Below are 57385 nucleotides of genomic sequence, written 5' to 3'. Positions count from 1 at the left end.
TTCGGTCTACCAGATACACGCTGGTAGCACGCTCCTGGGCCTCGCGGTCCAGGTCGGTTTCGGGCTTCAGGAAGTGGGATACATCGGCTATATGCACCCCAACCTCATAGGTGCCGCTGGCCAGGGGGCGAAAGCTGATGGCATCGTCAAAGTCCTTGGCATCTGCAGGGTCGATGGTGAAGGTGAGGATGCTGCGCATGTCTCGCCTGCGGGCTATCTCCTCGGCCGGTATGGCATCGGGTATGGCGGCGGCGGCCTCCAGGGTTTCGGGCCGGAACTCCAGGGGCAGGCCATACTCCAGCACGATGGCGTGCATCTCGGCATTGTGTTCTCCTGCTCTTCCCAGTACTTTTTCTACCCGGCCTACGGGGGTTTTCTCCTCCCAGCGTAGCAGGGTCATCTGCACCTTGTCGCCCTCCTGGCCACCGGCATCGGCACCGGGGGGTATCCGGAAGTCGTACTTCATGCGCGTGTCTTGCGGGCGGGCTACCAGCTGCTTGCCCTTGCGGTACAGGGTGGCCACAAAGTTGGTGCGCGAGGACTGCACCACGCGGGTCATCATGCCCTTTATGCCCTTGGTGCCAAACTTGGTGATGCGTACCCGCACCGTATCGTCGGGCAGGGCGGGCAGGGGGCCTTCGTTTTGCAGGCGCACCTTGTGCTGTAGGGTGGGTACATCCACCACCCAGTTTCGGTTTTCGTCTTGGGTAAGGCGGCCCTCAAACACACCGCCCTCCAGGCTGAGCTGAAAGCTGAGCTTCTGGTGCTCGGTCAGGTAGTTTCGGCGGCTTAGTTCCTTCAGGCTACCAATCAGGTGGTGGATGTCGGTATCTCTAAAGTCTTCGGGTAGCTTGGGTAGCAGCTGGGTAGGTTCCCAGCTCATGCTGGGCTTCTGCTCCATGGTTCGCAGGATAGCTACCTGCAGATCCGTCATTTTTCCGCCGGTATTCTCCTTGTTCTTCGGCGCTTGGCCCACGTGTCGGGGGCTTCTTTTCTTCTTATTCTTCACTTATAGCAAATATGCACAGGAAAAAGTGCCTGAGTGTATTTTTATTCCACAAAAAAGCAAATTCTGGCTTTCGACCGCTTCGTTTGTCCTTTTATCCCGCTACGCCCCACCCTACACAGCCAGGCACCGCGCCAGGGCGGGCCGAGCGGGGGGACTGTGCCACACCGCTCGGTAGGGAGCCAGGCCCGTTTGTTCGTCGTGTGTTTGTAAAGGGCCGAGCAAGGATGGGTATGGGGGGCGCTCCCCCCCCCGGAAAAATATGAATGCCGTATGCCACAACACCGGTAGCACATAGCCCGGTGTATGCAGTTCCGGCACAGCCTGTCTCCCCAACGATCGGGTGTTTTTCTGCCGGTGCCTGAGTGAATATAGCCCACTTATGCACGCGGAACCCGAAAAGCAGCCCATTGAGGTGTTAGAAAACAAAAAATGGGTAGTCCGACGGATCGGACCACCCATTTTAGATCTAGGCAAAAATACGTACCTAGTGTGTAGCCAGGTAGCTAGCTACACCAGCTGCGGTTGCCTTCATGGCATCTTTGCCCTCGTCCCAGTTGGCGGGACACACCTCGCCATACTGCTCCACGTGCTTCAGTGCCTTCAGGGTACGCAGGGTTTCGCCTATGTTTCGGCCCAGGGGCAGGTTGTTTACCAGCTGGTGCTGCACCACGCCTGCCTTGTCGATAATAAACGTGCCCCGGTAGGCAACGGGAGCACCCTTGAAGCCCAGCTGCTCATTGTCGTTTTCGTCTATCTCGCTGTAGTAGTCGCCCGCCAGCACATCATAGTTTTTGGCGATGGTCTTGGTCAGGTCGGCCACCAGGGGGAACTGAACGCCCTGTATGCCGCCCTTGTCCTTGGGCGTGTTTAGCCAGGCCCAGTGCGAAAACTGGCTGTCGATAGACACACCCACTACCTCAGCATCCAGCTTGCGAAACTCCTGCAGGTGGTTCTGAAACTCGAGGATCTCGGTAGGACACACAAAGGTGAAGTCCAGCGGATAGAAGAATAGCACCACATACTTATTGCCCTGAAACTGGCTGAGGGTGAAATCTTCTACCATGTCTCCCCCGTTTACCACAGCCGTGGCAGAGAAATCGGGTGCTTTTTTACCTACTAGTACTGACATAAAAATTGGGTTGGGATTTGAATTAAAAGATTTAGTGAGATGAATTTTGAAAAGTACCGTTGATGTGCAGCTGGAAGTCCTGAACGGAGAAACCCGGAATCGGGTGCCGGTGCAAATAGTCGGCAATCAGCCTATCCAGCTCAGGCGCATCATAGTCGGCAAACTTGCCTGCCTGTGTGTCAAACAAATGGTGATGTGGGTCCGGATTTGCATCAAAAAACATGGTGCCCGCTTCGCTGCGCACGCGCCGCACAATGCCTACCTCTACCAAAGACTCGAGCGTCCGGTAGATGGTGCCAATGCTGATGGACGGAAACTCCACGGCAATTCTTGCGTGCAGGTCCTCAGCACTTGGGTGCTCAGTGCACGCTAGCAGGTGCCGCAGGATAACCAGCCGCTGGGGCGTTTGCCTCATCCCGGCCAGCTCCAGCAGCTGATTGGCGGTGTGCGGTGTAGTACTCATGCCCATAGTTGTCATTGTAGAAACCACTCGCAGATAAGAATCGTTCGCAACTGAAGCAAAAAGAATTTTCTCGTTGCGCACAAATCACAGTTACACACTCAGCGCTCAGGCAGCCCCTGGCCAAGCGAAAGAAAGTAGAAAACGAAACCGATCTCGCATAAAATCCGTAAATTGGTGCGTGGGTTGCTTATCTCGTCGCGGCACACACCCAGCCCCCTAGCCAAGACGGCATCTGAAAAATTGAAAACTAAATCATCAAAATCATCATGAAAACCCTGTTTTTTTCACTTCTACTCCTGGTAGGCGCAGGTAGTGCCTGGGCTTGCAGCGGCAGCGCAAATACCTCGGCACAGGCTGGCTACTCACTGGCCGACCACCAGGCTGAAAACTATACCGACAGCACCAAGCACAAAAAATGTGCAAAAGCCTGTAAGCAGAAATGTGCAGGAGAGAGCTGCAAGCACGAAAAATGCGCCAAAAAGTGCAAGCATAAGGACGGTGCCAGTGGAGCCTCCATGCAGGGTGCCATTTACCACCCCGTTCAGGCTTCCATTGTAGCAACTGCAAGCAGTACGTGCAGCTACAACGAAGGTGCCACCTGCACCCGTGGATGTGCCACGCGCAACACCACTGCCGCCCTGGGCGGTAGCCTGCTGATTGTGCTGCTGGCAAGCGAGCTGGTGCGTAGAATGCGGCTGTAAACTTCGATTTCAAACCCGATTTTCCGGAAATACCAGAAAGCAGAAAGCCCGCCGATACAGCGGGCTTTCTGGCTTATTGCACCTTCTGTACCCTATATTCGTTACAGATTTCTGCACACAACGGGATACAGACTGAAACAGTAAAATTCCTGAACCATGATTGGCCATCGCTTCACCCGCTATATACCCACCGGATCCACCGAGGAGCCTTTTCAGCGGCTGCTCAAGCTGTTTCTGGAACTGCTGACGCACACCAGCGGAGACGTGGACGAGGCCCTGAGCTGGATGAACGAGCTAGACCGAACCTATAAGCTGACGGACGACCGCTATGGCATGGGCGACTTTATCCGCGATCTGGAGGAGAAAGGCTACCTGCAGCGCAAGCCCGAAGACGGAGAAAGCATGCAGATGACTGCCAAAAGCGAGCGCAGCATCCGGCAGCGTAGCCTGGAGGAGATATTTGGCAAACTGAAGCGGGGTGGATTTGGCAACCACCGAACCCCCCACAGTGGCCTGGGGGATGAGTATACGACAGACACACGGCCCTACCAGTATGGCGATAGCCTGGAACATATACAGATGACCGAGAGCCTGCGCAATGCCCAGATAAACCACGGCATAGCAGACCTACAGCTTACCGGAGACGACCTGGAGGTGCGCGAGCAGGAGTACAAAACCAGTACCGCTACCGTGCTGATGATCGACATCAGCCACAGCATGATCCTGTACGGAGAGGACCGCATAACCCCGGCCAAAAAGGTGGCCATGGCCCTGAGTGAACTGATCGCGCGCAAGTATCCCAAAGACAAGCTCGACATCATCGTATTTGGCAACGATGCCTGGCCCATAGAGGTGAAAGACCTGCCCTACCTGCAGGTGGGCCCCTACCACACCAATACCGTAGCGGGGCTACAGCTGGCCATGGACCTGCTGCGCAGGCGCAAGACCGCCAATAAACAGATCTTCATGATCACCGACGGGAAGCCCACCTGCCTGAAAGAGGGAGACCAATACTACAAAAACAGCTGGGGGCTGGACCGAAAAATACTGAACCGTACGCTAAACCTGGCAAGCCAGGCCCGCCGACTGAAAATTCCCATTACCACCTTTATGATTGCCCAAGACCCCTACCTGCAGCGCTTTGTGAAGGAGTTTACGGAGGCCAACCAGGGCCGGGCTTTCTACAGCTCGCTAGACGGGCTGGGGCAGTATATCTTTGAGGACTTTGTGCGAAACCGCCGCAAGACCGTGCGCTAGTGCCATGCAATTTTTATTGCTTTGCGCCAGCATGCCGGGCGGCACTGCCAAGCAACCTATGAGAAAAAGAATGACGCATAGCCTGGGAGCCTGCCTGCTGGGCCTCGGCCTGTGGGCCTGCCAGGCACCCCGCACCCCCACGGCGCCCACCCGCATCGGTGTGGATGCGGCCATATACCCCCTGGTGGAAACCGTGCACGACACCTACAAAAGGCAGTACCCCGAAAAACCGGTGCAGCTGGTCTCCCTACCGGAGCACAAACTGGTGCAGCTGCTGCTGGATGACTCGCTGCAGCAGGTGGTGCTGGCGCGAGACCTGACCCAGGCCGAACGCACCCACCTGAAAACCCGACACCAGCACCAGGTGCGCAGCTTCGCCTTTGTGCACGATGCCCTGGCGATCCTGCTGCACCCCAGCAACCCCGACACGAGCCTGACGCAGGAAAAGCTGCGTGCCATCCTGAGTGGCAGGCAGCCAAACTGGCCACATGGGCCAGCAGTTATACCCGTGGTGGACGAAACCGGCAGCAGTACCCAGGCCTTCTGCCAGGCCGAGGTGCTGAAGGGCGAGGCACTTGGCCCCAGGCTGTATGCAGCGGGCAGCACACAGGCTGTGGTAGACTATGTGGCCCAGCACCCGGCAGCCCTGGGCATCATTAGCCACAGCCACCTGAGCGACCCCCACGACCCCAGACTCCGGGCACAGCTGCAGCGGGTCCGGCTGGCACGCATAGACGGCTACTCGCTGGCAGGCACCGAGGGCCGATACCAAATCTTCAGCGGCGGATATCCGCTGGCACGTACGTACCGGCTGCACAGCACTGGCCCGGTAGGCAGTGCTGGCACGGCTTTTGCTATCTACCTTACCGAAGAGGACGGACAGCTAATCATCGACCAGAGCGGCATGCTGCCTGCCTACCCGCCCGAGCGGGCCGTGGAACTGCAGCAAAAAGCCCGCCCGGTGGTGGAGTAACAGAAAAATAACCCGATGCAGTGGCAATAAGCCCTATCTTCGCAGGCGTTTTTACCCAAAAATCTCTTACATGAAATATCTGCTCTTACTGGCTGCCCTGGCTACCGGTGCCCTGGCACAGGACTATAACGGCATAGTGGATGCCATCGAAAAGAAAAAGTATGACCAGGCCGAAGCTGCCGCCGCAGCCGCAGCTGCCGGGGGCAAGGACCTGGTAGCCCAATACTACCTGGGCCATGTGTACTACCTGCAGGCACTGGAGCTAATGGCCTACCAACCCGAAAAGGCAAAAACCCTGCTGGAAAAAAGCAAAACCCTGCACGAAGAGGCCACAAACCGAAAAAGCAAGGAACCGCTAAACTATGTGGGCCTGGCCTACTACCACTTGGCCAAACAGAACATACCCGAGGCCATGAGCCAGCTGCTAACGGTAAAGAGCATGGAACCCAATGACCTGATTGCACTAACCGAGGCTGCTAAGGCCAACATCTCGCTCTACAGCCTACCGTTTGTAGACAGCAAGCAAAAGACCATTGCCAGCACCAATGCCAGCTACTTTGTAAGCCGGGCCGAAGCCAAGGCACCCGACAACGTAGAGGTGCTCATGGCCTCGGGCTTTGTGTACTACACGCAGGGCGTATGGGCCCTCTCCAAGGCAAAATACACCAAGGCCCTGGCGCAAGACCCCGCCAACGTAGAGGCCCGGTTCCGCCTGGCCAAAAGCCACTTTGAAGAAAAAGAGTATACCGAGGCAGAACAGCAGTACAAAAAAGTGCTGGAGCTAGACAGCGAGTACGCCCTGGCCTACCGCGAGCTAGCCGAATTTTACTACCTGTGGGGCCGCGCCACTACCAAGCAGAGCGTACGCGAGGAAAAATTCATTACCGCAAGGGGCTATGCCGAAGAGTTTCGCAAACGGGTAAGCGACGACCTGAATGCACAGGTGCGCTATGCCGAGATCCTGTACTTCACCGCCTCTTATGCCAGCGCCGAAACGCTGTTTCGCGAGCTGCTGCAAAAACCGGAACTGAAAGAATCAATCGGCCTGAAACGCTACCTGGCCTATACCGAAATAGAAACCGGAAAGTGTGCGGCGGGCAAGCAAACACTGGAAAGCCTGCTGGCCGGGCAGGAAGAGGCCGCACGCGCAGCCATAGACTACAAGTACCTGGCCCAGGCCGAATACTGCCTGGGGAACATGGAGGCCGCCATAGCCGCCATAAAGAAAGCTATTGAGAAAAATGCACGCTTTGCTTCCTTCTTCAAGGAGCTGTATGACGTACAGTGGGAGGCCAAAAACTACGAGGCCGCCTATACCCTGATGCAGCTGCACCTGAGTATAACCTCTAAGCCCGATGTACAGGACCTATTCTACGCTGCCTGGCTGGCAAACCGGCTGAAGGACGACGAGAAATGCGTAACCTACGCCGACCAGGCCCTGGCCACGTATGGAGACAAGGTGCCCGACCTGTACCTGTACAAGGCACGCGCCCACGCCCGCATGACCGAAAAAGCCGCCGCAGCCAAGCCCGAAGGCGTGAGTGGTGCAACCACAGACAGCAAAAGCCTCAACCGGGAGATGGCCGCCGAGTACGCCAAATTCCTGCAACTGGTGCAGCCACTGGAGCAAGACAAGAAGGAAAAATACACCAAGGATATAGCCGAATCCTACTGGGCGCTCGCCTTCTACTACTACGATGAGAAAAATGAGGAGAAGAACCCCGGGCGTGCCTATGCCTACACGCTCAAGTATCTGGAAACGCAAGACAAGCGCTACCAAGAGCCTGCCGGGCAGCTGAAGGCCTATTTTGAGGGCCAAAAAACAAAGCCCGAAGAGCTGAAATAAAAAGAACCGGTAGGCAGAAATGAGAAGTGGGGGCAACGGATTCCGTTGCCCCCACTCTTTTTGCCCGCGATGCGGTACACGCCCACACCGGCGGGTATCGCCCGGCAAGCAGGACAGACACCCCCTGGGGGGGGGCAGACCAGGCCCGACAAGCCATACACCCTACGCCACCAGGGGGCGTACAGGCAGCGGCCCGGGCGGGGCTACTACTTGCCCTGGGGCTTCAGCGCAATCAGGCTAATCTCCACCTTTACATTCCGGGGTAGGCCACTCACCTCCACGGTCTCTCGGGCGGGGTAGTTCCCCTCGGCAAAGTATTCGCCGTACACCTTGTTTACGGTGCCAAAGTCGCTCATGCTCTTCAGGAAGATGCTGCACTTCACCACTTGGTCAAAGGACACACCGGCGCTCTTCAGCACTTCGCCCAGGTTGTTCATCACCTGCCGGCTCTCCGCCTCCACCGTGGTGGGGATTGTGCCGGTTTGGGGGTCTAGGCCGATCTGGCCACTGCAAAAGATCAGGTCGCCGGCCTGTACAGCCTGTGCATAGGGGCCTATGGGCTCGGGGGCCGTGCGAGACAGGATTATTTTTCGCTCACTCATTTTTTACTCAGTCTGGGGGGTTTACTCAGTCGGGGTTTCATTAGTTTTGGAACAGGGACGTGGCCGAGAGCAGAGGCCGAAGCGCACCCAACCCGAAGCCACACCCGCGCCAAAGCTGAAAAATATGAAAAAATATCTTATCGCCACCCAGGCCCAGCAGCAGTACTTGGCCACGGCACACCCTGGCATACTGGCAGGCACGCACTGCCTGGCGACAGATGCACAGCTGATACCCGAAGCCGGAGATTGGGTGCTAGACCTTAGCTATGAGCAGCACCCCCACCGGCTGGCTGGCTACCTGCCTGTAGCCGGGGCCACCATCCTGCTGGGCAATGTGCTGCACAGCCTGGGCGAGCAGGTGCACCGGCTCGGCATCCCAGCCCGCTGCCAGCTGTATGGGGTCAATCATCTGCCGGGCTTTCTGGCACTACCCGCCTGGGAGCTATGCAAGCTGCAGCCCGAGGCCCCCGCACCGGCCCATGTGCCCCCCTACCAGCAGGTGGCAGATGAGGTGGGGCTGGTAACCCCCCGTGTGCTGGCCATGATTATAAACGAGGCCTACTACCTGCTACAGGAGGAAACGGCCTCTGCCGAAGACATAGATGCGGCCATGAAACTAGGGGTAAACTATCCCAAAGGGCCACTGGCCTGGGCGCAAGAGATAGGCCCGGGATACATAGCCGAGCTGCTGATCCGGCTACAGCGTGCCACCGGCCAGGAAAAGTACAGCCCCTGCAGGCTGCTCAGGCAGCAGCGGCTGAAGACAAGCTGAGTGCAAACCCGATCGCTGGCAGAAGGAGGAAAGATGGCCCGCCAGGAACGTGGTGCGCCCTTAGAACCTAATGACCCAAAAGCAGGTTAAACCCTTGTATTCGTATACTGATGGAGCTGCCAAACTACTACGACATACTGGGCATACCGCCCGATGCGGATATGGCCCGCATAGAGCTGGCCTTCCGGCAAAAGGCCGATGCGTACAACCCAGCCATACACCCCGAGCATGATGCGCACTTTCAGCTGATCCTGGATGCCTACAGCGCCCTGAAAAACCCGGAAAGCAGGGCCATCCATGACCAGAGGCTAAAGCAGGCGGGGCTGTACCGGGCACGCAGGCCCAGGCAAACGGAACCGCTGACAAAGGCTGCTAGTACACCCACCCTTACTGAGCTGATGAACTTTGACTGGGAAGCACTGGACGAAGCAGACGAAGCAGAAAAAAAGCGGCAGGCGGCAGACTTCCGGCAGGAAGTGAGCTTCAAGCTGCTCGTTATCCTTGCCTTCATCGGCCTGATCAGCCTCATCTGGTTCCTGATCAAGTAGGCTACGCGCCCCACCAGCGCACAAGAAGCCCCCGCCCAACAAAAAGCCCGGATGCGAACTGCCGCCAGGGGAACACCTGGCTAAAATTAGCTTTATGTTAAATTTTTCGCGTACTTTGCACGCCGAAAGCGCTGAATAGCGCCTGTCCGCCCAAAACCAGACGCGTATGAAGAAGCGTAGACAGCTGGCTATCCTACTGGCTATTGTGGCCATATTCTCCCTGGGTTTTGTGGGAGACGGTAAGATGAGCCACACCCTGCTTGGCCCGGCAGAGGCCTCCAGCAAAGAGAAGACCGCACAGAAAACCCGGAATCATGCCACCTTCACGGCGGCCGGGCTGTACAAACGCCTGGTGGCAGCCCAGGTGGACTTCCCCGAGATGTTTACGCAGGTGGCCATTGCCGAGAGTGGCTGGCAGCTGAAAAGCCCGGTGGCTATGCAAAACAACAACTTCTTCGGCTTTATCTACCCAAGCGAGCGCTTCAGCTATAGCACAAGAGAAAACCTGGGCCATGCCTGGTATCCCAGCATCGAGGATGCCATTGCAGACCTGAAGCTATGGATCAGCCTGAGCCCACCCCTGCCGGGAGAAAACCCCTACGCTTTTCTGCGCCGCCGGGGCTACAACCAAAACCCGGCGTACTACACCTATCTGGCCAGTATAGACCTGTGCGCCGGCATGCCGAGCATCTGCCATAGGTAGTACAGGATCCTGCACGGCCAACAGGGCCGGTGCTTTCGAGCAGAAAATAGGCGCATGAGCCCGAAGCAAGTATGCCCAGCCTGGGCAGCAAAAACAGGCCTAGGCGGTATGGGCAATATGCTGGAGAAACTCCCGCTTACGGTCCGGGTCTTGAAAAGCCCCCGTGTACTCGGCGGTAATGGTGGTGCTGGCCTGGTCCTCTATGCCGCGCATGGCCACGCAGTAGTGCTTTGCGTCTATCACCACGGCCACATCCTCCGTGTTCAGCACCTGGCGCAGGTGGTTTGCTATCTCGCGGGTCAGGCGCTCCTGCACCTGGGGCCTGCGGCCAAAGTGCCGCACAATGCGGTTTATCTTGCTGAGGCCAATTACCTGCCCGCTGCTGATGTACGCCACATGCGCATACCCTACTATGGGCACAAAGTGGTGCTCGCACATGCTGTGCACGGTTATGTTCTTCTCTACCAGCATCTGGCGGTAGTCATACTTGTTCTCGAAGAGGGTGGCCTTCGGCAGGTTGGCAGGGTTTAGTCCGCTGAAGATTTCTTCCACATACATTTTTGCCACACGCATGGGGGTGCCCTTCAGGCTGTCGTCTTCCAGGTCTAGCCCCAGGGTTAGCATGATCTGGCGGAAGTTCTTGGCTATCAGCTCTATCTTCTCTTCGTTCGTTAGCTCAAAAGCATCCTGTCGGATGGGTGTATTCAGGTTTCCGGCGTGGCTTTCGCCCCGGGCCATCATCTCTTCCAGTGTTTTTATGTCCATAGCAGGCGTTGAAAAGGGAATGGGTTACTATTCGCCCCGGTACTCTACATAGTTTCGGGCTGTCTCGTATAGCCGGATGGCGTGCAGGCGATGCGGGCGCAGCTGGGGCTCCAGCTGCTGCCAGATGCGGATGGCAAAGTGCTCGGTGCTGGGGATCACATCGCGCATAAAGTCTACATCCAGGTTCAGGTTCTTGTGGTCTACCTTGTCCAATATACAGGTTTGAACAATGCGGTTCAGGCGGGCCAGGTCCAGCACATAGCCCGTATCCGGGTCTGGGGTGCCGGCTACGGTTACCTCCAGCTCATAGTTATGGCCATGCCAGTTGGCATTATTGCAGGGGCCAAAGGTGGCTGCATTGGTGTCGGCATCCCAGGCGGGGTTGTGCATGCGGTGTGCGGCGTTGAAGTGTACACGCCTGGTTACATATACCATGATAGTAGGCTCGGGTAGGCAACAAGGGGCGGATGACAAAAAATTCCCTACCCCCCTTACTTTACCGGTTTAGCGCGCGGTAGGTTGGCCAAAGAAACGATGGTACAGGTCGTTTAGTTGCACCTCGGGCCAGGCAACGCCTGCCAGGTTGATCAGCAGGGCGGGGATATTTGTTCCGGGGTGCAGATAGTCGGATGGAGGCAGGGCTATCAGGCGCTTTTGCACCACGGCAGGCAGGTGTATGAGGCTGGGGTATAGCCGCAGCAGGGCATTGAAGTAGCCGGGGTCTGCCGTTACCATAAACAGGATATCGGGCTGGGCTGCCACTAGCTGGCTATCGGTCAGGGTTACATAGCGTTCTCCCGCCCGTGCCAGGGGCAGCTCGGCACCTGCTGCCTCCACCATATCGGTCAGGTAGTGCTCGGCACCCAGTGCCACCAGCGGCTGCTGGTTTATCAGCAGCACGGCCCGGGGCTTTCGCTTGCCAGCCCACTGGCCACGCATGGCCTGGGTAAAGCCGCGCATGCGCTGGGCCAGGTCTGTAGCCTCTGCGGGCTTCCCCACCAGCCGGCCCAGGGTTTCTATGTGTGCAAAAACCTTGCTCAGGCTACCCATCTTCAGGTAAAACCAGGGAATACCCTGCTGGGCGGCCTGCTCGCGCCAGTAGGGCACCCCCTCATACTGGTCATCTGTGGCGATCACCAGGCTGGGTACCAGGCTCTTCAGTCCCTGCCAGTCAAAGGCCGAGTCGGGATAACTGGTAAGGGCTGGCAGGTGATGCTGCTGTGCAAAATCCAGCGAACGATCCGATACAGCCACAATCCGGTCGGCCCCACCCAGGGCCTGCACAAGATCTACCAGGCTGGGCGAAAGCAGCACCAGGCGCCCGGGTGGCTCAAAGAAGCGAAATGCCTGCCGCGTATCGTCCTGATAGGTGGTGCTTATCAGCGGGGCCTCGGCCACCAGCTGCCGGTTGGGGTGCTCGCAGCCCAACAGCAGTAGCGAAACCGCAAACGGGCGGACATACCCGGGAAAGCCAAAAAATGACGAACGGCAACATGGGAAGAGGCGAAAACCAAACATCTTGCAGGATTATCTTTAACTTGGCCCACTATGGAGCCTTCCATCGAAGCTATACAACACCACGCAACCACGCTGGCCGGAAAGCGGCTACCGAAGGATACGCTGCCCGAACTGATTGCCTCCAAAGATATTCTGATTCTGCATTTTTTGCGACACTTGGGCTGCATGTTCTGCAAAGGCCAGGTGGATGAGCTGCAGCGGCTGAAACAGGAGAACCCTCGATTTCCGGACATCATTTTTGTGCACCACGACACACCCGAGCGGGGCGAGGCCTTCTTTGCCCACCACTACCCGGGGGCTATGCACATCTCCGACCCTGAGCTGGAGCTGTATCGCCTGTTCGGCATCCGGAGGCTGGGTGGCCTACAGCTACTTAACCCCCTTATGATCCTGAAAGGAATATGGCTGGGCCTAAAGGGCTACCGTAACATCACGAAGGGCCACCGGCACATTATGCAGCTGAGTGGTACCTTTCTGTTCTTCCGGGGCAAGCTGGCCTGGAGTCATCGTGCCAAGTATGCCGGAGATCAGCCCAATTTTCGCAAGCTTGCTAAATAGCAAAATGTATTTGATATTTCCGGATGCAACTATCCATACTGGTACCGATTGATTTTTCGCCGGCAAACCAGGTAATCTATAGCCTGATAGCCCAGCTGGGCCAGGCGGTGCCTGTGCGGGTAACGCTGGTGCATGCTGCTACAAATAGCAGTGTCCGCCCCGGCCCACAGCCCGAGGCCGTGCAGGCCCCCCTCCCTATATCCGAGGCGCTGGAGGCAGAGGGGCACCGCATACAGCTGGAAAACTGCCAGACAGAGAGCGTGCTGATCCCCAAAACCCGCAACCCGGCCAAAGCCATTGCCAAAATGGCCAACCACGGGCGCTACGATCTGATCTTTACCGCTCATCGGTTTCGCCGGGGGGCCGCAGAGTATGTGATGGGCAGCACCCTGAGCAAACTGGTACGCCTGTGCGATGTACCCATACTGGTGCTCACAGAGGGGCATTTGCCCAAGCTCAACACCCTGCTTTTCACTACCGACTTTGCCCCCGAAAGCACCAAAGCCCTGTTTTCTCTGCTCCCCTATGCCCGAAAGCTGAAGGCCCGCATTGTGGTGGTGCGTATTAACACAGGTTCCGACTGGCTGCCCGAGCGTGACTTCCGAGAGCATGCCCAGGAGATGAAAGACATGGCCGCAGACAATGGCCCGGCATTTGCCCAGCACCTGGAGGAGCAGCTAGTGGGCATATACAGCTACAATGCCCGCAGCATTGCGCAGGGCATCGTGCACTGTGCCGAAGACCACCAGTGCGATGCCATTGTGATGGCCACCCATGCACGCTCGGGCTTTAGCCTGATGATGAACGGCAGTGTAACCAAAGAAGTAATTGAGCACACCCCCATGCCCGTGCTGATCTTCAAAGTAGAGGAGCTGGCACAAATTACGGCTGACTAGGCGGTAGTGTTTTTTATGGCTCGCGTTCGGAAATTTTGTTGGGCTCGGCCTCGTTAGAGGGGTGGATGCGGGCGGGCGGTACCGGCGTACCCGTGCAGGGGTGCCACCGCGGGCCCAGATCCAACACCAAAAGCACGTATCTTTGCTGTATCAAAAAAACCATGATATGAACGTACACCTAATCAGAATAGCGCTCTTCCTCTTAGCTTTCATTGGCATTGGCGGCCTGCAGGCGCAGGCGCAGATCCAGTTTGACCAAATGACCCACGACTTTGGCACCCTGGAGGAGGGGGCCAAGGCTACGCATGTATTCCAGTTTTCCAACACTGGGCAGGCAGAGGTACGGCTACACTCGGTAAAGGCCAGCTGCGGCTGCACCACCCCCAGCTGGACCCGCGAACCCGTAAAGCCCGGCGAGCGGGGCCGCATAGAGGTAACCTACGATAGTAAAAATCGGCCCGGCCCCTTCAACAAGAGCATAACCGTAACCTACGACACTACGGCCGGAGCCCGCCCCATCATCCTGGCCATAAAGGGAGACGTAACCAAGGCCAAGGCCGATGCCGAGCTGCCAGCACAGGCCCCCGCCACTACCTATGAGGAAGTGCAGGGCAACCTGCAGCTGGAGAAGAAGCAGCTGATGGCAGGCGTGGTGAATAGCGACCAGACCTACGCGTTCGACTTCAAAGTACGCAACCAGGGCAGCCAGCCCCTACAGCTGAAGCAGCTAAAAGACACAGAGCCCATCTATGTACTCAGCTGGGCCAAGGCCGTACTGAAGCCCGGCGAAGAAACCACCGGCACCATACGCATGGATATGAAAAAAGCAGCGGAAAGCGGCCTGGAGCACAACATGAGCTTCAACAGCGTGCTCACCTTTGAGACAAATGACACCGACCGCCCCCTGAAGACCATCGAACTGAATGGCACCTACAAGCGCATATTCACAGAGGCCGAGCTGGCCGAGCTACCCCGCATTACCTTCAATGAGCTTACCTTTGACGGTGGAGACATCCTGGAGGGCGACAAGCTGGAGCACAGCTTCGAGTTTGGCAACCTGGGCAAGCAGCCCCTGCAGCTGGTGAGTGTAAAAGCCAGCTGTGGCTGCACCACCCCCAGCTGGACCAAGGATGCTGTACCCCCCGGCGGCACCGGAAAGATTGACGTGGTGTTCAACTCGGCAGGCAAAAAAGGCCCCCAGCACAAAACGGTGGCCGTACGCACCAACGACCCGCAGAATGACACCGTCATCCTGCACATCAAGTGCAACATCAAGTCCGACCCATTTAGCGCGCCCAGCGGCACGCCCGTAAGCCCTACCAGCCCCTAGCCTGCGGCGCAAGGCCTAGCGCCCGACTTGGCTATTCTCCATACTCTCCTACCCAATGCGATGACAGACGTGGCCATCATAGGGGCAGGCATGGCTGGGCTAAGTGCCGCAGCACTGCTGGCACAGGCGGGGCAGCGGGTGCAGGTACTGGAGGCCAACTGGCTGGCCGGTGGCTGCGCAGGCAGCTACCCGCGCCGGGGCTATGTGTTCGAGGCCGGGGCCACCACCCTGATGGGCCTGGAACCCCACCAGCCCCTGGGCATACTATACAGGCAGCTGGGGCTACAGCCCCCCGTGGTGCCGCTACAGCTACCCATGACGGTGTGGCACGGAGCTACCCCCATACACCGCTACACAGACCGCGAGCAGGCACTGCACGCACTGATACAGGTATATGGGCAGGCGGAGAAACAGCGCAAGCTGTGGAGCCACCTGTGGGCGCTGGATGAGCTGGTGTGGCAGGCATCTGGGCGCAACCTGCGCTTTCCGCCCCAGGCACTGGGCGACTATGTGCAGCTGCTGCAGCAGAATGACCCGCGCAACCTGCCCAGGCTGCGTTGGGCCTTCGTTTCCACCGCACAGCAGCTGCACCGCCTGGGGCTGAGTGCCCAGTTTAGGCGCTATGTGGATGCCCAGCTACTGATAACAGCCCAGAGCCCTGCCACAGGTGTACCCCTGCTGTTTGCCGCCCCGGCGCTGTGCTACACCCAGTCGCCCAACTACTATGTTCCGGGCGGCATGTGGAAGCTGGCACAGCAGCTAGTGGGCTACCTGGCGCACCGGCAGGGGCAGGTGCAGCTGCGGCAGCAGGTGGTAGCCATAGCACCCAGGCAAGGCCACTGGCAGCTGCATACTCGTGGCGTGGGGGGGCGGCACCAGGTGCTGCAGGCACGCCGCATACTCAGCAGCCTACCCATCTGGAACCTCCCCAGCCTGCTACCCGAGGCGCACCGAGGCTGGGCGGCAGCGCTAGCCGCCAGCGAGCCGCACTATTGGGCAGCCTATACTCTGGGCCTGGTGGTGGAAGACAAACTGCCCGCAGACCTGGCCCTGCACCACCAGCTGATCTTGGCCGAACCCCTGCCCCATACCGGCAGCCATACCCTGTTTGCCAGCCTAAGCATGCGGGGAGACCTGGAGCGGGCACCCGAGGGGCAGCGCGTTATTGCCCTAAGCACCCACACCCGGGCTGCCGACTGGCAGGGGCTAGACCCCGCCACCTACCAGGCGCGAAAAACTGAACTGTGCAACGCCATCCTGCAGGCCCTGCGCAGCACCCTGCCCGGCCTGGCCGAGGCATGTGTGGTGCAGCAGACGGCGAGTAGCCCCCTTAGCTGGGAAAAATGGACCTACCGCCACCAAGGCACCGTGGGCGGCCTGCCCCAGCGCATGGACCGCAGCCTGCTGGCCTGGCAGGGCTGCACTACCCCACTGCCAGGCCTATACCTGTGCGGAGACACCGTGTACCCCGGCCAAGGCATACCCGGGGTGGTGCTGGGTGGAATTATCGCGGCCCGCCGCATCCTGGAGGAAACTATTTAAGACAAAAGTGGTATTTTCGAGTGTATGAAAAAAAACTTGCTCATCTACCTGCTGTGCCTGTGCACCGGGCTGAGTATGCCGGCCTGCAACCGGAGCGACGACAACGACCCTGCGGAAGGGGGCCCCAGCCTCAGCCTGATCGCGCCGAGCAACCCGACAGAACGTAAGACCCTGGCTGCAGAACAAACCCTAAGGCTGGTGGTAGAGGCGAGCGATGGGCAAGGACTGCAGAGCTGGGGATACCAGGCTCTGCCGGAGGGCTTTGTCGGCTGGAACGGCAGTGCCACCCTACCCCTGAGTGGCACCCAGGCGCGAGATACGGCCGACCTGGTAATACCCAGCAATGCCGTGGCGGGCAACTACAGCCTGGAGGTACGGGTAACCGACACAGATGGCAAGGTAGCCACCGCCACCCTGCTGCTACGCATAGAGAACGATGCAGACCTGAATGCCCCTAGCCTTAGCCTTACCACACCTGGCAGCCTGACGGACACCCTGGCTAGCCCTCCAGGCGGAACGATCCCAGTGGCGGGTACCGTGGACGATGGCAAGGGCACCCTCGCCTTCCTGCAGGTGCTGCTGATCGGCGCGACCGGAACCCCCTCCATCGAACTGCTGAATGAGACCCTTTCTGGCAGCACCTACACCTTCAGCCGAAACCTGAACGTACCCGGAACGGCCCCCGGGGGCATCTACCGCCTCACCTTCCTAGCCTTTGACCGTGAACTAAACGAGCGCAGGGTGGAAATTCCTGTGCGCATTCAGTAGCAGCTTCTGGCCGATAGCTGGCGGAAAAACCCGAAAAAGCCTAGCTTTTCGGGGCCTGTAACGCTATTTTTGTAGCCGCATTTTTATCTTATCATCGCACTATGCATATGCTTACCACGCGCACCCTACGAACCAGGATCAAAGACCTACTGGCCACCACCGAGTTTGACCGAGAGGTAGTGGCCTGTGGCTGGGTAAAGACGCGCCGGGCAGGCAAGAAATTCAGCTTTTGCGAGCTGAATGATGGCAGCTGCCTGGGCAACCTGCAGGTGGTGATAGACAATGGGCTCTTCCCCGAAGTAGTGCTGAAAGACGTAGCCACAGGTGCATCTGTGCGCATGGAGGGGGTGCTAGTGCAGAGCCAGGGCAAGGAACAGGCCGTGGAGCTACAGGTGCGCCAGATACAGGTGCTGGGCGTGGCAGACCAAGAGACCTACCCGCTGCAAAAGAAGGCGCACAGCCTGGAGTTCCTTCGCGAGATTGGCCACCTGCGTAGTCGTACCAATACGTTTGGGGCAGTGTTTCGCCTACGCCATGCCGTCAGCTTCGCCATCCATCAGTTTTTCCACGAGCGAGGCTTTGTGTACCTGCATACCCCCATTATTACCGCCAGCGACACCGAGGGCGCAGGCGAGATGTTCACCGTTACTACCCTGCCGCCAGGGGCTGCACCGCTGGCCGAGACCGGCGGAGTAGATTTTGCACAGGATTTTTTTGGCACACACGCACGGCTAACGGTAAGCGGCCAGCTGAATGCTGAGCTGGGAGCCCTGGGCCTGGGCGAGGTATATACCTTTGGCCCTACCTTTCGGGCCGAAAATAGCAATACCACCCGGCACCTGGCCGAGTTCTGGATGATAGAGCCAGAGATGGCGTTCTATGACCTGGCGGCCAACCAGCAGCTGGCCGAGGACTTCCTGAAATACTGCATCCAGTTTGTACTCACCCATCGGGCAGACGACCTGGGCTTTCTGGAAGGGCAGTATGAGCCTGGACTAACAGCCAAGCTGCAGGCCGTGCTGGAGCAAGACTTTATCCGCATCAGCTATACCGAGGCCATCCAGATACTGGAAGAGTCGGGGCGCAGCTTCGAGTACGCCGTACGCTGGGGTAGCGACCTGCAAAGCGAACATGAACGCTACCTGGTGGAGGAGCACTTTGGGCGTCCGGTCATCGTGTCGGCCTATCCCAAAGGCATCAAGGCCTTCTATATGCGCCTGAATGAGGATAACAACACAGTAGCTGCCATGGACATTCTGTTCCCGGGTATTGGCGAGATAATAGGCGGTAGCCAGCGCGAAGAGCGCCTGGAAGTGCTACAGCAGCGCATCCAGGAGATGGGCCTGCCCGAAGAAAACTACTGGTGGTACCTGGATACCCGCCGCTTTGGCACAGTGCCGCACGCCGGCTTTGGGCTAGGGCTGGAGCGACTCATGATGTTTATAACGGGGATGAGCAACATCCGAGACGTGATCCCCTTTCCGCGCACGCCGGATAACGCAAACTTTTAGGCACGGCACCATCCTGGTCGCTGCCCGCATCAGGCCTTGTAGGCCCACAGGCGCCACCAGGGTGTACCCGGGTGGTGGTGGTGCTCGTAGTGGTAGCCAAAGAAGTAGCAGCTGACAAAGGCCCAGAGGTGATTCTTGCGCTGGCTGCGGGCATGATGTGCATTGGCAGGGGTGCCGCGATGGGGCAGCCAAGTGCCAAAAACAAAGAGCTGAAAGGTAGATAGCACCGCAGGCAGCATCCAGAACAGCAGCACGTTCTCTAGTGGAAAGAAATACTTCAATACATTGAAGGTAAGGGCCATGAGCAGGAGCTGGGGCCAGCGGATGTACTGCCGCAAAAAGCTTAGGTACCAACGGAGGAAGCTGCCGGTATGAAAATCGGGGTCGGCAGCGGTGGCCACAAACCTGTGGTGCTGATGATGCTTCCGGATGAGCAAGGGATAATAGTTGTAAGCAAAAAGCCCGGCCGCAAGCCAGCCCACAAGCCTATTTACCTGAGCGCGGGGGTGCACCGTTCCGTGCATCGCATCGTGGGCGGTGATAAACAAGCCCGTATATAGGTGGGTCTGCACAGCCACCCACAGCCAGCTGAGGGGCGAAGCCCAATTGTGCGCTACAGAAAGACCAAACGCGACTGAAAGCCCCCACGTACACAGTATAACAACTGCAATAACAAGACCCATCATTCGGCAAGCTAAGGAGAAACCGGCATACTTGTTGTGCGCCATTACCCTGTATATGTATATCCAAGGTACAACACACGACCTGGCCAAGGCCTAATGGCAAGTGTGTAGAACGATGGAATAGACGATTACGTTAAAAGTAACTGACAACCACAAACATGAATTCGACGAACAACATACCTTCTGTACCGCTGCCTGCAGTTTTTGGGCGGGGTCTGACCAAACGGAGGAGTTGGCACTACCAACTGCTATTTGTGGCCGTGCTGTCGGGGTTGATCCTCCTGTGCATCCTTTGGCTAAGGATACCCACCCCCGAGGGCAAACACCTGCAGATAGGCCAGCTGATACAAGAAGCGGAATATGAGCGCGCACTACAGAAGTCGTTTGCGTATTTCCTGGAACTGGGCGATAGCAGCATGCAGGCCGAACTGGTGGAGCCGCTATATGCCCAAGAACGGGTGAGAGACTACTACGAATCGGGCAACCCGCTGATGTGGATAGGCCCGGGGGGGCTGAACGCGCGTGGCCAAATATTATACGAGCGCATACGCCAGGCCGATGCTGTGGGCCTGATGCCCCGAGACTACCACTATAGCACCCTGCAAAAACTGGTAGACAGCCTGGGCAGGCGTTCCGATGGGTACACCAGCATACGTGCGGAGTTTTTGCTCACCGATGCATTCTGCCTGTATCAGTCGCACCTGCACTACGGCAAGCTGGACAGTACGGCCACACGGCCGTACTGGGGCATTGGGGGCCATGCCGGGCAGCAGCTCGATCCCATGGTGGCACTGAATGAACTATACCGGGGTGCCGACCTGGAGGCCTACCTAACCAGCCTGGAGCCGGGCCATGTTCACTACCGCTACCTGAAGCGCGCTACCCTGCGCTACCTGTCCCTGCGAGATAAAATGGGCGACTGGCCCAAAGTGCCAGCCATGAAGGAGATACAGCCCGGAGATACGCATGTGTATGTGCCCATGGTGCGCGCACGCCTGCAGGCCGAGGGACTGCTAGCCAGCACAAAGCAAGACATGCCCGAATGGTATGAAACCGATCTGGCCCGGGCCGTAGCACAGTTCCAGCAGCAGCATGGCCTGGCACCCGATAGCCAGCTGACGCAGGCTACCCAGCAAGCCATGAATGTGCCGCTGGAAGAGCGTATTGCCCAGATGCGGCTAAACCTGGAGCGCTGGCGCTGGGTACCCGCAGACTGGGGGCCCAACTATCTCTGGGTTAACATCCCGGAATACAAGCTGATAGCCTACCAGGCGGGAGAACCGGTGCTGGAGATGCGCACCATTGTGGGAAAGAAAAAGCGCCGAACGCCTTTTATCTCTTCGCGCCTGAATGAGGTAGTGTTCAACCCCTACTGGACTGTACCCACGGCCCTGATATACCAAGACATTCTGCCCCGAGCCGGGTACAATCCGGCATTTCTAGCCGCTATGGATATGGAGCTGGTGGATGCCAGCGGACAAGCTATTTACCTGAACTATGATAACCTGTGGGCACTAAGCCTTGGCACCAGCGGCCTCTCCATCCGGCAGCGGCCAGGGGCGGCCAACAGCTTGGGCCGAATGCTCTTTCGGTTTCCGAACAACTGGCAGGTATACCTGCACGATACGCCCGACAAATGGGCCTTCGACCTGCCCATGCGGGCGCTGAGTAGTGGTTGTGTGCGGCTGCAGCAGCCCGAGGCGGTGCTAGACCTACTGATGAGTACGGTGCCCGACTGGCAAACAGCAGAGAAGGAAAGCCTGCTGGGGGCGAATGGCCCGCGCAACCATGTACGGACGATACCGGGGGTGTTTGGGATCCACCTGTACTACTTTACGGCACGGGCCGATCCGGAGGGGCAGGTATACTTTCTGCCCGATGTTTACGAGATAGACCCAGGCCGCCGCCAGCTGCTGGAGCAGCCATACAGGCAGGCCCGGCAGGCAGGTGTGTAGGCAAGACCCTAAAGGCCCAGTTACCTGGTGGGTTTAAAGCAATTATCCAGTGCTGTGCACTGGATAATTGCTTTGGGAACCATAAATAGAATACGGCTGAATCAAGCCCTGGGCCTCATGCAGAGGAGCCATCGCCCCATGTCTTTAGGAAGGCTATCTATTGGATCACTATCTTTTGGTTCCAAGACTGGCTGCCTTTTGCAGCCTTCAGCAGGTACATACCGGCACCCAGGCCCGAGAGGTCCAGCTGCCGATGCCCGGCACCCTCCCAGCGCTGCACGCGCATACCTGCCAGGTTGTACAGCTCTACATAGTCCAGGTCTGTGCGGTTCAGACTCAGACTGCCACGGGCCGGGTTGGGCCACGCCCGCAGCTCCTCGCCCTGGGCGACGCCAGGCTGCCCATCGGCGCGGCTCACCCACTGCTGGAAGGCGCTGTTGTCTCCTGCCATGCGGATAATCCACCAGTCTGTTTCGCCCTTAGTCTCAGGGAAAAAGGTACTTGTGCCAATGGAGCCGCACGCAATGATGTAGTCATCGGTCTGGTTATCGTAGCTGACCGAATAGGCGCGATCTTCCTTACCCGAAGCCCCGAACAGCCTGCGGCTGCCAATAGTAGCGCCCGTGCGGGCATCGTACCGATCCAGAAATCCGTCGTAACCGGTAGCCACGCCTGCCTCATCTACGTCCTGCCAGCCCACTACTGCCACAATGGTATCCGCAACAAGTACCATGTCTTGCGGACTCTCTACAAAGCCTGTACCCAAAATGCGTTGCCACATGGTGCTACCACTGGTCGTGTTTATCTTGGCCAGCCACAGGTCGGGCTCCGGAAAGTTTCCGGCCTTGGGCTTGCGGCGCTCCATCAGCACGATCACGTTCCCATCGGATGTTTCCTCAATCCTAAGGCCATCATCCCCCTGCGCGCCACCTAGAAGCCGGGTCCACACCGTGTCTCCCGCCTCATTGAAACGAACCAGATAAGCATCGCCTACGTTGCTATCGCCAAAGAAAGCGGCATCGCCCACTGCCACATAGCCACCCCGGTTCAGGTGCACTACACCCTTGAAACGGTTAAGAATAGCCGATATACCGCCCTGAGATGCTACCTGCGGCAGGTTCTTCAGGGTGTCGTTCCGAAAAACCCGATTGTGCCACTGATATTGGGCGGCATTCGTGAGCTTCATGATCAGGGCATCAACTGATCCGCTTAGGGTATCACTTGGGTCTTGCGGGCCGTACAAAAAGGTCCCGTTAGTCTGGCCCACCACTACAACACCTGTGTTGCCAATGGTATCTGCACCAAAAAGATCCTCTCGAGAGGCTGCAACAAATTGCTCGGCAAACCCCACACCGTTTATTAGGGTGTCCAGCAGCACATTACCCTGCGGGCTTAGCCGGATATACAACCCGTCTACTGCACTGCGAAAGCCTGGCAGGTTAGTACTGGTGGTAAGGCCCACTACAGCTATGCCCCCATCGGGCATCAGCAGCAGCTTTTGGCCCAAATCGAAGCCACTACCTCCAAAATTATAAGCCCAGCTCTTGTTTCCGGCTCTATCCAGCTTGTACAACCATAGATCTGAAGATCCATTGTTCACCGAAAAATCGCCCGAGTTGCTGTTGCTAAAACCCAGCACATACGTCCAGCCACCCGAGGTAAGTACATCTGTGGGCTCTTCAAAACCAGCACCACCAAGATTTTTTTTCCAGATAATATCACCATAGCCTTGTGCAAGCACGGTACCAGAAAGAAGTGTAAACAAGAAGAAAATACGTAGAAGCGTAACCATATACTTTTTATTTTTAATCCGGTGTAATCTATCAAATTCTTGCTAGAGCAAGATAGTCCTCATCTAAATTACACTTTACTGTGGGAGTATACCACGATAACTATTAACCCGAGATCTGGGGCTGCGCTTTGGGTACAGTACGCACCCAAGCCATTACTCTATTGGATCACTATCTTTTGGTTCCAGGACTGGCTGCCCTTTTCGGCCTTCAGCAGATACATACCGGCACCTAAGCCCGAGAGGTCCAGCTGCTGAGGCAGGGCGGCACCGTCCCAACGCTGCACGCGCATGCCTGCCAGGTTGTATAGCTCTACATAGTCCAGGTCTGTGCGGTTCAGGCTCAGGCTACCACGGGCCGGGTTGGGCCACGCCCGCAGCTCCTCGCCATGGGCGATGCCCGGCTGCCCGTCGGCGCGGCTCACCCACTGCTGGAAGGCACTATTGTCTCCTGCCATGCGGATAATCCACCAGTCTGTTCCACCACTATTCTCGGGGAAAAAGCTGCTGGTGCCAATGGAGGTGCAGGCAATCACATAATCATCGGTCTGTACATCATAACCCACTGCATAGGCACGGTCATCCTTACCAGAGGTACCAAACAGCCTGCGGCTACCAATGGATGCTCCTGTTCGGGCATCGTACCGGTCCACAAATCCGTCGTAGCCGGTAGCTAAGTCTACCTGATCTACGTCTTCCCAGCCCACAACCGCCACGATGGTATCAGCAGCAAGTATAATGTCCTGTGGGCTGTCTATAAAATTGGACCCCACTATGCGCTCCCACATGGTGCTACCAGTGGTCGTGTTTATCTTGGCCAGCCACAGGTCGGGCTCCGGAAGGCTTCCGGCTTTAGGCTTGCGGCGCTCCATCAGCACGATCACGTTCCCATCGGATGTTTCCTCAATCCTAAGGCCATCATCCCCCTGCGCGCCACCTAGAAGCCGGGTCCACACCGTGTCTCCCGCCTCATCGAAACGAGCCAGATAAGCATCGCCTACGTTGCTATCGCCAAAGAAAGCGGCATCGCCCACTGCCACATAGCCACCCCGGTTCAGGTGCACTACATCATTGAATCGATTTATGATCGCCGATATGCCCCCTGCACCTGCCACCTGTGACAAATTCTTGAGGGTATCGTTCCGGAAAACCCGATTGTGCCAACGATAGTTGCCCGAAGCATCCAGGCGATGGATCCAGGCATCCAGAGAACCGCTCAGCGTATCCCAGGTGTCTTGCACTGAGTTAAGATAGAAATTACTCGTTCTGCCTACGGCCACCAATTCCGTTCCTACTGTGTCTACACCCTGAAAGTACTCGAAAGCCGACGTATTCAAGGTCTCAGCAAGCCCCGTGCCGTTTATAAGCTTGGTGTACACCTCCTGGCCATTGGGGGTTAGCCTCAGTACGAAAGCATCGGTGAAAGAACGGTAGCCGAAAAGGTTCGAGCTAAAGGTCTCGCCTACCACCACCACATCGCCATTGGGCATTACGGTAATGTCGCGCACGGTTTCGAATGCGTTGCCCCCGAACTGATATTTCCACAGGACGCTTCCGTCTCGGGCCAGCTTCACAACCCAGGCATCCACCTCACCCCGATTGCCTGGAAAGTCCCCGTCGTTGCTATTGCTATAGCCAGCCACATAGGTAAACCCCCCAGATACGGTGAGCGCTGTGGGCCTGTCTCCAAAAGCTTCAAAGCTGGGTGTACCCGATCCGCCCAAACGGCGCTTCCAGATGATATCGCCATAGTCGGGCTGAGAAAAACCCCATACCGGGAGTAGGAGGAGCAAAAGGGCTTGTTGTAAAGTTACTTTCATGGGTGATTTTATTGGTCTGGAAGCAAATATATTTTTCAAATAAGAATTTCCAATGAATAGCGGGGTATTTACCAAAAATAATCTCAAATGCGCCCACAAAATTTAATTCATACAATGTACGTGGCTCGTGTGTTGTACACCATATCTTGTTTACTTTGCAGTTTGTAACCGACATAGACCCATGAGTTTCGAAAAAGAGATAGCCAAAATAGAGAAAGACTACCAGGCGGGCGAAGGAACGGACAAGGCGGCCGTAGTGGAGGCTTTTTCTCAACTACATAAAAAAACAAAGGACGCAGCCGCGCAGGTAGACTTTGCGCTAGGTGTGGCGCCTGCCTGTGGGGGCATTTACATTCCGCATGTGTTCTGGAGTGTGCTGGCGCTTTTCTGGGAGGACGAGCAGTACCGTAGCAGCCTGCATAAGCTGATCCGGACCTTTGCCGAGAGTGACTTTGAAGAAGAGGAAAAGGCCCTGATGAAGCCGCTGCTGGTGGTGTACTTTGTGCGCGAGCGCGAGTTTGAGGTGAGCCGTGCACGTACCCTGGCCCTGGCCGATGCCCACCCCAGTGTAAAGGAGTGGTTTGACCAGCTGGTTCAGTTCCCCAAAAACAACAAGGTGGCGGCCAAGACCTTCGTGGAGAAGTTTGCCCTGCTGCGCAAAACGCACCCGAACTTCGATCTCTTCAAGCTGCCAATCGGTAAGCTGGAAGAGATACTGGCCGGGGCCTAAGCTTCCCAAACCATCATGGTGGCCATTTGGCTCTGCCTGGGGGGCGCACTGGGCACCCTATGCCGGTATTATCTGGGCCAAGCCATCGCGTGGTTATGGCCGTCCAGCTTTCCGCTAGGTACGCTTGGCATCAACGTACTGGGATCCCTCCTACTTGGCCTACTATGGGCATTCAGGGCAAAAGGGCTGCTTGCCACGCCCCTGCAGGCCATGCTGATGGTAGGCTTCTGTGGCGCATTCACCACCTTCAGCGCGTTCAGCATGGAGACAGTGGGCCTGCTGCAGGCTGGCCGCTATGTGCAGGCTGGCCTATACATACTGGCCAGCGTGGCACTGTCTCTGGGGGCGATGGTAGTGGGCCACCGCCTGGGGTGGTGATAAGGCTACAATCCGGCAGACCGCATGCAGCGGTACAACGGTGGCATCAAAAGCCCGAAATGCTTACTTTTGTGTATGCAAGCCCTTCAGATACTCCGGGCGCATGCCCTGCGGCAAACAAAGTGCAGGGTGGAGGTGCTCCAGTACTTCCTGCGTGCAAGCCAGGCCCAGACCCATGCCGATCTGGAGGCATCCCTACCTGCATATGACCGGGTTACGCTCTATCGCACGCTCAATACGTTTGAGCAGCTGGGCATCCTGCACAGGGTAATGGATGAAACAGCCGTACTGAAATATGCCCTGAGCCAGCGCAAGGCTCCCCACGCACACTTCCGGTGCGAGCGCTGCCAAACCACTACCTGCATGGATGTGGCCGTGCCCGCCATAGCCCTAAAGCCTGGCTACGAGGTGCATCAGCAGGCCCTGCTACTAACAGGCATATGCCCACACTGCAGCCAGGCTGGCGCGGCCCGCGCACAGCTTAGGGCCGAGGTGTAAGCAAACAATAGACGTAGCCCTGCCGGATGACGTGTGGCACCACACCGCAAGGCCAGCCAGCACCCATCAGCCCGGATGTGGAAGCCAGTCCAGCATAAGCAGCACCCCCAATAGCAGCGCTAGCAGATGGAGGGGGATGGCCCACCGGCCTGCCAGGCTGAGCCGTGGCAATAGCTTGACAAAAGACAGGTAGAAGAACCCACCCGCCACAAAGGGCAGCAGGTAGTACACCAGGGTACGACTCTCCAGCCCGATGACCAGGCAAAAAGCCGCCCCCAGGATAGAAAAAAGGGCGCTAAACAGATTGAGCAACAGGGCACGCTGTAGCCGCATACCCATGCCCAGCATCAGGCTCCACTCTACCAGCTCCAGGGGTATCTCGTGCAGGCCCACAGCCAGGCTGGTATACAGCCCGGTCTGCCAGTCGGCCATATACGAAAGGGCTACGATGGCCCCATCGAAAAAATTGTGCACGCTGTCGCTAATAACAAAGAAAGCAATAACCGGCGAGAAGAAGTTTTGCCGCGTCAGCCGGGCCAGGCGTTCCTCCGTTTTCAGCACATCCAGCAGGGCTAGAAAAACAAAGCCCAGCACACAAATGCCAGCCGTAAGGCTGTAAGACTGCAGATACTGCCAGGCCTCGGGCAGCATGTGCAGCAGCGCGTTGGCCACCAGTGCCCCTGCGGCGAGCGCAAACAGATAACTATGTGCACGCTCAAAAATGCTACGGCCAAGTGAAACCAGCACCATGCCTGCCAACGTAATCATACTGATCGCCAACACGCTAGCCAAGCTGGACCCCGTAACGCTGCCCTCCATAGGTGGGTAAAGTTCGCATTTTTGCAGCGGTGTTGCATATTTATGGCCGAAAAATGATTGCAAGCCCATGTCACGCTCCATTTCCTTCAAGCGCCTGGCCATCTCACCAGGGATACTGGATCCGCACGCGCCCGTGTCGCAGGCCCGGCAGGTCATGCTACTGTGGGCGCGAAGCGCACGTGCCCGCGGGGCCGATGCCCTGATGATACGTGAGCGGGGCCTGCCAGGGGGTGAGCTGGCAGCGCTGATGCTGGAGCTGTACCCCGCCCTGCAGTTTATAGAGATACCCATCCTGCTGGCAGCCAGCGAGCTACCCGCAGGCATACGGGCAGACGGCATACACCATAGCGCGGATGAGCAGACCCCTCTACCCACAGATCGAGCCCTGCTGTATGGGCGCAGCTGCCACAGCAAGAAGGAGGTGCTGGCAGCCATGGCAGACGGGTACGACTACGTGTTCTATAGCCCCATCTTCCCCACCCGCAGCCACCCCCGGGCAGAGCCCGTGGGGCTAGCCAGCCTACAGGAGATTTGTACGCAGGTGCAGATACCCGTGTTTGCCCTGGGGGGCATCACCGAAACCACCGAAGATGAATGCCTGGCCGCCGGGGCACGGGGGGTAGCTAGCATCCGCAGGTTTATGTACTAGCATTCACTAGGCGCGAAAACGAAACAGATCGATGGCAGCGGGCAGTGCCGCGCCGGCCAGATGGGCCCATAGCTGCTGCGCACACCAGGGTGCCTGCAGCACCCCCTTGGTGCCCAGCCCATTCAGGAAATAGAATGGCAGGTGGGGGTGCCTGCCCAGCAGGGGCCGGCGGTCGGGGCTGGTGGGGCGCAGGCCGCTCAGGTGCGCCATGGGCTCCAGGCTGGGCAGGGGGGGCAGCAGGATGCGTGCCCGTAGTTGCTCCAGTAGCTCATGGGCACCCGCCTCAGTAGGGGCTACAGTCGTGTATCGGGGCTCGTAGGTGGCACCCAGATAAAACTGCCCGGGTGCCCGCTGTGCCAGGTACAGTTTATTTACCAGGGTGTAGGGCAGGTCCAGGTCTGCTATCCTCAGGCTTAGCAGCTGCCCCTTCAGGGGCTGTATTTGCCGGTGGCCAGGCCACCAGGGGTTTTGTAGCACGCCCACCCCCTCGGCAAAGATAATGGCCGCATAGGGCAGCACCTCGGCCCCTATCCGCAGGCTGCCTGCTGCGGGATCTATAGCCGTGTAGGGCAGGAGGTAGTCCAGGCGCTGAAAGCGTCCGGTTTCTGCCAGTAGGGCATGCAGCCGGGGCAGCAGCGCGGGCACATCCAGCCAGCCGGTACGCAGTACCTCCATGCCCCCCCAGCTCGTTCCGGATGCGCCCGGGCCAGCGGGGCGGGTGCAGCTGCAGCACCGCCGGATGATCGCCCGCAAAGGCCGACCATTCGTTCAGCTCGGCCACGGTGCGAAAAGGACGGTACACCGACTGGGTGTGCAGGTAGGGCCGCAGTGGGGCCGCCCAGGGCTGGGCAAAGAATGCCAACAGGGTATCGGTCAGCAGGTCGGCCTGCCAGGTGCGGGCAGCACGCTGCCCCGTTACGGTATTGTATAGCCCGGCGGCTACCTGGCTAGCACCGTAGGGCTGGGGATGATCGATCAGCAAAATCGAGTGGCCCCGCATAACGCCCTCGGCAGCGGCAAAACTACCCGCCAGGCCACCCCCCAGTATTACATACGGCCGCTCGGACCCGGGGCCATAGCGGGAAAGATCGATAGCGGCAGGTACGGGCATGGGCTTTTGTGCAATCTAGCGATATTGTTCGATCGCCCTGACCCCAAGGATGCGGCGCGTGGCAGGATGCGCACTGGCAAGCAGTACCAGCAGATAGGAACTATTCCTAATTGCGAACAGTTCTTAGGCCATGATTGAGAAACTGAATGACGCTACTTTTCAGCAAGCGCTAAGAGACCATGACAAGGTGGTGGTAAAGTACTATGCATCCTGGTGCGGCTCTTGCCGGCTCATTGCCCCCAAATACGCAGCACTGGCAGATAAGCCCGAATATGCGGGTGTGTACTTTGTGGAAGTGGATGCCGAGGAAAGCCCGGAGGCACGCAAGACAGCGGGCGTAACCAACCTGCCGTTTTTCGCGGCCTTCAATGGGGGCACACTCACCGAGGGCTTTGCCTCTGGCAAGGCTGAGGCTGTGGAAACCCTGGCCGCTACCCTACTCAACAACTAACACCCATAGGCCATGCAACTGCCCGTTATCAAAAAGCTCATTACCGAGCCGCTCGATGTGCTAAAACTAGCCGAGCAGGCCCTGATGGAGGGAAAAAAACCCCCGATAACAATAGAGGGAAAGGATGAGGGCGACCAGCTGACAAACCTGCTGGGTGCCATAGCGGTGAAGGAGGAGATGATGCGGGGCGTTTCCGAACGCGATGCACTGCGTGCCTTTACACAGCGCGTTCGCGACGTTATCCAATAGGAATACCGGAAATAAGTGGGCGGGGCATCAGCACCGCCTACATTCCGTGCGTATACAGCCCAACCCTTCTTTGCAAAAAACGTAGAATAATAACAAATTCCGTACGTTTTTTATTCATAAAGCCGGAGGGCATATGAAAGAGTTGAAACCAAACTGGTTTACAGAGGGCCTTGTAGATTTCGAGTACAAGCAGTACATGCTGCTGGCCTACCTGCAGTATGTGCGCCAGCATTTTGATGAGATGAAGCTGTATCCGCCACTGGCAGAGCTGGTGGAGCACGTGCGTAGCATGCAGGCGTATCTGCAAGAGAAGGAGGAATTTGAGCAGGCTATCCCCAAACGCATCATTGGCTTCAGGCCTGGCGAGAACAAGGTAGACTATGCGCCGCCAACTGCAGACTATGGGGGTGTACTGGCGGAGATCAATGAGATTGTAGCCTATGCACTACCCCGGCTCCAGGCGCATTTTGAGGAAGGCAAGGTTATCTATGAGCTGGTAGAGAAAGAGCTGGAGGTAAGCCCCATCGGGCTGGAGCCCATGTATAACCTGGAGGGCTATCTGCTGATCCGCACAGGCAGCATGCGCCAAACCAGCGCCTATCGCTACAGTGTCAGCGTATTCGAGTACGGATCCGAGCGCCTTACTGGTATCCACACGCAGTTTCTCCGAAACTTTTCCTACAGCGTGGGCACCAGCTATACCCACATGAAGATGGACCTGGTAAAGGAGCACAAGGACCTGCCCAACCCGGCCACCTTTGTGGCAGAAAGTAAGCTGCAGCTACCGGTACAGGAAACACTGATGCCAGTTATCAAACGCCGAATCCTACAGCGTGTAGGCCGCGCAGCCTAAACCAGAAAGGACGGCAGCACGCGGAGCAGGTAGGGCAAGGCAGAATGGGCAGGAGGGTTAGCTACTGCGCACAGGCTAGCGGTGGTGTACGGCACAGCCTGTATGGGGGCTAATAGGGTGCGTATGCGTCCAGAGAAACCTCTTGCACCTGGGCCAGGGGGAGTCGGCACAGTGCATAGCCTTTGCGAAACTGTACATTGCGGAAGAGGTCCTTCAGCACCAGGCTATCGCCATCCAGGCTCTGCAGGTATCCATGCAGGCTCAGGCCATCCTTCGTTACGACAAATACTGCCTCGCCCATCAGCGGGGCCAGCTGTGCGGCAGTGGGCTGGGGCAGGCGCCTTACACGGGTACCCATCAGTTTTCTAGCACAGAGTCGTACTTGGTGGCATTATTCGGGTCCATGCGGGTCATCATGCGGATAAACTGCTGCTTGGTGGCAGGCTCCGACTGCTTGAACATAGGTACCAGCTCATTGGTCTTGGCATCTGTAAATACCCGAATAATAAAGAGATTGGGGTTTTGGGCAAACAGGCGCTCCAGCTGCTGCAGGCTATTCAGCACCTCGGCCCGTCCCTTTTTTACATCCTGCGTCATCTGGTCCAGCCCCTTGCGGTGGTAGGCGTAGTAGGCGGTGCGGAAACTTTTGTAGGAGTTGTTCAGCAGATTCTCGATCAGCCAATAACGCGTACGGTTACCATCCTGAGCCTGCCAGCCGGTTTCGCGGCTGTTCAGCGCCAGGTTCATGATGTTTCTTGCTTTCTCAAAATATACGGTCCCCCCCTCTGGGCCAAAGGTGTCGTAATCTATGCCCAGTATCACGTAGCCCCAGAACATAAGCAGGGAGCTAATGTTATTCACATAGCTATTGTCCGAAAACTGTACAGTCTGAAAGGGCACATAGTTGATATTGAAATGCTTGTCGTTAAAATTGAGGGTAATGGTCTCGAAGTCGCTGTTCAGCACGGGCCGAATGACCTGTATCTGTAGCGTTCCCTCAAAACGGTCGCTACCCCCCACCCCACCGGTAAATACAATGTTCAGGTTGCATTTTATGCGCTCCTCGGGCTTGAACTCATCCGTGGTCCACTGCCGCAGGTTCATAAATTCGTAGATTTCCTTCTGCATGTTCTGGAAGATCTGCGGATCGATGCCCTGTATGGTGGGGGCCTGCACCTTCACGCTGCAGTTTAGTTCCTGCGCGGCCAGGCGGCTGCCCATCAGGCAGGCTATCAGGCCCAGGATGTATGCACTTCGCCTCATACAGATGAGATCTTCTTCACCAGGTACTGTAGTATATCCCGCGCCACCTCGGCCTTGGATTTTAGCTCATAACGATGTACGGTACCATTTTGGTCCAGGAGGGTGATTTTATTCGTATCGTGGCCAAATCCTGCCCCCGTATCGCGCAGGCTGTTGAGCACAATGCAATCCAATCTTTTCTTCTCCAGCTTGGCCTGCGCATGTGCTAGCTCATGCTCGGTTTCCAGGGCAAAACCTACCAGGAGTTGGCCTGGCTTGCGGTTTTCGCCCAGCCAGGCCAGGATGTCCGGGTTTCGGCGCAGGGTGAGCTGCAGGGTATCTCCGGCCTTTTTTATCTTCTCTTCCGCCACGGTTTCGGGGGCATAGTCGCTCACGGCAGCGGTGAGGATCAGGATGTCTTGCTGCTCATACTGGGCCTGCACGGCCTGCAGCATCTGGCGGGCCGTACGCACGGGCACATGCGCCACATCCGGCGGCACAGGTACCTGCAGTGGGCCAGCCACCAGGGTTACGGCTGCCCCCATGGCCTGGGCTGCCTGGGCTAGGGCTACCCCCATTCTGCCGGTGCTGTGGTTGGTAAGGTAGCGAACGGGGTCCAGTGCCTCCTGGGTGGGTCCCGCCGTTAGCAGCACCCGCCTGCCCAGCAGGGGCTGGGGGCCCAGGTGCCCGCATATTGCCTCCAGGATGGCCTCTGGCTCTGCCAGGCGGCCCTGCCCCTCCAGGCCCGAGGCCAGGTAGCCCGTGGTGGGCTGCACCAGCTGGTAGCCCAGGGCCTCCAGCTGCCGCAGGTTGGCCTGGGTTTGTGCGTGCTGGTACATCTCGTGGTCCATGGCAGGGCATACCAGCAGCGGGCAGGTGGCACTCAGGGCCACGGCCAGTACGGCGTTATCGCACTGGCCATGGGCCAGCTTGGCCACGGTGTTGGCCGTGGCGGGGGCAATAACCATCAGGTCTGTCTCACGTGCCAGGTGCACATGCTGGCTCCAGCTCTGGCTGGTGTCCCACAGGTTGCCAAACACTGGCTGCTGGCTGAGCGCGGCAAAGGTAAGGCTACCCACAAAGCGTTCCGCATCGGGCGTAAGGGCTACCCGCACATGGGCACCCTCCTGCTGCAAGAGGCGGAGTAGCAAGATGGACTTATAGGCCGCTATGCTGCCGCACACGCCCAGTACGATCTGCTTATTGCGTAGCCGCATGGGTAATGGGGGGTGGGGCGAGCTAGGCCTCGAGCGGGTCGCTAAAGTGCACGTCTCCGTTCAGGAAATCGCGTACAGCCAGCAGGGTGGGCTTGGGCAGCTGCTCGTACTGGCGGGCTATCTCTATCTGCTCGCGGTTTTCTACTATTTCCTCCAGCGAGTCTCCTGCGGGGCCAAACTCGGCAAGCTTGGCATTCAGCTCCTGCTTCATCTTACTGCCTATCTGGTTGGCACGCTGCGCAATGATGGTTACGCTCTTGTAGATGTTCCCGGTTTCAGGTGTCAGGTCCAGGATGTTGATGCTCTGGATGTTGTTATCGCTACTCAGTTCCATGGTGTTGGGCTACTTTTTCTCCTTTTCTTCTTCGTCTATCCTACGCCGTCCGCGCCGGTTCTTTGTTTCCTTCTTCAGGCTCTCCTCGTCTCCGGCCTTTACCAGTCGTATCTTTTTATCCAGGCCCGCATACAGGCTTTCGGCAGGCCTAATATACTTGCTTTCGGGAAACTTGTCTATGAACTTCAGGTACAGGGCCTGGACCTCTTCGTAGCGCTCCAGGCGCTTCTCTGCCACGCTATTGTCCGCATAGTATACCTGTGCCTTGAAGAGTTTGTACTGGGCGGCCTCGCGAAAGCGGCTATCCGGATACTCCTGGATGACGGCCTGGAGGTACAGCACGGCACTTTGGAAGTGATAGATCTTGAGGTAGAGATCGGCCTGGGTATACATTTTTTCCGCCAGCTTGTCTCGCATCTCGTCCAGCGTCTTGGTTGCCTCGGGCACGCGCTCGTCCTGCGGATACAGCTCTATGAATAGCTGCAGGCGCTCAATAGCCTTCTTGGTATCGCCCTGGTCCAGGTAGAAGGACGGGCTCATGTTCACATGGGTCTCTGCGAGCTGGTAGTGCACATCGGGTGCTCGGCGGCTACTCGGGTAGCGCTGAATGAACTCGTTGTACAGGAAACTGGCGCTGATCATTTCACCGGAAAAGAATTTGGCATTGGCCAGGTAGAAGAGCGTCTTCTCGGATTTCTCGCCCGGAGGGTATATACCCAGCAGCTCCTCCAGCAGCAGGGCCGCGCTTTCGTACTGCTTTTTATCGTAGTAGCAGTAGGCGGCAGAGTCCTTCAGGGCCAGGTCCTTGCTCTTGGCCATCTTCTTGCACGCATCGCAGCCTGCCAGAGAGAGCAGTACGGCAAACAGCCCGGCTATGAAGAGCGCACTACGCATAAGGGCACAAAGGTACAAAATAAAGCGGCCACTACTGCCCACATAGTGGCCGTATAACCAAGCATAAAAAAGGCCCCACATGTGGGGCCTGTATGGGGTGTGGCAGCGGCTGCTGTCTACACATTTTCGAGTACCATGGCGCTGGCACCGCCCCCGCCGTTGCATATACCCATGGCGGCATACTTGCCTCCACGCAGTTTCAGGCCGGTTACCACGCTCTGTATCAGGCGGGCACCACTGCTGCCCAGCGGGTGGCCAAAGGCTACGGCTCCGCCAAATGGGTTCACAGCCTCGGCATCCACCTCTAGCAGCTGCTGGTTTGCCATGGCTACTACGCTGAATGCCTCGTTGATCTCGAAGAAAGACATATCTGCAGCCTTCAGGCCAGCGCGCTTCAGGGCCAGGCGTACGGCATCATTGGGCGCTATAGTAAACCACTCGGGCTTCAGGGCTGCATCGGCATAGCTCACTATGCGAGCCAGGGGCTTCAGGCCCAGCTCCTTTACGGCCTTCTCGCTGGCCAGGATCATGGCCGTGGCACCGTCGTTCAGCTTGCTGGCGTTGGCAGCGGTAATAGTGCCCTCCTTCTTGAAGGCAGGTTTCAGGGTAGGAATCTTGTCCCACAGCACATTGGCTGGCTCCTCGTCTGTATCCACTATTACGTCACCCTTCCGGCCCTGTATGGTAACGGGGCTGATGTAGGGCTTCAGGCTGCCATTCTCAGTGGCCTCAATGGCGCGTTTGTAGCTGCGGATGGCGTATTCGTCCTGTGCCTCGCGGCTGATGCTGTACTTCGCAGCGCACAGCTCTGCCGCCTCGCCCATCATCATGCCGCTGTACACATCCTGTAGGCCGTCTTTTACCACGCCGTCCAGTAGCTCGGTGTTGCCGAACTTATGGCCTGTGCGGTAGCTCTGCACATAGTGGGGCACCTGGCTCATGTTCTCCATGCCGCCTGCTACTACGATGTGCGCATCCCCCAGGCGAATCATATTGGCAGCCAGCATAGCAGCCTTGGTGCCGCTGGCGCACACCTTGTTTATGGTGGTGCAGGGCACGGTGTCGGGCAGGCCGGCTGCCAGGGCCACCTGTGTGGCTGGTGCCTGGCCCAGGTTGGCACTCATTACGTTGCCCATAAACACCTCGTCTACGCTGCTGGCGGGCACACCTGCCTGGGCGAGGGCTGCCTTCAGCGCAATGGCACCCAGTTCGGTAGCCTTTACGCTGGCCAGTTTACCATTGAAAGCACCCACCGGCGTGCGCTGTATGCCTACGATATACACTTCATTCATAATTATAGGGTTGAAAAAAATTCTGACTGATAGCCCGGACAAAGATAGAGGCAAACAGGGGCCGTTACAAGCTTCCTGTTTGCCTCTTATCTTAACTACCCGGGTTTAGTGCTAATTCTCCTTAGCCGGGAAAAAACACGTTGGTCTATAACCGCACAGTCGGCTATTGCAGCACGAACCGGCTGTGCCACTGCTGGCTGGCGGTGCTTAGCGAAACGGTGTATACACCTGCGGGTTGCTGCCGCAGATCGAGCTGAACAAGCCCACTACCGGCCGCACGGGCATACTGTGCTACCAGCTGGCCCAGGCTATTGTGCACCGATATGGAGAAGGCAGCCATATCCTGATAGGCCAGGGTGGGTTGCCGATCGTGGCTGGGGTTGGGATACAGCTGGAAAGGGGGTGTATCCTGGCCCACGGACCTGACAATGCTGGTGGGCGTTACGGCTTGCAGCTGCACCACATTGCTCAGGGCAGTCTGGCCTGCGGAAGCTCCCTGCCAGCGCACGCGATAATAGGCCGCAGTAGTGGGAGCCTGAGAATCGGTAAAGGTCAGGCTGGTGGCATAGGCCTGGCTCTGTACCTCGGTCAGCGCAGCGAAGTCGGAGGTGAGGCTGCGCTCTAGCCGCAGGGTACCGGATACGCCTGCAGGTGTGGCCTGTAGCTGGAAGGCGGCAGTGGCACCCTGGCGGCTGCCCGTCAACGTCAGCTCGGGGCTGAGGGCCGCCAGCTGCACCACAGCACTATACACCACATCGCCCCCGGTGCTCTGCCAGCGTGCCCGGTAATAGACTACACTAAAAGGTGCCTCCGCATCGGCAAAGGTCAGGCTGGTGGCATAGGCCTGGCTCTGCACCTCGGTTAGCGCAGCAAAGTCGGAGGTGAGGCTGCGCTCCAGGCGCAGAGTACCACCTACACCGGCAGGGGTGGCCTGTAGCTGGAAGCTGGCAGAGGTACCCTGGCGGCTACCGCTTAGGGTAAGCTGCGGAACCTCGATGGTCAGGATGGGGCCGTTGGGGCTGCCCAGGCCGGCGGCAAAGCCGCCCAGGCCAGCAGGAAACTGGGCGGCAAGGGCATGAGCTACGCCCGCACCGCCAAAATTAGCCGAAACCGGACTGGTGCCGTACCGGTTGGAAGAAGAGGGGTTTCCGGCCGGTGTCGGGCTAGTGGGGCTCACATTGCCAATCTTGCCGCCGGAGCGGAAGAGGGTAAGGTTGGCACGGCTACCCCCGGTGGCGGTTTCCCAGCCGGCTATCTCGGCTTCGGTAAAGTAGGCGGTCAACAGGAAGGATCCTCCGGGGTTGCTGTTGGTGGGGGTAATGAGCAGCGTTTTTTGGGTGGCCAGGGTGCCCGTAGGCGTACGCTGAAAGGCCACTGCCCCGGTGCCTGCGCGGTCTACCTCTACGGTGGTGCAGCCATAGTTATGCTGGCTCAGGTTGGCCAGTACGCCTATCAGCTCGCCGCCGTCATCGTACACCACTACGGTATCGCTGGGACCTATGTATACGGTTGCGGTGGTAAGGTCGTCGTTTACCGTAGGTAGCGGCACGGTATTGGCCGGTAGCAGGTCGTTATCTACAAAGTTGACGATCAGGGTAGTGTCCCTTCCGGAACCCTTCAGGGCATTGGTAGTGCCGGAGATGGAAAAGTTGAGTCGCAGTCTACTCTGTGCCTCCACGGCCCTGTCGTCGTACAGCCGCAGGGTAAAGGCCTGGCTGGCATTGCTGCCAGCCGGGAAGACCAGGCTGGTAATAGGTGCCGTAGCGGCAGCATTATACAGGGCATAGTCTGCATCGGGCGTAGCGGTACTACCTGCTGCATCGAAGGTAACGGTAGCATTTCCGGTAGGGCTACCTGTTATCTGCATGGTAATGGGGTAGTCTCGGTAGCGGCGGCAGTCTCCGGTAGCGGCATTCATGTTGGCTCCGCCCTCATTCAGGCTCTGGGGCTGCAGGGCATTGGCAAAGCGGATGCGGGGGGGGGCGCAGTCGGTGGGATACAGGCGGGTGTGGGCAGCCGGTGCCGGTACACACCGGGTTACGCTGTTCTGGTTGTCGCTCCAGCTTAGCACCGCATTGGCTCCGGCCAGGTCGCTGGTGGCATTCAGGCTGCGCTTGGCTACACCGTTGCCTAGTGAAAAGTGCATCACAAACTGGTTGTTGATAACGTGCCCTAGTTGGTGGGTGTGCCCCAGCTCATGCAGGGCCACGGTCTCGAAGTCAGTTTCGTTGGTAGCTGGCAGCGCCGGGCCAAACTCCCAGACAGTCGGGTTGTTGGGGGTTCGGAATATCAAGTCGTGCCCCCTTACAAACCAATATTCTTGTCCATTGTTTATGCAGCCCGCATAGTTGCTGGCATTGATGCCTAGCACCCCACTGGGAAGTTGGCAGTCGGTGTCAAAAGAAACCACATTAACCGCATCGAGGCCGGAATTGCAAGTGATGGTGGTGGTGCCAGCAGCCATGGTGAAGTTTACGCCCGTGGCGCACCGCCAGCTCTGTAGGGCACGCTCAAAGCTGGCCACTGCGTCTGCATTGGCCGCAAAGTTGGTGGAATACTGGAAGGTATAGCCCCCGGTACCGTTTGGGCCAGTCAGCTCGGGCTGAAAAAACTTGCCAGCCGGTACCGTTTGTGTCGAATTCACACCAGTAAGGTTGTAGAGTACCGTAAGGTTGGCGGTGCTGGTAGCCGTGCCATCCACGTTTCTTACCCGAATAGCACCTGTGCCAGCATTCGTGCGAACCAGGACTTTGATCTCAGTATCGGTCCAGCTGACAATGTCCGAGGCGAACGCATCCACAAAGGCGCTCGAACTGTTCGCGTCTCGGAAACTTATCGCACTATTGGCCGCGCTGTATGTGCCAAAATTGGAACCTGTAATGGTGAGTACCGAACCGGTGCCTGCTGTGGTGGTGGTGGGACTAAAGCTTGTAATGTTAGGCACGGCATTGGTACCTAAGGGCTTCAGGCCGTCGCCCTGATCGGGTCGTTTTTCGCCGGGTACCCACAGGTGGGGTTGCTGCAGGTTCACCACCTGGTAGGATGCCTGCGTGTGCTGCATGATGGACTCGAACACCTGGGCGTAGGCATCGGTATAGCTGGCAAAGGGGTCGTGGCCCTCGCCCGTTTCCTGCAACGCGATAAAGCCCTGCGGGCCAGCAAAGGCCTGATAGACATGCGGGGCCGAAGCCTGCAGCAGGCTGTATTCCCGGCTCAGCAGGAAAACACCCATCTGGCCTACCTCCAGCTGTAGTGAGGGTTCCACCACCTGCAGGTCCATACCTACGCGCCCACCCGGAGCCACCAGCTGGAGCTGTGCGGCAGGCCCCCCCTTGAAACTGCGGCTAACAGACAGGGTGTAGGCGGTGTATATTCGGCTATGGTCGTCGTCCCAGAAGCCCTGCTTACCCGTCACCCGGGCCTCCACAATGGCATCGGCATTCTGCACCCTAGCCTCCAGCGACACGGGGACCATCATGCACTGCCCATGCAGCGTTTCGGGTGCATTCCATAGTAAGGCAAGGGAGAAACAAGCAAGAAAACTGCGAAGAAGATTCATTCTTTGGTTTAATTTTAAAAAAATCTGATTTGAAACGAATATACGGTTAAAGCAGGCCCTTCGGTTGCAAGCTTGAAATTTAAAGTCATGTCCGCCATGCGCTGGCTTTTGCCGCAAACAAGCCCTAAATTTGCAACTCAATTGCAAGATGCGCGTCCGTTTTTGGTTCCTCTTTGCCACACTGCTGCTCCTGCCCGTGGGGCACCGCCTGCATGCACAGGCCCTACTGCGCATACAGGGGGTGGTGGCCGATGAGGACAACAGCCCCTTGGCAGGTGCCACCGTAGAGCTGCACGAAACGCACCAGGGTGCTCTGTCAGACAGCCTGGGCCAGTTTTTGCTAGATCGGGTGCGGCCCGCACACTACCACCTGCATGTATCCATGAATGGGTATCGGCCCCACCAGCGAGACCTGCACCTGGAGGATAGCACAAGCCAGCAGGGGGTTATCAGCCTGCGCATCCAGCTATTCCCCACCGAACTGGAACTGGAGACCATACATGTGGAGGGAGATGCCCTGAAGATAGATGCCCGCCGCCAGAGCCTGAACGTGCAGTACCTGGATGCGGCCTACCTGAGCAAGAATGCGAACACCAACCTGCTACAGACCCTGGCCTACACCCCGGGCCTGAGCTACATCAATACCGGCACAGGCATTGCCAAACCCGTCATTCGTGGCCTGGCCTTCAACCGCATAGCCGTGGTGCAGCATGGCGTGCGGCAAGAGGGGCAGCAGTGGGGCCAAGACCATGGCCTGGAGATAGACGCCTTTTCCGCCGGCGGGGTGCAGATCCTGAAGGGCCCGGCTGCACTGGTGTATGGCCCACAGGCCATAGGCGGGGTGCTAGACATACTGCCGGAGCCGGAGCCAGAGGAAAACACCCTGGAGGCCCAGGCAGAGGCAGGATACATGAGCCTGAATGAAAACTACTGGCAAAGCACCAAGCTGGCCCTGCACCGGGGCCCCTGGCTAGGCAGCCTGCGCTTCAGCACGCAGGACTATGCCGACTACCGGGTGCCAGCCACCACCTTCAACTACAACCGCTTTGTGCTGCCCATCTATAGCAACCGGCTGAAAAATACGGCCGGGCGCGAGCGCAATGTATCGGCCATGCTGGGCAGGCATGGGGCCTGGGGGTACAGCCACCTGTACGTTAGCCATTTCGACCAGCAGGCGGGCATCTTTATAGGTGCAGTGGGCATCCCCAATGTGCTAAACACCGCGCCCGATGGCGATAGCCGAAACATAGGCCTGCCCTACCAGCGCACCAGGCACCTGAAGATGGTGAGCAAAAGCAACCTGATACTGGGGAAAGACTGGCTGGAGCTGGAGCTGGGCTACCAGCGCAACCTGCGGCAGGAGTTTAGTTTTCCGGATGCACACGGACGACCCGCAGCGGGCAACCTGGCCCTGCAGCTGCTGCTGCACAGCTATAGCCTGAATGCCCGCCTGTATCAGCACTGGCTGCCGGGCAAGCAGGGGGTACTGGGGGTACAGGCGCAGGGACAAACCCACCGGGTGGAAGGCTTCGAGTTTCTGTTTCCGGCCTTTCGGCAGGGCCAGCTGGGGGTATACCTGCTGCAGGAGTGGGAATGGAAACAAAAATGGTTTGTAAACGCGGGACTGCGGGCCGACTGGGGCCAGATACAAACAGACCCGTACCGATCCGTATTCGTGCGCAATGGCCAGCCCGACGAAACTACCCAGAGCGGGCCCGCGCTAGATCGCAGCTTTGGCAACGTGGCCGCATCAGCGGGGCTATCCTGGTTTCCACTCGAGGCATTGAACCTGAAGCTGAACTTGGGTAGCTACTTCCGTTTTCCGCAGCCCTATGAGCTGAGTGCCAACGGGGTGCACCATGGCTCGTTTCGGCACGAGCAGGGAAATGCGGAACTGAATACGGAACGGGGATGGCAGCTGGATGCGGGGCTGTACTGGACGCGGAAACGGCTACAACTATCCGCTACACCCTTCCTCAGCTACTTCGACAACTACCTGTACCTAACCCCCACGGCTCGCTTCAGCCCCCTGCCAGATGCCCGCCAGCTGTACCGCTACGCACAGGACCCTGCGCTGCTGTATGGCGGCGAGCTGCAGGCCGACTGGCACCTGGGGCGGCTGCACCTGGGCGCCGGCTATACCTACCTGTATGGGCAAAATCTGGGCGAGAACCTGCCCCTACCCTTTATGCCACCCAACCGATGGGTGGCCGATGCAGAATACACATTCCGGGATTGGAAAGGGCTGCGCAGCCCCTATCTGCGCCTGGCTAGCCAGTGGGTGCTGGCCCAAGGCCGTGTGGTACGCAATGAACCCGCTACACCCGGCTACACCCTCTGGTCCGCCTCGGCAGGGGTAACCACACAGTGGGGCAGGCTCCGCCTGCTGTGGAGCCTCACGGTGCAGAACCTGGCCGACGTGCGCTACTTTCACCACCTAAGCCGCTACCGCTTCCTGAACCTGCCCGAGCCAGGCCGCAATCTGCTTATCCGGCTTAGTGTGCCCCTCACCCACAGCCTGCGCTCCTAGTACAGGCGGGGATGAGGGGATGTGTGCACACATCCATACCCGCGCGAACTAGCTGGAGAGGTGTGGATGTGCAAAGGATAACCGCTAGGGCGTGTAGTACAATGCCCCCGCTTTGATATATTTGTGAGCAGGCTGTAGCAGGGATGCCCCTACCCAGCGGCCTGCATCACCGAGTTTACCGCCCGTATGGCCGATACCGATACCGCCATCATCGACTTCCTGAATGAGCACATGCCCGAGCTGAAGGCGCTGGCGGAAAAGACCAAACCCTCCACCGAAGGATTTGGCGACCTTGAAAAGGCGCAGGTACGGGTATTGACTGAGCATATCTCCAGACTGCTAAAACCACACGAGGCAGACACCTTTGATGAAGAGGACGAGGACGGGGTGCTGCACGACCCAATCCTATTTACCAGTACCATGCCCGGCCTGGTAGCGGCCCAGAAGGTGCTGAAGGACTACACCCAGGCTGTTATACTGGACGAAGCTGCCTGGCGCAAATGGATGGAGGCCACCTATGGCAACAGCCGCCCTATTCTCAGGGGCTTCAAGCGGGTGTTCTGCTACTTCACCAGCGTGCTGGGCGAACTGGAAGTAAAGGAGCATGTGAGCGATATGCGCCTGAAGGGCACGCAATACCTGCAGCTACAAGAGGGCGTGCAGCTAGCCCTGGCAAATACGAACATCCGGAAAAGCAGCTGGGGATGGGATGGCAAAGAGCTGGAACCCACTGATAACGAGGAGAACGAATAATACGCATCCGGGTACCAATCCGGGCCCACCTGCCTGGCACGCCCCTGGGGAACCCCGCCGATGTAGACCAGGTGTGATCTGCCAGGCTTAGCCTGCCAGCGGTGCATCCGCTACCCTATACACCTATACACACCAGGCTGCATTCGGTGCGCATGGGCTTCATCAGGCCCTGCGAATCTGTACTTTCCCGGTAGATTCCAGCGCCTGGATGGCGGCGTCCATTACTTGTTGTACCTGGGCATCTTGCAGGGTTTGATTCGGATCCTGCAGCTGTATGCGCACGGCATAGCTTCGCTCGGTGCTGCCCTTGGGCTGATACAGGTCGAAGAGGTCTACCCGCTGGATGCGCTGCCGGTCGCACTGCTGGATCAGCCGGGCAATCTCGGCAAAGCCCATGCCTGGCTGCACCACCATACTCAGGTCGCGCTGAACAGCGGGATACTTAGGTAGCGGCTGATAAGTCGTCCGGCCCGCCCGGTGCTGCCGACTCAGATAGGGCCAGTCGATACACGCATAGAAAACAGGCAGCTGTAGGCCTTGCTGCTTTACTAGCTCGGGCTTCACCTGGCCTAGCCTGGCCCACTGGTGCCTCCCTTGGCGGAAGCTGAGGCCATAGGCCAGTTCCAGATCATCACCCAGCTCAGTTACCTGGGCCTGTGTGCCCAGCCACTGCTGTAGCTGCTCCAGGATACGGCGCAGGCTGAAAATGCTCGCCTTCCGGGGCGGCTGCTGCCAATGCGGCAGTTGATCCTCGCCCACCTGGATGAGCGCCAGCAGTTCACGCTCCTCATAGTTCTGGCCCGCCCCAGCCAGGTGATACGTCTTGCCAAACTCAAAGAGGCGGAGATCCTGCTGCTGCCGATTCACGTTGTGGGCCACCACCTCCAGCATAGCAGGGAGCAGGCTTGTGCGCAGCACCGACACCTCCTCACTCAGGGGGTTTAGCGTATGCACGGCCCCATCGGCAGCCAGCCCAGCGGCCACCAGGCTATTGGTGCGCAGCTCGTAGTAGCCGGTGGCCACCAGCTGGTCGGCCACACGCTGCTGCAGCTGGTAGTCGCGGGCCGTATCGGTCTCCGCCACAGGGCTCATCAGCAGCTGTGTGGGTATCGGGATGCGGTTGTAGCCATAGATCCGCAGCACCTCCTCCGCCACGTCTTGGAAGCGCGTTACATCCACCCGATAGCTGGGCACAGTAAGTCTCAACTGCGCACCCTGCCCCTCCACCACAAAGTCCAGGCGCTGCAGGATGTCGCGCACCTCGTGCTCGGGCAGGTCCGTACCGGCTAGCCGATTGAGGCGATCGAGCGAAAAAGACACCACCACAGGAGCAAGCGGATGCGGATAATGGTCCACCAGCTCGGAGGCGGCGCCCCCCGCCAGCTGCAGGATCAGGGCAGCCGCGCGCTGCAGGGCCACCAGCGTGATCGCGGGGTCGGCCCCGCGGGCAAAGCGATAGGCACTGTCCGTAAATAGCTGCAAGCGTGTGCTGGTGCCGCGCACACTGGCTGCCTGGAAACAGGCTGACTCCAGGAAAATGCTGGTGGTGGCAGCCGTCGTGCCGGAGTCCTTACCCCCCATCACACCGGCTATGCAGAGTGCCTGCTGCGCATCAGCAATCAGGAGGTCGGCGGGCTGGAGGCTACGCATCTGGTCATCCAGGGTACGGATCTCCGCCTCCTGTGCTGTGCGTACCACGATCTTACCACCTTTTATCTTATCCAGGTCAAAGGCATGCAGGGGCTGGCCCAGCTCCAGCATAATATAGTTGGTGGCATCCACCACATTGTTGATGCTCCGCTGGCCCACCGCCTCCAGGCGCTGCTGTAGCCAGCTGGGGCTGGGTCCCACCTGTACATTCCGGATCACCAGGCCGCAGTAGCGGGGGCACTGTGCCGGTGCCAGTACTTCTATCTGTACCGGGCAGGGATAACTGTGCACGACAGGCCCTAAAACGGGCAGAGAAACCGGTATGCGCAAGGCCGCTGCGGCATCGCGTGCCACACCATAGTGGCCCAGGGCATCGGTCCGGTTCGGGGTAAGGCCAATCTCCAGTACACCCTCGTCCTCCATCTGCAGGAAGCGGGCCAGGGGCTCGCCCACCGGTGCCGCAGCCGGCAGCACCAGGATGCCGTCGTGGCGGGTGCACAGGCCCAGCTCATCTTCGGCACAGATCATCCCCTCAGAGCTTACGCCCCTCAGCTTTGACTTTTTGATTACCAAGGCCTCGCCGCTAGCCGGGTGGAGGGTGGTGCCCAGGGTAGCCACGGGCACCTTCTGGCCAGCAGCCACATTGGCAGCCCCGCACACGATCTGAAGCGGAGACGCTGCACCTACCGATACGGTGCATATCCGCAGCCGGTCGGCATCGGGGTGCGGTTGCACATCCAGCACCTCGCCCACTACTACGCCGCGCAGCCCACCCGGCACGGCCTCGTGCAGCTCCACAGCCTCCACCTCCAGGCCAATGTCCGTCAACACCTCCGCCAAACGATCCAATTCGGGCAACTGTGGCGCATAGGTGCGCAGCCAGGTTTCAGATACTCGCATGCGCAAAATTAACAAAAGGGTACGGGTAGCCACCCCCGCCTGCCAGATTTATGCGGAACGTGTACCGCAACCCCAGCCTGCACGCAGCCCAGGCGAGAATGCCCGCCAGCTTCAACCCCGTCACAGGTGGGGCAGAGCCCATCCAACCCGCAACAAAAAAACAGGGTAGCACGGCTCTCGCTTGCTACCCTGTGCAGGTGTGTGTATAAAGTCTACAATCAGCCCAAAGCCCAGGTGGGCCTGGTCTAGATATCGTAGTGGTGGCCCAGAGACTCCTCCAGGTAAGGATGATTCTTGGGCATGAGGGGCTTCTTGGCCAGGAAGGTGCCCAGCACGAAGAGGAAAGCACCCAGAAAGGTGATAAACATTCCCAGCTCCAGCAGGCCTATCTCACCGAATGGGCCCATTGAGCCGGGCATAACCATCAGGTAAAAGTCTACCCAGTGGCCCAGCAGTAGCACGCAGGATACGAATACGAGGGTAGGCAGGCTGCGCTTGCTCTGGTTGGTCATCAGCACCAGGAAGGGGAGCAGGAAGTTGAGAATGGCCATTAGCCCAAAGCTAAAGCCGTAGTCGCCCAAACGATTATAGAAGTAGATGCCCTCCTCGGGTATGTTCGCATACCAGATTAGCAGGAACTCGCAGAACCAGATGTAGGTCCAGAAGATGCTGAAGCCGAAGAGATATTTGCCCAAGTCATGAAAAATACTGGGGCTGAGGGTAGGCATATAGCCTGCCTGCTTCAGAAAAACTGCCACCAGGGTAATGATGGCCAGCGCCATAACCCAAGCACTGGAAAAGGTGCGTACGGCAAACATGGTGGAGAACCAGGTAGTTTCTACACTCATCAGCCAGTCCCAGCTAGCAGCCGAGAACGTAAGGGCAAAGACCAGGATATAGATCGAACTGAGCTTGTTTCGCTGGATCCAGCTCTGCTTTCCGGCCAGTGTGTCTTCGCGCAGGCTAGAGCGGCGGATGAGCCAGAAGAGCAGAATCCACAAACTGAAGAAAACCAGGTGGCGAGCAACAAAAAAGCCATCGGACAGCCACCAGGCAGCCTTATCTGTTACCAGTGCGCGTACCTCGGGGTCTTGTATTGCCTCGGGGTTCAGCCACATGTACAGGCTGTCTCCGGCTACGAAGTAAACAATAAGCAGGATAACCGGGCCAATAAATAGCCAGTAGCCCATACTCTCGGCTATGCGCTGTAGCTGCACATACCAGCCGCCGTTGGCCACATGGTGTACCGTAATGAAGAATAGACCCAGCAGGGCTACGCCGGTAAAGATAAAGCCGTTGATCAGTAGATTGCTAAAGAATCGCTTATCAGCGGTGGGCAGGTCCTTTTCGGAGTGGATAAAGCTGTAGTGGCCCTCCCAGGGGTGAGCATGGGTTTCGCCCTGTGCCGGAGCAGCATGCGCATCAGCTGGGTGCTGCGTGCCTGCCGGGGCATGCGTGGTTTGCTGTGTCTCGGCCTGCTGAGCGGAATCTTCCGGAGCGGCAGTCGCAGCCTGCTCATGCTGGTTTACCAAGGCTGCAGGCGTGTGGCCAGTAGCCTGCTGTGCGGCGGCATGATGATCCCCGTGCCCGCTGGAGGCGGGTGCGTGCATGCTATATTCCTTTCCGCCAGCAATCAGCAGCCCGACCACCGTAAGCAGCAGTCCGAATGCCAGAATACCCAGCGTGATACGCTTGCCTTTACCCCCGAAACGGTAGTACTCTACAGGCTTGAATGTGGAAGGATGGCCGTGACCCATGGTCTGTAATACTTTAGCGGTGCTTAATGAAAATGCTTGTCGTCGTTGTCAAACATCAAACAAATCTATTTCTTCTCCTGCTCAGGGCCCAGAAACTGATAGATGTAGGTAACCAGCATCCAGCGCTGCTCGGGTGTGAGGGTATAGGCATGTGCGCCCATAATATTCCTGCCATAGGTAATGCTGTGGAAAGCCTTGCCCTCATTGATGGTAGGCAGCCGGAGTCGATAGTCGGGCACCCGGTCCTCGTATTGCTTGCTCTTGTTCAGGGGCCCTTTGCCGTCGCCATTTTCGCCGTGGCAGTGCTGGCAGTTTACCTGATACAGGGTTTTGGCTGTGGCCAGTACCTCTTGCGTAGGGGTAAAGGGATTCTTCAGCTCCTCGCCCGCACGCTGATAACCTTCCTCCGTATTCTCATAGGGATAATACAGGCTGGCCTTTCCGCGTGCTACCGTACCGGCTACGGGCATAACCACATTGCGGCCGTCCTTAAAGTGCTCGAGGTTAACAGCGTTGTAATCCGACTGGCTATAGGGCTCCACCGGAATGGAATGATACATCTGGGGCGCGTACTCAATGCCCGTGCTCCGATTGTCAGAACACCCGGCCAGCAGGCCCAGCGAGATAAGCGCGATCAAGGTTTTCATACTCGTACCGTCATTTCTTGTTCACGTACTTCTATGGCACCAGATGCCCGCAGGGCAGCGAGTACCTTTTGATTATGGGCGGCATCGCCTGCCTCTATCCGAATCACAAAGCGGTCGTCTGTCTGCCTAGGGTCGCATAGCTCGGGCTTCTGCGCTGGCGAGAGGCGGTTTATGTACAGATAGGTGAATACCATAGCCAATGAGCAAAACAGTACGGTCAGCTCAAAGGTGATGGGGATAAAGCTGGGGAAGGGCAGATTCGGCTTACCGCCAATATCCACCGGCCAGTCGATGGTGTACATATACACCATCATGGAAAGGGCGGTAACCGTACCCAGCGCACCCCCGATGAAGCCTACGGAGGGAATGCGCGACTCCTTTAGCCCCAGGGCATGGTCCAGGCCGTGCACCGGAAAGGGCGTGAAGCAGTCCTCGATAGAAATGCCCTGCCGCTGTACGGACGATACGGCGTGGAGGATCTTGTCGTCGTCGTCGTAGACGCCTATCAGAAAGTTCTTTTTTTCCTTAGCCATGATGCAGTACCTTATGCGTGTACGGGTTCGTGGGTGGGTTCATGTACGGGGCCCTGCTGCCACTGTATCTCTGCCGGCTTTTCGGCAGCGGAACGGTGTGTATCGCTGGAGGCCCTCATTACACTCTTTACCTCGGCAATGGCGATTACCGGGAAGGTGCGCACAAAGAGGAGGAAGAGGGTAAAGAATACCCCGAACGTACCCAGCAGAATGGCAGCCTCGGTAAGTGTGGGCGTATACATGGCCCAGCTGGAGGGCAGGTAGTCTCGGTGCAGCGAGGTTACGATAATTACAAACCGCTCAAACCACATGCCGATGTTCACAAAGATAGAGAGGATGAAGATGGCTGTCGGGTTAGTCCGTATCTTTTTGAACCAGAAGAGCTGGGGGGTAAACACGTTGCAGCCAAACATGATGAAGTACGACCAGCCGTAGGGGCCAAAGGCACGGTTCATAAAGGCGTAGCCCTCGTATTCGCTGCCGCTGTAGACGGCTATAAAAAACTCGGTGCTGTAGGCCACGCCCACCATCATGCCGGTAGCCAGGGTTACCTTGGCCATGGCTTCCAGGTGGCCGATGGTGATGTAGTCCTGCAGGCCCAGCACCCGGCGGGTGATGACCATGAGGGTAAGCACCATACCAAAGCCAGAGAAGATGGCACCAGCCACAAAGTAGGGCGGGAAGATGGTGGTATGCCAGCCGGGGATAACCGAGGTGGCAAAGTCCATAGATACGATGGTGTGCACCGAAAGTACCAGCGGGGTAGCCACACCCGCCAGGATGAGCGAGATAGACTCGAAGCGCTGCCAAGCCTTGGCACTACCCACCCAGCCAAAGCTGAGTGCAGTGTAGGCCTTCTTTGCAAACGGACCCTTTACGCGATCGCGTACCGTGGCAAAATCGGGGATAAGGCCGATGTACCAGAAGAGCAGCGATACGGTGAAGTACGTAGAGATGGCAAACACGTCCCACAGCAGCGGCGAGTTGAAGTTTACCCACAGGGGGCCGTGGAAGTTTGGCAGCGGGAAGATCCAGTAAGCCAGCCAGGGGCGGCCCATGTGCACCAGTGGGAACTGGGCGGCAATGATAACCGCAAAGATGGTCATGGCCTCTGCGGCGCGGTTTACACCGGTGCGCCACTTCTGGCGGAAAAGCAGCAGAATAGCCGAGATCAGCGTACCGGCGTGGCCAATACCGATCCAGAAAACGAAGTTGGTAATATCAAAGGCCCAGCCAATGGTCTTATTCAGCCCCCAGGCACCGATGCCGGTGAAGAAGGTGTATACCACGGCGATAACAAACAGGCCCGCTATGCCCGCAGAGAGCATAAAACCCAGCAGCCACTCCTTGCTAGGCTTGCTGTGTATGGGGCGGCATATATCCTCGGTTACCTTGGCATAGTCTTTCTTGCCGGTAACGAGGGGTTCGCGTATGGGGGAATCGTACATAGGCGTTATGCTTTAGCGGTTTCTTCTTCTTTACGGTTGCGCACCACCACTTTGTAGGCTACAGAGGGGAGTACTTTGATCTCCTCGAGGGCGAAGTAGGTACGCTCATCCTCGTAGTATTTGCTGATGGTGCTTTCCTTATCGTTCAGGTCGCCAAACACGATGGCACCTGCGGGGCAGGTTTTGGCGCATGCGGGTTGCACATCGGCATCGGTCAGCTTGCGCTGTTCCATCTTGGCGGCCAGCTTGCCAGCCTGCAGGCGCTGGGCGCAGAAGGAGCATTTCTCCATCACACCACGGGCACGCACCGTTACATCGGGGTTCAGCACCATCCGGCCCAGGTTATCTACGGGGTTGTAGGTGAACTTTTCAGGGTCGGTATAGTCCAGCCAGTTGAAACGGCGCACCTTGTAGGGGCAGTTGTTTGCGCAGTAGCGGGTACCGAAGCAGCGGTTGTAGGCTTGCTGGTTTAGGCCCTCGCTGCTGTGCACGGTAGCTAGTACGGGGCACACGTTCTCGCAGGGGGCGTTATCGCAGTGCTGGCACAGCATAGGCTGGAAGACAACGTCCGGCTGGTCGGCAGGTATTTCCTTGTCCTTAAAGTCGGCATTCTCATCCTTTATGCTGTAGTAGCGGTCTATGCGCATCCAGTGCAGCTCGCGGCGGCGGCGTACTTCGTCTTTGCCCACCACGGGTATGTTGTTTTCGGCCTGGCAGGCCACTACGCAAGAGCCGCAGCCTGTACACTTGTTCAGGTCGATAGCCATGGCCCAGCGGTGTCCACCCCGCTCGTGCAGGGGGTACAGGTTTACCAGGTGCTCCTTCAGGATGCTGCGCTCATGCTGCAGCTCGGTGGTATACTCGGTAAAGTGGCTGAGGGTCGTCTCATGGATAATGGGGCGATCCATGGCAGTCAGGCTGGTTTGTGCCAGTGCAAGCTCCTCGAAGTCGCCCGTGGCGCTTAGCTTGGCACCTGTGGCATAGCTCAGTGCTTGCCCCGCCTTCAGCGTAGTGGCGGGCCACACGTTCTGGCCTATCTTATAGCCGCCCTTGCCTACCACGGTACGGCCATAGCCCACGGCCACAGCCACGGTTTCAGGCTGTACACCCGGCTGAACCAGCACGGGGAGCTTCACAGCCAGGCGGCCAACCTCCAGTTTTACGATGTCGCCGGTTTTCAGGCCCTTGTCGCTGGCCATCTTGGGCGAAACAGCCACGTAGTTATCCCAGGTGGCCTTGGTAATGGGGTCGGGCAGCTCTTGCAGCCAGGGCACATTGGCCAGCACACCGGCACCGATGCCTATTTTCCGGTACAGGTATACATCCAGGCTCCCTTTTTTGCCCGCGTAGTCGGCGGCCACCTGGGCAGCCACGGGGGCCAGGTCTGCATCCACAGCGGTCAGCGTCGCTGGCTTTTCATTCGGCTGCTCAAAAACGCCTTTTTCTAGCGACTTGACCCAGAACTGATCGGCAGACAAGCCTTCCGCCTGGCCGTAGAAGAGCTGGCTCTTCCAGAAGTTTTGCAGGTAAGCCAGGTAGTCTTTGTCGCTGTCCATCCAGGTCAGCAGCACATCCTGAAACGAGCGGCTGTCGTACAGCCTGGGTATAGTGGGCTGCTGCAGGCTGTAATAGCCCTTGTAGGGCTGGGCATCTCCCCAGCTCTCCAGCCAGTGGGGGGTGGGCAGCTTGTAGGTGCAGAGCGCCGAGGTTTCATTTTCGCTGGCTGTGAGGGCCACACGGGTCTTCACCTTCTTCAGCGCAGAGGCAAACTGAGCAGGGAAAGCGTAGGTGTAGGCGGGGTTGCAGTCGTAAAAGAGAACCGCACCCACCTTGCCCTGCTCCATTTCCTGGATCAGCGCCTGAAAATCTGTGTCTACGCCCTGGCGCAGGTAGCTGGGACTGCTGGCATCGATGGTAGTGCCATAGCTGCCCAGCATCTGGTTGATGGCGATAACCAGCTGCTGCACGGCAGCGTCATTGCTGCCACACACCACCAGGGCCTTGGCCCGCTGTGCCCACAGCTCGGCAGCCAGTTTTTCCTCGTACTTGCCAGGTAGCTGCTGTCCGCCGCCGTAGGCAGTGCGGCCCGCCAGGGCGGCTAGTGCGTCGTGCAGGGCCAGCACATGGGCACCCTCCATACTGGGTTTGATGGGTAGACGCTGATCGGCATTGGCACCCGTTAGGGTCATGGTGCTTTCTATCTGCACGTGCCGGCTCATCTTCACGTTATCCTTACTGGGCGTGCGGTGCTGCACGTACTGGCGGGTAAACTCGATGGGAGAGATCCAGGTGCCCAAAAAGTCGGCGTTTATGCCCACGATCATCTCTGCCTTGTCGAAGCGGAAGCGGGGCAGCATGCGCTGTCCGTAGTGCCGCTCGTGCGCCAGGATAATGCCGCTGGCACTGTCCGCATCGTAGCTTATGTGCTTGAAGTTGCCCTGCTTGCTGCCAAACTCGGCGATCAGCTGCAAGGTGCTGGGGCTAAGGATGGAGCCTGTAACCAGGCGTACACCGGCCTCCTGCTTGCTCAGGTCTTTGAAGCGTTCTTTTAGCAGCTTGTCTGCCTCATCCCAGCCAGCTGCGCCAGTCACGGTCTGTGGGCGTTGTATCCGGTGTCCGTCGTATAGGTCCAGCACGGCGGCGTTGCCCCGGGCACCCAGGCTCCCCTGGGTAATGCTGCTATCGGGGTTCCCCTCTATGAAGATGGGCCTACCCTCGCGCACCTTTACCAGCACGCTACTATACTCGCTACCGTCGAAGAAGGTGCTGGCATAGTAGTTGGGCACACCGGGGGTTACCTCGGCAGGCTTGTTGGTATAGGGCAGGGCGTATTTAACCGGGCTCTTGCTGCAGGCGGCCAGCACGGCAGAGGCACCAATGCTAAAGCCCATAACCTTGAGGAAGTCTCGGCGGCTGCTACGGCCGTTTTCCTGTAGCATCTCTTCGATGGGGTCTACAGCAAACTCCTTTTGCTGCTGCTTTTTCTCCGCCGGATCCAGGTTCAGATCCGCCTCTGAGGTCCAGTATTTCTTTTGCTTCATGGCAGGAGAGATTCGAAGATTAATAGTGACAACGTTGGCATTCCAGTCCGCCTAGTCGCGCTACGGTTACCGAGTCGATACGGCCCTCTTGCAGGTCGTTGCGTACATTGTGGTACACGTGCTGGTAGTAGGCGTTGTCGTTAAACTTGACAGCCTTCTCACGGTGGCAGCTTACGCACCAGGCCATGGTAAGGCGGCTAAACTGATATACCTCCTCCATCTCCTGCACGGGGCCGTGGCAGGTTTGGCACTCCAGGCCACCCACTTTTACGTGCTGGCTGTGGTTGAAGTACACCAGGTCGGGCAGGTTGTGTATGCGTACCCACTCTATGGCGCGGCCCTCGTTGTGCGCAGCGCGTACCTTATCCAGTATCTGGCTATTACCACTGGGGCCTTGTGCAATGGCGCCGTCCGCGTGGCAGTTCATACAGATGTTGGTAGAGGGGATGGTTGCACTCTTGCTCTTATCTGCACCGGTGTGGCAGTACAGGCAGTTGATCTGGTACTGGCCGGCGTGCAGGGCATGGCTGAAGGGGATGGGCTGCACGGGCTGATAGCCGTCGTGGAAGCCGATGTGCGCTACAAAGTTGTAGCCCTTATCCAGCACCCCACCCACAATGATTAGGCCGATGAGGGTGAGCACAAACTTGTTCTTTATAAGCCCGGTGGCACTGTCTTTCAGCGTACCATAGGTAAATTTCTCTCCGCGCTCGCGTGCACGGATGGCGCTGAGTACGGCTGCTATAACCACCACCAGCACCAGGGTGATGAGTACCAGCAGGCCCACCAGCACCACCAGGCCATACAGTATGGTATCGCCGGGCTCTACTGCGGCTTGTCCGGCTGGGGCAGCACCGGCACCTGGGGCAGGCTCGGCACTGGCCACCGGTGGGGTATAGGTCTCTATGTAGGTCAGGATATTGTCAATATCAGCCTCGGGCACAAAGGCGTGTGGCGCCATCACCTGCTTCAGCTCGTCTATCAGCCCCTGCACGTAGGCACCCTTTGCGCCAGTCTTGGCGTACTCGGCAGCGCCAAGCTGAATCATTTTCTTCATTTCAGCCTTATCCCCTTGCCAGCGCTCTACGGCACCTTGCAGGGCGGGACCGGTCATCTTCTGGTCCATCTTGTGGCAGCTGGTACAGCCATACTTCTTTAGTAGGGCCGCTCCATCCTGTGCCTGGGCTACCGCCAGTAGGCCGAGTAGTAGAAGCGTAAAAATACGTTTGAACATAGATCGAACGATTACGATGTCGGCAAAATTAAGGGCTTTCCGGATAAAACAAAGGCTGGCCGGGGCACCACAAAATCTTACGCGGCTGTTGTGGGTCAAAAGTACTGACATTGGCAGAAAGCCGCACACGCTTTCGTGCCAAAAAATGAAGTTTTTATGAAGACAAGAGGGGGTTTTCCGTACGCAGGGGCATGGCGGGCCTTGAAAAGCGCAGTTATTTAGAATGCTTTTAAATTATGATCAGACAGCCGTTTGTTTCCCCATCCCACCGGTGCCCCCTAGCGGAAGCGCAGTGCGCGGGTGATGGGCAGGCGCTGTGCCACGCGTGCGGGCAGGTACATACACAGCAGGCAGAAAGCCAGCGTGAAGATATTTAGCCACAGAAAGTCCCACCAGGGCCAGGCCACTGCCACCTCATTCAGGTAGTAGCTATCGGCATCTAGCTGCACTAGGCCGGTTTGGTCTTGCAGCAGCAGCAGCAGCAGGGCCAGGGCATTGCCCAGCAGTAGCCCGCGCAGCAGCAGCAGCGCCGCATTCCACAGGAAAATCCGCTGCACCTGCCTGCCGCTGGCACCCAGGGCCTTCAGGATGCCAATCAGGGTAGTCCGTTCGGTAATCAGCATCATCAGGGCTGCAGCCATATTCAGCACCGCCACAAACAGCATCAGCCCCATAATAATCAGCAGGGTCTGGTCTATCATGTCCAGCCACTGGAAGAGGTCGGCATGGCGCTGGCGCAGGCCCATGGCCTGCTGGTCGGGTGCCAGGCGGGGGTGGATGGCTGCTGTAAGGGCATCGGGGACGGCATCGGGATCCAGGCGCAGGGCAAAGCCCTGCACCCGGTCGGGCGCCAGGCCCAGCAGCCGCTGTAGCAGGCCCAGGTGGCATAGGATAACGCTCTGGTCAAACTCAGCAAAGCCGGTTTCGTACAGGCCCACCACCCTGAGGGTGCGGCTGCGGATGCGGCCCTGGGTCTGAAAATAGAGCTTGACCGGCTGGCCCACCTGCACCTGTAGCTGCCGTGCCAGGCGCCGGCCCAGCAGCACTTCATAGCCTAGGGTATCGCCCTGCGGGAAGCGGGGCAGCCGGCCCGCCACCAGGGACGAAGCGAAAAAAACCGTATCCCAGCGGTGGTTTAGGCCCAGGGTGCGTATGCCCTCTATGCCCGTAGTGCTCTTCAGCATGGCATCCTGCTGGATGTAGGGGGTAATGTGACGTATGGCCGGAAACTGCGCGGGCAGGCCTGCCACCGTGGGGTCGTGCAGGGGTAGGGTGCGCAGGCTATCATCCTGCTGGGCCAGGTAGTATTGTATCTGCACATGGCCGGTAAAGCCCACCAGCTGCTGGGCCAGCTGCTGCTGAAAGCCCCGCGTCACACTCAGGCTGACCTCCATAACCAGGATGCCGATAGCCATGCTGCCCACCGCCATCCACACGGTAAGGCGGCTCAGGCTGCGCCTGCCACCCAGGGCTATGCGCCGCGCCACCCATGCACTGAAGATCATGCGCAAAGATAGCACCGCAGCCCATACCCCCCTCATCGCCCCGGTGCCGCTGGGCTACAAAACCCAGGCCACGGCCCGGGTGTGTACAACAGGCCCTCGCTGATTTGGCAGATGTTCTGTACTTTTGAGCATGGCAGAGACCGCAGTTCAAGAATTCAAGAGCAGCAGCTGGGATGACAGCTTCGTAGGGAACTACAAGCTGATAATCAGCCTGGCTGCCCATGGCATCCACTTTGCGGTGGTAAACCAGATCAGCGCCCCCATGTACCTACGCTATGTGCCAAACAGCGAGGGACTCACGGCGTCGAAGGCACTGAAATCCCTCGCCGAATCTGAGCCTATTCTGCAGCACAAGTATGACAAGCTGGAGATCCTGCTCAGCTCAGACCCCTGGCTGGCCGTGCCCAACAGCTTCATTACCCGGGGCAAAGAGGGCCTGTATATGGAAACCCTGTTTGACACCAACACGATGAAAGACGAGGTGTTTCGGGATGAAGTGCGGACGCTAGACCTGAGTGTGCTATTCTGTGTGCCACAAGAGGTGCAGACCGTGGTAAAAGAAGCGTGGCCCGAGCGGCGACGCATGAATTTTACCCACATCGTAAGCCCGGTGATGCAGATTGCACACAAGCTGCACATAGGCCCGCTAAAGGGTAAGCCTGCTGCCAATGTGGAGTTATTCTCCGACTACATGATCTACACCCTGTACCAGGGGGGCAAGCTGCGCTTTGTAAACAGATATAAGGTAACAGGTGCAGCCGATGTGCTGTACTTCCTGATGAAAGTAAACGAGACCTTGGGCATACACCCACAGCAGGTAATAACGTATGCCACGGGCTCGGCACCCATGCGGGCCGAAGTAGAGGGCCTGCTGGCACAGCAGTTTAAGCACTATGTGGCAGGGCGCAGGCTATTCCCAGCCAGTACGCACCTGAATGAGGCAGGCTTCTATCTGGATGAATTCTCTTATCTGCTGATTAAATAGCCTTTAACACGCGCAGCATGCGCATCATTAGTGGCCAATATCGGGGCCGGCACCTGCAGCCCCCCACCAGCCTGGGCATACGCCCCACCACGGACCTGGCACGCGAGGCCCTGTTCAACCGGCTGCAGCATCAGGTAGCCCTGAGCGGGCTGCGGGTGCTGGACCTCTTCGGCGGGTCGGGTGCCATCTCGCTGGAATTCCTAAGCCGGGGTGCACAACAGGTAACCACCGTGGAGCAGCAGCGCAAGGCTGTGCAGCACATGCAGCGCATACGCCAGGCGTGGCAAATAGAAGGCTGGCAAATTGTACAACAGCGTGTGGAGGCCTACCTGGCGCAGCCACCCCGCCCAGTCTTCGACCTGGTGTTTCTGGATCCGCCCTACGCACTGGCAGACAAGGCCCGGCTGGTACGGCAGTCGCTCGGGCTGCTGGAACCCGACGGGCTGTGCATCCTGGAGCACCCGAGTGCCGAGGTGTACGAGGGGATGAAGTGCTTTGTAGAAAAACGGATATATGGCCAGAGTGCCTTCTCGCACTTCCGGCCCGATCCGGCAGATGCCCCCGCCTTGCCCGAAGGGAATAAGCCGGAATAAAGCCTATCTTTGGACATGCGCCCCCCAGGTAGCCGCGTACGCGAGGGCAGGCTGATAGCCCGTACCCTTACCCCCCTGAAGCTGTGGAATGCCCTGCAGGTATACCTGAGCTATCTGGCAAGCAGGGCAGTACGCAGGCCCATCCACTGGGGCTACCCCATTGCCCTGGGCATAGAGCCCACCACCGCCTGCAACCTGCGCTGCCCGCAGTGCCCCAGTGGCCTGCGCAGCTTCAGCCGCCCCATGGGCAACCTGGACGTGGAGCGGTACACCCGGGTGATAGACGAACTGCACCCCTACCTGGCCTACCTGATGCTGTACTTCCAGGGCGAGCCCTACATCCACCCCCGCTTCCTAGAGCTGGTGCGCTATGCGACAGACCGGGGGATCTTCAC

Annotated in this window: 53 protein-coding genes (2 of these 53 only partly in view); 26 read left to right on the top strand and 27 right to left on the bottom strand. The window is 58.2% G+C overall.

Going from position 1 to position 57385, the window contains the following annotated elements:
• From rnr to LW884_01830, 3 genes are all read right to left on the bottom strand, one after another.
• A protein-coding gene (rnr, locus tag LW884_01840; protein ID MCE3007078.1) for a ribonuclease R crosses the window boundary here: on the bottom strand, positions 1–1009 show its 5' end (the start). The gene continues 1163 nt to the left of window position 1, outside the view; the window shows 1009 of its 2172 coding nt (coding positions 1–1009); it begins with the start codon at positions 1007–1009; the stop codon falls past the left edge of the window.
• Positions 1010–1493: 484 nt separating this feature from the next.
• Positions 1494–2138: a peroxiredoxin gene (locus tag LW884_01835; GenBank protein MCE3007077.1), complete on the bottom strand. Its 645-nt coding sequence runs from the start codon at positions 2136–2138 to the stop codon at positions 1494–1496.
• A 31-nt stretch (positions 2139–2169) separates the two neighbouring features.
• Positions 2170–2601 (bottom strand): transcriptional repressor, encoded by a 432-nt coding sequence (locus LW884_01830; GenBank protein MCE3007076.1) that lies wholly within the window; start codon positions 2599–2601, stop codon positions 2170–2172.
• 266 nt (positions 2602–2867) lie between these two features.
• On the opposite strand from LW884_01830, the gene LW884_01825 reads away from it, so the two are divergent.
• The 4 genes from LW884_01825 (at position 2868) to LW884_01810 (ending at position 7378) form a co-directional block, all read left to right on the top strand.
• Positions 2868–3302 carry a hypothetical protein gene (locus LW884_01825; protein ID MCE3007075.1) on the top strand — a complete coding sequence of 145 codons (435 nt, stop codon included), beginning with the start codon at positions 2868–2870 and terminating at the stop codon, positions 3300–3302.
• Between the two features lie 156 nt (positions 3303–3458).
• Positions 3459–4559, top strand: a complete 1101-nt coding sequence (locus LW884_01820; GenBank protein MCE3007074.1) for a VWA domain-containing protein — start codon at positions 3459–3461, stop codon at positions 4557–4559.
• A gap of 58 nt (positions 4560–4617) precedes the next feature.
• Positions 4618–5532, top strand: coding sequence for a substrate-binding domain-containing protein (locus LW884_01815; GenBank protein ID MCE3007073.1), 915 nt, complete (start codon positions 4618–4620; stop codon positions 5530–5532).
• 70 nt (positions 5533–5602) lie between these two features.
• On the top strand, positions 5603–7378 hold the full coding sequence (locus LW884_01810; GenBank protein MCE3007072.1) for a tetratricopeptide repeat protein: 1776 nt from the start codon (positions 5603–5605) through the stop codon (positions 7376–7378).
• A gap of 206 nt (positions 7379–7584) precedes the next feature.
• On the opposite strand, the gene LW884_01805 is transcribed toward LW884_01810, so the two are convergent.
• Entirely contained in the window at positions 7585–7980 is a 396-nt protein-coding gene (locus LW884_01805) for a Rid family detoxifying hydrolase (GenBank protein ID MCE3007071.1), read from the bottom strand.
• Between the two features lie 124 nt (positions 7981–8104).
• Between LW884_01805 and LW884_01800 the strand changes: the two genes are divergently transcribed.
• The 3 genes from LW884_01800 to LW884_01790 all read left to right on the top strand — a co-directional run bounded on the left by LW884_01800 (position 8105) and on the right by LW884_01790 (position 10003).
• Entirely contained in the window at positions 8105–8752 is a 648-nt protein-coding gene (locus LW884_01800) for a 3-hydroxyacyl-CoA dehydrogenase family protein (protein ID MCE3007070.1), read from the top strand.
• A gap of 110 nt (positions 8753–8862) precedes the next feature.
• On the top strand, positions 8863–9300 hold the full coding sequence (locus LW884_01795) for a J domain-containing protein (protein MCE3007069.1): 438 nt from the start codon (positions 8863–8865) through the stop codon (positions 9298–9300).
• A 166-nt stretch (positions 9301–9466) separates the two neighbouring features.
• Positions 9467–10003, top strand: coding sequence for a glucosaminidase domain-containing protein (locus LW884_01790; GenBank protein MCE3007068.1), 537 nt, complete (start codon positions 9467–9469; stop codon positions 10001–10003).
• 99 nt (positions 10004–10102) lie between these two features.
• Here LW884_01790 and folE read toward each other — a convergent pair whose 3' ends face one another.
• The 3 genes from folE to LW884_01775 all read right to left on the bottom strand — a co-directional run bounded on the left by folE (position 10103) and on the right by LW884_01775 (position 12286).
• The gene (gene folE / locus LW884_01785; GenBank protein MCE3007067.1) at positions 10103–10768 is read right to left on the bottom strand and encodes a GTP cyclohydrolase I FolE; all 666 of its coding nucleotides are present in this window, start codon (positions 10766–10768) and stop codon (positions 10103–10105) included.
• A 27-nt stretch (positions 10769–10795) separates the two neighbouring features.
• Entirely contained in the window at positions 10796–11203 is a 408-nt protein-coding gene (locus tag LW884_01780; protein ID MCE3007066.1) for a 6-carboxytetrahydropterin synthase, read from the bottom strand.
• A gap of 69 nt (positions 11204–11272) precedes the next feature.
• Positions 11273–12286, bottom strand: a complete 1014-nt coding sequence (locus tag LW884_01775; protein MCE3007065.1) for an ABC transporter substrate-binding protein — start codon at positions 12284–12286, stop codon at positions 11273–11275.
• Between the two features lie 30 nt (positions 12287–12316).
• Between LW884_01775 and LW884_01770 the strand changes: the two genes are divergently transcribed.
• The 6 genes from LW884_01770 to asnS all read left to right on the top strand — a co-directional run bounded on the left by LW884_01770 (position 12317) and on the right by asnS (position 18891).
• Positions 12317–12844: a hypothetical protein gene (locus LW884_01770; GenBank protein ID MCE3007064.1), complete on the top strand. Its 528-nt coding sequence runs from the start codon at positions 12317–12319 to the stop codon at positions 12842–12844.
• Between the two features lie 23 nt (positions 12845–12867).
• Positions 12868–13740: a universal stress protein gene (locus tag LW884_01765; GenBank protein MCE3007063.1), complete on the top strand. Its 873-nt coding sequence runs from the start codon at positions 12868–12870 to the stop codon at positions 13738–13740.
• Between the two features lie 166 nt (positions 13741–13906).
• Positions 13907–15070: a DUF1573 domain-containing protein gene (locus LW884_01760; GenBank protein ID MCE3007062.1), complete on the top strand. Its 1164-nt coding sequence runs from the start codon at positions 13907–13909 to the stop codon at positions 15068–15070.
• 27 nt (positions 15071–15097) lie between these two features.
• Complete coding sequence (locus tag LW884_01755) at positions 15098–16612, top strand: NAD(P)/FAD-dependent oxidoreductase (GenBank protein ID MCE3007061.1); 1515 nt, start codon at positions 15098–15100, stop codon at positions 16610–16612.
• A 24-nt stretch (positions 16613–16636) separates the two neighbouring features.
• A complete protein-coding gene (locus LW884_01750) occupies positions 16637–17380 on the top strand; it encodes a DUF4625 domain-containing protein (GenBank protein MCE3007060.1) in 744 nt (247 codons plus the stop codon).
• Between the two features lie 107 nt (positions 17381–17487).
• Complete coding sequence (gene asnS, locus LW884_01745; protein ID MCE3007059.1) at positions 17488–18891, top strand: asparagine--tRNA ligase; 1404 nt, start codon at positions 17488–17490, stop codon at positions 18889–18891.
• Between the two features lie 29 nt (positions 18892–18920).
• Here asnS and LW884_01740 read toward each other — a convergent pair whose 3' ends face one another.
• Positions 18921–19619: a fatty acid desaturase gene (locus LW884_01740; protein ID MCE3007058.1), complete on the bottom strand. Its 699-nt coding sequence runs from the start codon at positions 19617–19619 to the stop codon at positions 18921–18923.
• A gap of 215 nt (positions 19620–19834) precedes the next feature.
• Between LW884_01740 and LW884_01735 the strand changes: the two genes are divergently transcribed.
• Positions 19835–21529 (top strand): L,D-transpeptidase family protein, encoded by a 1695-nt coding sequence (locus LW884_01735; protein MCE3007057.1) that lies wholly within the window; start codon positions 19835–19837, stop codon positions 21527–21529.
• A gap of 157 nt (positions 21530–21686) precedes the next feature.
• Here the strand turns inward: LW884_01735 and LW884_01730 are convergent, their stop codons facing one another.
• Entirely contained in the window at positions 21687–23321 is a 1635-nt protein-coding gene (locus LW884_01730) for a T9SS type A sorting domain-containing protein (protein ID MCE3007056.1), read from the bottom strand.
• A 158-nt stretch (positions 23322–23479) separates the two neighbouring features.
• Positions 23480–25111, bottom strand: coding sequence for a T9SS type A sorting domain-containing protein (locus LW884_01725; protein MCE3007055.1), 1632 nt, complete (start codon positions 25109–25111; stop codon positions 23480–23482).
• 208 nt (positions 25112–25319) lie between these two features.
• Between LW884_01725 and LW884_01720 the strand changes: the two genes are divergently transcribed.
• The 3 genes from LW884_01720 (at position 25320) to LW884_01710 (ending at position 26744) form a co-directional block, all read left to right on the top strand.
• A complete protein-coding gene (locus LW884_01720; protein MCE3007054.1) occupies positions 25320–25868 on the top strand; it encodes a hypothetical protein in 549 nt (182 codons plus the stop codon).
• Positions 25869–25883: 15 nt separating this feature from the next.
• Complete coding sequence (gene crcB, locus LW884_01715; GenBank protein ID MCE3007053.1) at positions 25884–26246, top strand: fluoride efflux transporter CrcB; 363 nt, start codon at positions 25884–25886, stop codon at positions 26244–26246.
• Between the two features lie 75 nt (positions 26247–26321).
• Entirely contained in the window at positions 26322–26744 is a 423-nt protein-coding gene (locus tag LW884_01710) for a transcriptional repressor (protein MCE3007052.1), read from the top strand.
• A 66-nt stretch (positions 26745–26810) separates the two neighbouring features.
• On the opposite strand, the gene LW884_01705 is transcribed toward LW884_01710, so the two are convergent.
• A complete protein-coding gene (locus LW884_01705; protein ID MCE3007051.1) occupies positions 26811–27512 on the bottom strand; it encodes a ZIP family metal transporter in 702 nt (233 codons plus the stop codon).
• 118 nt (positions 27513–27630) lie between these two features.
• Here LW884_01705 and LW884_01700 point away from each other — a divergent pair, with 118 nt between their 5' ends.
• Positions 27631–28212, top strand: a complete 582-nt coding sequence (locus LW884_01700; GenBank protein MCE3007050.1) for a thiamine phosphate synthase — start codon at positions 27631–27633, stop codon at positions 28210–28212.
• Positions 28213–28218: 6 nt separating this feature from the next.
• Here the strand turns inward: LW884_01700 and LW884_01695 are convergent, their stop codons facing one another.
• Complete coding sequence (locus LW884_01695) at positions 28219–28887, bottom strand: FAD-binding oxidoreductase (GenBank protein ID MCE3007049.1); 669 nt, start codon at positions 28885–28887, stop codon at positions 28219–28221.
• 566 nt (positions 28888–29453) lie between these two features.
• Here LW884_01695 and LW884_01690 point away from each other — a divergent pair.
• The 3 genes from LW884_01690 (at position 29454) to LW884_01680 (ending at position 30876) form a co-directional block, all read left to right on the top strand.
• On the top strand, positions 29454–29774 hold the full coding sequence (locus LW884_01690) for a thioredoxin family protein (GenBank protein ID MCE3007048.1): 321 nt from the start codon (positions 29454–29456) through the stop codon (positions 29772–29774).
• Positions 29775–29786: 12 nt separating this feature from the next.
• Positions 29787–30023 carry a hypothetical protein gene (locus LW884_01685; protein ID MCE3007047.1) on the top strand — a complete coding sequence of 79 codons (237 nt, stop codon included), beginning with the start codon at positions 29787–29789 and terminating at the stop codon, positions 30021–30023.
• A 133-nt stretch (positions 30024–30156) separates the two neighbouring features.
• Entirely contained in the window at positions 30157–30876 is a 720-nt protein-coding gene (locus LW884_01680; protein ID MCE3007046.1) for a hypothetical protein, read from the top strand.
• 109 nt (positions 30877–30985) lie between these two features.
• On the opposite strand, the gene LW884_01675 is transcribed toward LW884_01680, so the two are convergent.
• From LW884_01675 to LW884_01645, 7 genes are all read right to left on the bottom strand, one after another.
• Entirely contained in the window at positions 30986–31234 is a 249-nt protein-coding gene (locus LW884_01675; protein ID MCE3007045.1) for a hypothetical protein, read from the bottom strand.
• Entirely contained in the window at positions 31234–32139 is a 906-nt protein-coding gene (locus LW884_01670) for a DUF4835 family protein (GenBank protein ID MCE3007044.1), read from the bottom strand. Before LW884_01670 ends, LW884_01675 begins: the two co-directional genes overlap by 1 nt.
• A complete protein-coding gene (coaBC, locus tag LW884_01665) occupies positions 32136–33335 on the bottom strand; it encodes a bifunctional phosphopantothenoylcysteine decarboxylase/phosphopantothenate--cysteine ligase CoaBC (protein ID MCE3007043.1) in 1200 nt (399 codons plus the stop codon). Before coaBC ends, LW884_01670 begins: the two co-directional genes overlap by 4 nt.
• A gap of 22 nt (positions 33336–33357) precedes the next feature.
• A complete protein-coding gene (locus tag LW884_01660) occupies positions 33358–33669 on the bottom strand; it encodes a DNA-directed RNA polymerase subunit omega (GenBank protein ID MCE3007042.1) in 312 nt (103 codons plus the stop codon).
• A gap of 9 nt (positions 33670–33678) precedes the next feature.
• On the bottom strand, positions 33679–34563 hold the full coding sequence (bamD, locus tag LW884_01655; protein ID MCE3007041.1) for an outer membrane protein assembly factor BamD: 885 nt from the start codon (positions 34561–34563) through the stop codon (positions 33679–33681).
• A gap of 116 nt (positions 34564–34679) precedes the next feature.
• A complete protein-coding gene (locus LW884_01650) occupies positions 34680–35855 on the bottom strand; it encodes an acetyl-CoA C-acyltransferase (protein ID MCE3007040.1) in 1176 nt (391 codons plus the stop codon).
• A gap of 163 nt (positions 35856–36018) precedes the next feature.
• Entirely contained in the window at positions 36019–39333 is a 3315-nt protein-coding gene (locus LW884_01645; GenBank protein ID MCE3007039.1) for a T9SS type A sorting domain-containing protein, read from the bottom strand.
• Between the two features lie 229 nt (positions 39334–39562).
• Here LW884_01645 and LW884_01640 point away from each other — a divergent pair, with 229 nt between their 5' ends.
• Together LW884_01640 and LW884_01635 are read left to right on the top strand one after the other, a co-directional pair.
• Positions 39563–41944 (top strand): TonB-dependent receptor, encoded by a 2382-nt coding sequence (locus LW884_01640; GenBank protein MCE3007038.1) that lies wholly within the window; start codon positions 39563–39565, stop codon positions 41942–41944.
• A gap of 186 nt (positions 41945–42130) precedes the next feature.
• Positions 42131–42697 carry a hypothetical protein gene (locus LW884_01635; GenBank protein ID MCE3007037.1) on the top strand — a complete coding sequence of 189 codons (567 nt, stop codon included), beginning with the start codon at positions 42131–42133 and terminating at the stop codon, positions 42695–42697.
• A gap of 162 nt (positions 42698–42859) precedes the next feature.
• Here the strand turns inward: LW884_01635 and pheT are convergent, their stop codons facing one another.
• The 8 genes from pheT to LW884_01595 form a co-directional block, all read right to left on the bottom strand.
• Positions 42860–45247: a phenylalanine--tRNA ligase subunit beta gene (gene pheT, locus LW884_01630; protein MCE3007036.1), complete on the bottom strand. Its 2388-nt coding sequence runs from the start codon at positions 45245–45247 to the stop codon at positions 42860–42862.
• A gap of 245 nt (positions 45248–45492) precedes the next feature.
• On the bottom strand, positions 45493–47004 hold the full coding sequence (locus tag LW884_01625; GenBank protein ID MCE3007035.1) for a quinol:cytochrome C oxidoreductase: 1512 nt from the start codon (positions 47002–47004) through the stop codon (positions 45493–45495).
• Between the two features lie 65 nt (positions 47005–47069).
• Positions 47070–47651, bottom strand: a complete 582-nt coding sequence (locus LW884_01620; protein MCE3007034.1) for a cytochrome c — start codon at positions 47649–47651, stop codon at positions 47070–47072.
• A complete protein-coding gene (locus tag LW884_01615; GenBank protein ID MCE3007033.1) occupies positions 47648–48184 on the bottom strand; it encodes a DUF3341 domain-containing protein in 537 nt (178 codons plus the stop codon). The genes LW884_01620 and LW884_01615 overlap by 4 nt, the downstream gene beginning before the upstream one ends.
• Before the next feature lie 11 nt (positions 48185–48195).
• Positions 48196–49641, bottom strand: a complete 1446-nt coding sequence (gene nrfD, locus LW884_01610) for a polysulfide reductase NrfD (GenBank protein MCE3007032.1) — start codon at positions 49639–49641, stop codon at positions 48196–48198.
• On the bottom strand, positions 49638–52673 hold the full coding sequence (locus tag LW884_01605; GenBank protein MCE3007031.1) for a TAT-variant-translocated molybdopterin oxidoreductase: 3036 nt from the start codon (positions 52671–52673) through the stop codon (positions 49638–49640). Before LW884_01605 ends, nrfD begins: the two co-directional genes overlap by 4 nt.
• A 19-nt stretch (positions 52674–52692) precedes the next feature.
• The gene (locus LW884_01600; GenBank protein ID MCE3007030.1) at positions 52693–53907 is read right to left on the bottom strand and encodes a c-type cytochrome; all 1215 of its coding nucleotides are present in this window, start codon (positions 53905–53907) and stop codon (positions 52693–52695) included.
• Between the two features lie 278 nt (positions 53908–54185).
• On the bottom strand, positions 54186–55412 hold the full coding sequence (locus LW884_01595) for an ABC transporter permease (protein ID MCE3007029.1): 1227 nt from the start codon (positions 55410–55412) through the stop codon (positions 54186–54188).
• Between the two features lie 130 nt (positions 55413–55542).
• Between LW884_01595 and LW884_01590 the strand changes: the two genes are divergently transcribed.
• The 3 genes in view from LW884_01590 to LW884_01580 are tightly spaced (at most 17 nt apart) and all read left to right on the top strand, a layout consistent with a single transcriptional unit that may run on beyond the window.
• Entirely contained in the window at positions 55543–56397 is an 855-nt protein-coding gene (locus LW884_01590; GenBank protein ID MCE3007028.1) for a DUF3822 family protein, read from the top strand.
• A gap of 17 nt (positions 56398–56414) precedes the next feature.
• Positions 56415–56990 (top strand): RsmD family RNA methyltransferase, encoded by a 576-nt coding sequence (locus LW884_01585; protein MCE3007027.1) that lies wholly within the window; start codon positions 56415–56417, stop codon positions 56988–56990.
• 15 nt (positions 56991–57005) lie between these two features.
• Positions 57006–57385: the 5' portion of an SPASM domain-containing protein gene (locus LW884_01580; GenBank protein MCE3007026.1), read on the top strand. Its footprint extends 661 nt past the window's final position; the window shows 380 of its 1041 coding nt (coding positions 1–380); the start codon lies at positions 57006–57008; its stop codon lies beyond the right edge, outside the window.

It is taken from the genome of Bacteroidota bacterium (genome assembly GCA_021300195.1).
GTDB lineage: Bacteria > Bacteroidota > Bacteroidia > J057 > JAJTIE01 > JAJTIE01.
Note: the sequence above shows the minus strand (reverse complement) of the source record. Positions and strands in the feature narration are given on the sequence as shown.

Bases quoted from the DNA above. Each gene is read 5' to 3' on its own strand.
- LW884_01835 (MCE3007077.1), bottom strand. From the start codon at position 2,138: ATGTCAGTACTAGTAGGTAAAAAAGCACCCGATTTCTCTGCCACGGCT.
- LW884_01830 (MCE3007076.1), bottom strand. From the start codon at position 2,601: ATGAGTACTACACCGCACACCGCCAATCAGCTGCTGGAGCTGGCCGGG.
- LW884_01825 (MCE3007075.1), top strand. From the start codon at position 2,868: ATGAAAACCCTGTTTTTTTCACTTCTACTCCTGGTAGGCGCAGGTAGT.
- LW884_01820 (MCE3007074.1), top strand. From the start codon at position 3,459: ATGATTGGCCATCGCTTCACCCGCTATATACCCACCGGATCCACCGAG.
- LW884_01815 (MCE3007073.1), top strand. From the start codon at position 4,618: ATGAGAAAAAGAATGACGCATAGCCTGGGAGCCTGCCTGCTGGGCCTC.
- LW884_01810 (MCE3007072.1), top strand. From the start codon at position 5,603: ATGAAATATCTGCTCTTACTGGCTGCCCTGGCTACCGGTGCCCTGGCA.
- LW884_01805 (MCE3007071.1), bottom strand. From the start codon at position 7,980: ATGAGTGAGCGAAAAATAATCCTGTCTCGCACGGCCCCCGAGCCCATA.
- LW884_01800 (MCE3007070.1), top strand. From the start codon at position 8,105: ATGAAAAAATATCTTATCGCCACCCAGGCCCAGCAGCAGTACTTGGCC.
- LW884_01795 (MCE3007069.1), top strand. From the start codon at position 8,863: ATGGAGCTGCCAAACTACTACGACATACTGGGCATACCGCCCGATGCG.
- LW884_01790 (MCE3007068.1), top strand. From the start codon at position 9,467: ATGAAGAAGCGTAGACAGCTGGCTATCCTACTGGCTATTGTGGCCATA.
- folE (MCE3007067.1), bottom strand. From the start codon at position 10,768: ATGGACATAAAAACACTGGAAGAGATGATGGCCCGGGGCGAAAGCCAC.
- LW884_01780 (MCE3007066.1), bottom strand. From the start codon at position 11,203: ATGGTATATGTAACCAGGCGTGTACACTTCAACGCCGCACACCGCATG.
- LW884_01775 (MCE3007065.1), bottom strand. From the start codon at position 12,286: ATGTTTGGTTTTCGCCTCTTCCCATGTTGCCGTTCGTCATTTTTTGGC.
- LW884_01770 (MCE3007064.1), top strand. From the start codon at position 12,317: ATGGAGCCTTCCATCGAAGCTATACAACACCACGCAACCACGCTGGCC.
- LW884_01765 (MCE3007063.1), top strand. From the start codon at position 12,868: ATGCAACTATCCATACTGGTACCGATTGATTTTTCGCCGGCAAACCAG.
- LW884_01760 (MCE3007062.1), top strand. From the start codon at position 13,907: ATGAACGTACACCTAATCAGAATAGCGCTCTTCCTCTTAGCTTTCATT.
- LW884_01750 (MCE3007060.1), top strand. From the start codon at position 16,637: ATGAAAAAAAACTTGCTCATCTACCTGCTGTGCCTGTGCACCGGGCTG.
- asnS (MCE3007059.1), top strand. From the start codon at position 17,488: ATGCTTACCACGCGCACCCTACGAACCAGGATCAAAGACCTACTGGCC.
- LW884_01740 (MCE3007058.1), bottom strand. From the start codon at position 19,619: ATGGCGCACAACAAGTATGCCGGTTTCTCCTTAGCTTGCCGAATGATG.
- LW884_01730 (MCE3007056.1), bottom strand. From the start codon at position 23,321: ATGGTTACGCTTCTACGTATTTTCTTCTTGTTTACACTTCTTTCTGGT.
- LW884_01720 (MCE3007054.1), top strand. From the start codon at position 25,320: ATGAGTTTCGAAAAAGAGATAGCCAAAATAGAGAAAGACTACCAGGCG.
- crcB (MCE3007053.1), top strand. From the start codon at position 25,884: ATGGTGGCCATTTGGCTCTGCCTGGGGGGCGCACTGGGCACCCTATGC.
- LW884_01710 (MCE3007052.1), top strand. From the start codon at position 26,322: ATGCAAGCCCTTCAGATACTCCGGGCGCATGCCCTGCGGCAAACAAAG.
- LW884_01705 (MCE3007051.1), bottom strand. From the start codon at position 27,512: ATGATTACGTTGGCAGGCATGGTGCTGGTTTCACTTGGCCGTAGCATT.
- LW884_01700 (MCE3007050.1), top strand. From the start codon at position 27,631: ATGTCACGCTCCATTTCCTTCAAGCGCCTGGCCATCTCACCAGGGATA.
- LW884_01695 (MCE3007049.1), bottom strand. From the start codon at position 28,887: ATGGAGGTACTGCGTACCGGCTGGCTGGATGTGCCCGCGCTGCTGCCC.
- LW884_01690 (MCE3007048.1), top strand. From the start codon at position 29,454: ATGATTGAGAAACTGAATGACGCTACTTTTCAGCAAGCGCTAAGAGAC.
- LW884_01685 (MCE3007047.1), top strand. From the start codon at position 29,787: ATGCAACTGCCCGTTATCAAAAAGCTCATTACCGAGCCGCTCGATGTG.
- LW884_01680 (MCE3007046.1), top strand. From the start codon at position 30,157: ATGAAAGAGTTGAAACCAAACTGGTTTACAGAGGGCCTTGTAGATTTC.
- LW884_01675 (MCE3007045.1), bottom strand. From the start codon at position 31,234: ATGGGTACCCGTGTAAGGCGCCTGCCCCAGCCCACTGCCGCACAGCTG.
- LW884_01670 (MCE3007044.1), bottom strand. From the start codon at position 32,139: ATGAGGCGAAGTGCATACATCCTGGGCCTGATAGCCTGCCTGATGGGC.
- coaBC (MCE3007043.1), bottom strand. From the start codon at position 33,335: ATGCGGCTACGCAATAAGCAGATCGTACTGGGCGTGTGCGGCAGCATA.
- LW884_01660 (MCE3007042.1), bottom strand. From the start codon at position 33,669: ATGGAACTGAGTAGCGATAACAACATCCAGAGCATCAACATCCTGGAC.
- bamD (MCE3007041.1), bottom strand. From the start codon at position 34,563: ATGCGTAGTGCGCTCTTCATAGCCGGGCTGTTTGCCGTACTGCTCTCT.
- LW884_01650 (MCE3007040.1), bottom strand. From the start codon at position 35,855: ATGAATGAAGTGTATATCGTAGGCATACAGCGCACGCCGGTGGGTGCT.
- LW884_01645 (MCE3007039.1), bottom strand. From the start codon at position 39,333: ATGATGGTCCCCGTGTCGCTGGAGGCTAGGGTGCAGAATGCCGATGCC.
- LW884_01640 (MCE3007038.1), top strand. From the start codon at position 39,563: ATGCGCGTCCGTTTTTGGTTCCTCTTTGCCACACTGCTGCTCCTGCCC.
- LW884_01635 (MCE3007037.1), top strand. From the start codon at position 42,131: ATGGCCGATACCGATACCGCCATCATCGACTTCCTGAATGAGCACATG.
- pheT (MCE3007036.1), bottom strand. From the start codon at position 45,247: ATGCGAGTATCTGAAACCTGGCTGCGCACCTATGCGCCACAGTTGCCC.
- LW884_01625 (MCE3007035.1), bottom strand. From the start codon at position 47,004: ATGGGTCACGGCCATCCTTCCACATTCAAGCCTGTAGAGTACTACCGT.
- LW884_01620 (MCE3007034.1), bottom strand. From the start codon at position 47,651: ATGAAAACCTTGATCGCGCTTATCTCGCTGGGCCTGCTGGCCGGGTGT.
- LW884_01615 (MCE3007033.1), bottom strand. From the start codon at position 48,184: ATGGCTAAGGAAAAAAAGAACTTTCTGATAGGCGTCTACGACGACGAC.
- LW884_01605 (MCE3007031.1), bottom strand. From the start codon at position 52,673: ATGAAGCAAAAGAAATACTGGACCTCAGAGGCGGATCTGAACCTGGAT.
- LW884_01600 (MCE3007030.1), bottom strand. From the start codon at position 53,907: ATGTTCAAACGTATTTTTACGCTTCTACTACTCGGCCTACTGGCGGTA.
- LW884_01595 (MCE3007029.1), bottom strand. From the start codon at position 55,412: ATGATCTTCAGTGCATGGGTGGCGCGGCGCATAGCCCTGGGTGGCAGG.
- LW884_01590 (MCE3007028.1), top strand. From the start codon at position 55,543: ATGGCAGAGACCGCAGTTCAAGAATTCAAGAGCAGCAGCTGGGATGAC.
- LW884_01585 (MCE3007027.1), top strand. From the start codon at position 56,415: ATGCGCATCATTAGTGGCCAATATCGGGGCCGGCACCTGCAGCCCCCC.